General features: G+C 67.8%; 41 protein-coding genes (1 of these 41 cut by a window edge). 28 read left to right on the top strand and 13 right to left on the bottom strand.

What is annotated here, in order from left to right; genetic code table 11:
- On the top strand, positions 1 to 1229 hold a 1229-nt coding region (locus BIV23_RS01260), incomplete at its 5' end, for a ZIP family transporter (RefSeq protein WP_071378819.1).
- Positions 1230 to 1532: 303 nt separating this feature from the next.
- Here BIV23_RS01260 and BIV23_RS50075 read toward each other — a convergent pair.
- The 4 genes from BIV23_RS50075 to BIV23_RS01240 form a co-directional block, all read right to left on the bottom strand.
- Positions 1533 to 2234: a hypothetical protein gene (locus tag BIV23_RS50075; protein WP_071378804.1), complete on the bottom strand. Its 702-nt coding sequence runs from the start codon at positions 2232 to 2234 to the stop codon at positions 1533 to 1535.
- Positions 2235 to 2356: 122 nt separating this feature from the next.
- Positions 2357 to 6370, bottom strand: coding sequence for an SGNH/GDSL hydrolase family protein (locus BIV23_RS01250; RefSeq protein WP_071378803.1), 4014 nt, complete (start codon positions 6368 to 6370; stop codon positions 2357 to 2359).
- 257 nt (positions 6371 to 6627) lie between these two features.
- Positions 6628 to 6963 carry a hypothetical protein gene (locus BIV23_RS01245; RefSeq protein WP_143079026.1) on the bottom strand — a complete coding sequence of 112 codons (336 nt, stop codon included), beginning with the start codon at positions 6961 to 6963 and terminating at the stop codon, positions 6628 to 6630.
- Positions 6964 to 7256: 293 nt separating this feature from the next.
- Positions 7257 to 7793 carry a hypothetical protein gene (locus tag BIV23_RS01240; RefSeq protein ID WP_071378801.1) on the bottom strand — a complete coding sequence of 179 codons (537 nt, stop codon included), beginning with the start codon at positions 7791 to 7793 and terminating at the stop codon, positions 7257 to 7259.
- A 393-nt stretch (positions 7794 to 8186) separates the two neighbouring features.
- On the opposite strand from BIV23_RS01240, the gene BIV23_RS50070 reads away from it, so the two are divergent.
- The 4 genes from BIV23_RS50070 to BIV23_RS01225 all read left to right on the top strand — a co-directional run bounded on the left by BIV23_RS50070 (position 8187) and on the right by BIV23_RS01225 (position 12010).
- Positions 8187 to 8333 (top strand): hypothetical protein, encoded by a 147-nt coding sequence (locus BIV23_RS50070; protein WP_177239637.1) that lies wholly within the window; start codon positions 8187 to 8189, stop codon positions 8331 to 8333.
- Between the two features lie 444 nt (positions 8334 to 8777).
- The gene (locus tag BIV23_RS01235; RefSeq protein WP_071378800.1) at positions 8778 to 9047 is read left to right on the top strand and encodes a hypothetical protein; all 270 of its coding nucleotides are present in this window, start codon (positions 8778 to 8780) and stop codon (positions 9045 to 9047) included.
- A complete protein-coding gene (locus BIV23_RS01230) occupies positions 9040 to 9651 on the top strand; it encodes a DUF6879 family protein (RefSeq protein ID WP_071378799.1) in 612 nt (203 codons plus the stop codon). The genes BIV23_RS01235 and BIV23_RS01230 overlap by 8 nt, the downstream gene beginning before the upstream one ends.
- On the top strand, positions 9644 to 12010 hold the full coding sequence (locus tag BIV23_RS01225) for an ATP-binding protein (RefSeq protein ID WP_071378798.1): 2367 nt from the start codon (positions 9644 to 9646) through the stop codon (positions 12008 to 12010). Before BIV23_RS01230 ends, BIV23_RS01225 begins: the two co-directional genes overlap by 8 nt.
- Before the next feature lie 5 nt (positions 12011 to 12015).
- Here BIV23_RS01225 and BIV23_RS01220 read toward each other — a convergent pair whose 3' ends face one another.
- Complete coding sequence (locus BIV23_RS01220; protein ID WP_071378797.1) at positions 12016 to 12855, bottom strand: methionyl-tRNA formyltransferase; 840 nt, start codon at positions 12853 to 12855, stop codon at positions 12016 to 12018.
- A 74-nt stretch (positions 12856 to 12929) separates the two neighbouring features.
- Here BIV23_RS01220 and BIV23_RS01215 point away from each other — a divergent pair, with 74 nt between their 5' ends.
- A complete protein-coding gene (locus BIV23_RS01215; protein WP_143079025.1) occupies positions 12930 to 13295 on the top strand; it encodes a hypothetical protein in 366 nt (121 codons plus the stop codon).
- A gap of 467 nt (positions 13296 to 13762) precedes the next feature.
- Here BIV23_RS01215 and BIV23_RS49475 read toward each other — a convergent pair whose 3' ends face one another.
- Both BIV23_RS49475 and BIV23_RS45470 read right to left on the bottom strand, forming a co-directional pair.
- Positions 13763 to 14335, bottom strand: a complete 573-nt coding sequence (locus BIV23_RS49475) for a hypothetical protein (protein ID WP_143079024.1) — start codon at positions 14333 to 14335, stop codon at positions 13763 to 13765.
- A complete protein-coding gene (locus BIV23_RS45470; protein ID WP_177239635.1) occupies positions 14332 to 17163 on the bottom strand; it encodes a DEAD/DEAH box helicase in 2832 nt (943 codons plus the stop codon). Before BIV23_RS45470 ends, BIV23_RS49475 begins: the two co-directional genes overlap by 4 nt.
- A 1518-nt stretch (positions 17164 to 18681) precedes the next feature.
- Here BIV23_RS45470 and BIV23_RS49470 point away from each other — a divergent pair.
- From BIV23_RS49470 to BIV23_RS53055, 3 genes are all read left to right on the top strand, one after another.
- Positions 18682 to 19431 (top strand): MerR family transcriptional regulator, encoded by a 750-nt coding sequence (locus BIV23_RS49470; RefSeq protein ID WP_143079023.1) that lies wholly within the window; start codon positions 18682 to 18684, stop codon positions 19429 to 19431.
- 161 nt (positions 19432 to 19592) lie between these two features.
- On the top strand, positions 19593 to 19724 hold the full coding sequence (locus tag BIV23_RS53060) for a hypothetical protein (RefSeq protein WP_281250072.1): 132 nt from the start codon (positions 19593 to 19595) through the stop codon (positions 19722 to 19724).
- A gap of 239 nt (positions 19725 to 19963) precedes the next feature.
- Positions 19964 to 20089, top strand: coding sequence for a hypothetical protein (locus BIV23_RS53055; RefSeq protein ID WP_281250071.1), 126 nt, complete (start codon positions 19964 to 19966; stop codon positions 20087 to 20089).
- Between the two features lie 444 nt (positions 20090 to 20533).
- Here BIV23_RS53055 and BIV23_RS01200 read toward each other — a convergent pair whose 3' ends face one another.
- Together BIV23_RS01200 and BIV23_RS01195 are read right to left on the bottom strand one after the other, a co-directional pair.
- Positions 20534 to 20767 carry a DUF397 domain-containing protein gene (locus BIV23_RS01200; protein ID WP_071378793.1) on the bottom strand — a complete coding sequence of 78 codons (234 nt, stop codon included), beginning with the start codon at positions 20765 to 20767 and terminating at the stop codon, positions 20534 to 20536.
- A 29-nt stretch (positions 20768 to 20796) separates the two neighbouring features.
- Positions 20797 to 21663 (bottom strand): helix-turn-helix domain-containing protein, encoded by an 867-nt coding sequence (locus BIV23_RS01195; RefSeq protein WP_071378792.1) that lies wholly within the window; start codon positions 21661 to 21663, stop codon positions 20797 to 20799.
- Positions 21664 to 22144: 481 nt separating this feature from the next.
- On the opposite strand from BIV23_RS01195, the gene BIV23_RS01190 reads away from it, so the two are divergent.
- The 11 genes from BIV23_RS01190 to BIV23_RS01140 all read left to right on the top strand — a co-directional run bounded on the left by BIV23_RS01190 (position 22145) and on the right by BIV23_RS01140 (position 31170).
- Positions 22145 to 22561, top strand: a complete 417-nt coding sequence (locus BIV23_RS01190) for a hypothetical protein (RefSeq protein WP_071378791.1) — start codon at positions 22145 to 22147, stop codon at positions 22559 to 22561.
- A complete protein-coding gene (locus BIV23_RS01185; RefSeq protein WP_143079022.1) occupies positions 22558 to 23031 on the top strand; it encodes a DUF6415 family natural product biosynthesis protein in 474 nt (157 codons plus the stop codon). The genes BIV23_RS01190 and BIV23_RS01185 overlap by 4 nt, the downstream gene beginning before the upstream one ends.
- The gene (locus BIV23_RS01180; RefSeq protein WP_143079021.1) at positions 23028 to 23417 is read left to right on the top strand and encodes a hypothetical protein; all 390 of its coding nucleotides are present in this window, start codon (positions 23028 to 23030) and stop codon (positions 23415 to 23417) included. The genes BIV23_RS01185 and BIV23_RS01180 overlap by 4 nt, the downstream gene beginning before the upstream one ends.
- A 164-nt stretch (positions 23418 to 23581) precedes the next feature.
- Positions 23582 to 24052: a hypothetical protein gene (locus BIV23_RS01175; protein WP_079172847.1), complete on the top strand. Its 471-nt coding sequence runs from the start codon at positions 23582 to 23584 to the stop codon at positions 24050 to 24052.
- Positions 24053 to 24054: 2 nt separating this feature from the next.
- Entirely contained in the window at positions 24055 to 24645 is a 591-nt protein-coding gene (locus BIV23_RS01170; RefSeq protein ID WP_071378787.1) for a DUF6624 domain-containing protein, read from the top strand.
- Positions 24646 to 24825: 180 nt separating this feature from the next.
- Positions 24826 to 25848 carry an NAD-dependent epimerase/dehydratase family protein gene (locus BIV23_RS01165; RefSeq protein WP_079172846.1) on the top strand — a complete coding sequence of 341 codons (1023 nt, stop codon included), beginning with the start codon at positions 24826 to 24828 and terminating at the stop codon, positions 25846 to 25848.
- 13 nt (positions 25849 to 25861) lie between these two features.
- A complete protein-coding gene (locus tag BIV23_RS01160; protein ID WP_107471019.1) occupies positions 25862 to 26593 on the top strand; it encodes a hypothetical protein in 732 nt (243 codons plus the stop codon).
- A gap of 10 nt (positions 26594 to 26603) precedes the next feature.
- A complete protein-coding gene (locus tag BIV23_RS01155) occupies positions 26604 to 27932 on the top strand; it encodes a hypothetical protein (RefSeq protein WP_071378785.1) in 1329 nt (442 codons plus the stop codon).
- Between the two features lie 19 nt (positions 27933 to 27951).
- Entirely contained in the window at positions 27952 to 29010 is a 1059-nt protein-coding gene (locus BIV23_RS01150) for an NAD-dependent epimerase/dehydratase family protein (protein ID WP_071378784.1), read from the top strand.
- Positions 29007 to 30167: a DegT/DnrJ/EryC1/StrS family aminotransferase gene (locus tag BIV23_RS01145; protein WP_071378783.1), complete on the top strand. Its 1161-nt coding sequence runs from the start codon at positions 29007 to 29009 to the stop codon at positions 30165 to 30167. Before BIV23_RS01150 ends, BIV23_RS01145 begins: the two co-directional genes overlap by 4 nt.
- Before the next feature lie 124 nt (positions 30168 to 30291).
- The gene (locus tag BIV23_RS01140; protein WP_071378782.1) at positions 30292 to 31170 is read left to right on the top strand and encodes a glycosyltransferase family 2 protein; all 879 of its coding nucleotides are present in this window, start codon (positions 30292 to 30294) and stop codon (positions 31168 to 31170) included.
- Between the two features lie 270 nt (positions 31171 to 31440).
- Here BIV23_RS01140 and BIV23_RS01135 read toward each other — a convergent pair whose 3' ends face one another.
- The 4 genes from BIV23_RS01135 to BIV23_RS01120 form a co-directional block, all read right to left on the bottom strand.
- Positions 31441 to 32631: an amidohydrolase family protein gene (locus BIV23_RS01135; RefSeq protein WP_071378781.1), complete on the bottom strand. Its 1191-nt coding sequence runs from the start codon at positions 32629 to 32631 to the stop codon at positions 31441 to 31443.
- A 10-nt stretch (positions 32632 to 32641) separates the two neighbouring features.
- Entirely contained in the window at positions 32642 to 33763 is a 1122-nt protein-coding gene (locus tag BIV23_RS01130) for an MAB_1171c family putative transporter (protein WP_079172845.1), read from the bottom strand.
- A complete protein-coding gene (locus tag BIV23_RS01125; protein ID WP_071378780.1) occupies positions 33760 to 34275 on the bottom strand; it encodes a hypothetical protein in 516 nt (171 codons plus the stop codon). The genes BIV23_RS01130 and BIV23_RS01125 overlap by 4 nt, the downstream gene beginning before the upstream one ends.
- Positions 34276 to 34345: 70 nt before the next feature.
- Complete coding sequence (locus BIV23_RS01120) at positions 34346 to 34801, bottom strand: helix-turn-helix domain-containing protein (protein ID WP_071378779.1); 456 nt, start codon at positions 34799 to 34801, stop codon at positions 34346 to 34348.
- 554 nt (positions 34802 to 35355) lie between these two features.
- Between BIV23_RS01120 and BIV23_RS01115 the strand changes: the two genes are divergently transcribed.
- The 8 genes from BIV23_RS01115 to BIV23_RS01080 all read left to right on the top strand — a co-directional run.
- On the top strand, positions 35356 to 35682 hold the full coding sequence (locus BIV23_RS01115; protein WP_071378778.1) for a transcriptional regulator: 327 nt from the start codon (positions 35356 to 35358) through the stop codon (positions 35680 to 35682).
- Between the two features lies 1 nt (position 35683).
- Positions 35684 to 36703 (top strand): hypothetical protein, encoded by a 1020-nt coding sequence (locus tag BIV23_RS01110; protein ID WP_071378777.1) that lies wholly within the window; start codon positions 35684 to 35686, stop codon positions 36701 to 36703.
- Positions 36703 to 37410, top strand: a complete 708-nt coding sequence (locus tag BIV23_RS01105; protein WP_071378776.1) for an ATP-binding protein — start codon at positions 36703 to 36705, stop codon at positions 37408 to 37410. Before BIV23_RS01110 ends, BIV23_RS01105 begins: the two co-directional genes overlap by 1 nt.
- 117 nt (positions 37411 to 37527) lie before the next feature.
- Complete coding sequence (locus BIV23_RS01100) at positions 37528 to 38094, top strand: WhiB family transcriptional regulator (protein WP_071378775.1); 567 nt, start codon at positions 37528 to 37530, stop codon at positions 38092 to 38094.
- Positions 38091 to 39158 (top strand): DUF2637 domain-containing protein, encoded by a 1068-nt coding sequence (locus tag BIV23_RS01095; RefSeq protein ID WP_071378774.1) that lies wholly within the window; start codon positions 38091 to 38093, stop codon positions 39156 to 39158. Before BIV23_RS01100 ends, BIV23_RS01095 begins: the two co-directional genes overlap by 4 nt.
- 104 nt (positions 39159 to 39262) lie before the next feature.
- On the top strand, positions 39263 to 39487 hold the full coding sequence (locus BIV23_RS01090) for a hypothetical protein (RefSeq protein WP_071378816.1): 225 nt from the start codon (positions 39263 to 39265) through the stop codon (positions 39485 to 39487).
- Complete coding sequence (locus BIV23_RS01085) at positions 39484 to 40152, top strand: MobC family plasmid mobilization relaxosome protein (RefSeq protein ID WP_071378773.1); 669 nt, start codon at positions 39484 to 39486, stop codon at positions 40150 to 40152. The genes BIV23_RS01090 and BIV23_RS01085 overlap by 4 nt, the downstream gene beginning before the upstream one ends.
- A protein-coding gene (locus tag BIV23_RS01080) for a relaxase/mobilization nuclease domain-containing protein (protein ID WP_071378772.1) crosses the window boundary here: on the top strand, positions 40152 to 40872 show its 5' portion. 1043 nt of this gene lie beyond the right edge of the window; 721 of the gene's 1764 nt are visible here — the first part of the coding sequence; it begins with the start codon at positions 40152 to 40154; its stop codon lies beyond the right edge, outside the window. The genes BIV23_RS01085 and BIV23_RS01080 overlap by 1 nt, the downstream gene beginning before the upstream one ends.

Here is a 40872-nt window from a genome sequence, read left to right as displayed (position 1 = left end):
CACTCAAAGACTCACGAACCGCCCACTTACACGTCCCCAACTGGCCCAAGGGTCCATTCCCCTTCGAGCTGGGCAGTCGCCGCACCGACGCCCGCACCCGGTCCACCTACTTCGCCCCTGCCTCCGCCCGCGCGATCTACGGGGCACCCGGGCGGCCACGCCGCTGGCACCTGCCGCTGGACGTCAAGCAGGACGGACTCCACCTGCTGGGCATGGAACTTCTCCGCGCAGCCACGGCTCGCAATCCAGAACATGCCCTGGCCGTCTTGCACTTGAGCGTCGAAAGACCGCTGCTGCCTGTACTGCGCTCTCTGGCCGGCCGACGGCCGAGCCCCATCGACGATCCGCTCGCAGGTCCCCTTGACCCAGCCGGGCTTCTCGCCGGCATCGCCGACGTCCGCAATCCAGACGCGCCCTTCGCCATAGCCAGGCCCTACACCATCGCCTTCATGACCCCTACGTCACAGCAGACCCCAGCCCTCCGCTCCGGCCTGGAAGGGGCGCTGCCTGCGAGCGCGGATCGCTGGCTGTGGCAACTGGCGTCACGCTCCACCACGGACGACTTTCCCCTGCCCCCAGAGACTGCCGGCGAACAGCTCAAGGACGTTGTCAGGATCTCGGCAGACTGGAGTGCCCTCGTACTACGTCAAGGGGCAGCCTTCCTCGGCCACCGGGCCGACACCGGCGCCGGCGACTTTTTCGAATTCGCCGCATTGCACTCCCGTACCGTCTATCTCGACGCCCTTCTCCTCGGCGCTCTCCAGCGCGATCACATCGACGAGCTCACCGACGAACTCTCCGAGGTGTTCAACTCATCACAGCTGGCACGCCGGGTTGCCGCACTGGAGAGGAATATCGCTGTCTTTCGCAGCACCTACTGGCGGCAGCACCTCACGGCACACGGGGCAGCGAACGATCTGCTGCTCGCCTTCCAGAACCAGCACCGGCTCCCAGCCCGTTTCCATGAAATCCTCGCTGAAGCAGCCGACTACAGCAGACTCGTACAAACTCAGGAAAGCCAGCAGATCAGTGGGGCCCTCGGCGTCCTCACCATTCTCGGCCTGCCACTCGGCACGGCCCTCAGCATCCTGCAAGTCCTCGGCGACAACTCTGTGGCAGACCTGCTCATCGCACTGACACTGTCGGTCGCCGCCGCAGCCGGGGCCCTCACCACACGGTATGGGCGCTTGGTCTTGTCATCCCTGCGAGGCAGGGATGACGAGGCGTAGGACGCTGCAACCTGCCAGGTGACCGGGCCGGGTAAGCCCGACCAGTCGGCCTTCGGGCGATCCCGAGACGGACTGTCGTCGCACCCGCATCCGGGTGCTCAGTTGCGCTTCACTGACGCCGACGGGCTGCGGCTGACCTGCTTCGCCACCAACACCAAGCACACCCCGATCGCCGATGTGGAACCCGGCGCCCACCCGGCGCGACAGCCGGGCCATCAGCCTGCCCACGTGACAGAAATCCCCGCCGTGAACAGGCAGAAAGGGTCCGTCAGCAAGCTGACGGACCTTCATGCAAGATCGAGGTTAGTGCTTCTTCATGATTTTGAAGTAGGTTGTGCCCAGGTTGAGCTGGAACACCATGCCGTACTGTTTGCGGATGGCGGCCACCGTAGCGGAAGACGGTTCGCGCAGACACCGTTTGACCGGTGGGTCATTTTCACACGGGCCTGTCGGTTCGCTGATGAAATTTGGTTTCCATTGGCGGTCGCGTACCGGATCCCACTTCAGGCTCTGGCTTGCGGCGTCACGCAAAGGCACTTCAGGATTTCGTTTGTCATACGGCTTCCGGTAGTAGTCGATGAGCGCTCCGTCGACTGTGTGGTTGAACTCAATGCCGGGTACGTTCCTGTCGCCGGCTGTGAGGATCCCGTCGAGGACGGACACGATGTGTTTCGGGTCGGCGCCGAAGTAGGCGGTGACATTCAGACCGCAGCTGATCTTGTACAGGTCGCTGTCCCTGGTCTCCAGCCATCCCTTCGCCGTTCCGCCCCAGCAGTTGTCGCGGACCACGACCAGGCCGAGCTTCAAGGGCGTGTGCTCGACGTACGCCTGAACCACTTCTCTGAGCCCAGCTTCCGACTTCTGCCTGGCGTTGACCGCTTCCGGGCTGCCGGCAAGTTCGCGGACAGTCTTCTCCGGTACAGCCCGGTCCTCTGCCGAGCACGCGGACACCGCCAGCGCCAGAAGCATCAATGCCGCTGTCTTGACCTGCTTGACCCGCTTCATGAACGTGGCTTCCTCCCGTCTGCCCTCAGCATGCAGCCCACGTGCGGCGGGCAGCATGAGTATGTGTACTCAAAAAGCGTGTGGGGAAGCCCTGTTGGACTTCCCCACACGGTCTGGCTGGGTTACTTCTTGGGCCAGGCGTCCAGCGCGGCCTCCAGGGTGTCCGCGTACAGTCGCGCCCCGGCGATCTTCGGATGGAACGACTGCGCGGAGATACCGAACTGGAAGAACGGCCAGTCGATCTTCGGTTCGTCGCTGTCTGTCAGATCGGTGACAATGCCGTGAATGCTTTCGGGGTCGCCGCAGACGGCCTTGCCGTGGAAGAACGCCTGCGGGTTGGCATAGCCGACGTCCACTCCGTGCTTCCTGACGAGGTCAGCGGTCTCGAACATCGTCTGTGCCAGGTAGTCGGCCACGCCGTTGAGCCACTGCGATTCCTCCGGTGAGATCCCGACGAGAGGGATCTTGTTGAGGCAGGACGCGTCGTTGGACAGCAGCGGCGGGTAACCCATGAGGACGATCCTGGCATTCGGGGCCTTGCTGTGGATTGCCTCGATCGTCTTCTGGATGCTGGGTGCGACGACATCGCTGATGAGGTCCGGGATGGCTTCCGCGAGCGGCTTGCCCTGGTAGGGGCCGTCAGGTACGCCCTTGCCTTCGACGTTGTCGAACTTCTTCTCCTGGCACGGATTCCCTGGCCCCATGCACTGGGTGATCACGTAGCCGAACCGGGAGTCGTTGCCGCCGATGGAGATGGTGACCAGGTCGGTGTTCTGGTCCAGGTATCCCTGATTGATCTGCGGCAACTCTCCGCTGTTGTCGTATGTCCTGTCGTTGTTGTCGGCCGGAGCGATCACGTTGTAGGTGCGGGATCCGGAGCAGGCGATGAGGTGGTAGTCCATCCGCGCGCTCCAGTTGTCGTCCAACTCGCCGATGGAGAGCTGTTCGCCGGGGAGCTTTGCCTGCCGGGACCATGCGTAGGTGGAGCGGTGGCAGCCGTCGCGGTCTCCGCTGGCCTTGTTGCGCCAGTTCGTCTCCGGGTAGTAGTCCCGGTTGCCCTCGGAGGCTCCCTCACCACTGGAGAAGGAGTCGCCCATCGCGACGACCGTGTGGTTCGGTTTACCGGGAAGGCCCTGGAAAGCGACCGCGCCCCAGGCAACGTCCTCGTCGCCGGTCCCGTCGGCGGTGGTGTTGGTCAACGTCACGGACGGGGTTCCGGTGAAGTGGAAGACGCCGAGGCTGACCCATCGGCCGGCTCGCTGCTCCACGATCCGCGTAGGGCTGCTCGTGTCAGAACCGCCGATCGTGTAGGCGGCCTGCCTGGTCTGTGCCCCGGTGTCGGGAAGGTGGACCAGGACACGCCCCCAGTCGAGGCTCTGGCCGAGGGTCCAGGTGCCGCCGATGGTCATGTAGCCGCCGTCACCGCCGAAGTGGTCGGCGTTGCGGGTGTGGGTGTACCAGTAGTGGCCGCCGTACCCGCCGCCCACCGAGTGCAGGTCGGCCTTCGCTTCGTACCGGCCTTCCGTACCCGGGTTGAACTTGAACTGGAAACTTCCTGCGGAGTGGATCGTTGCGCAGCCGCTCTGATCGCTCCAGGACGGCGTTCCGTCCGGCACCGAGGCGACGACGTTGGATCCGGCCGGGGCGGCGGAGCACACAGGCGTACCGGTCTGGAGCCGGTAGCCGCGCCCCGGTTCCTGCACCAGCTTCTCGTACTTGATGTTCTCGTGCCCGCAGCTGACGTCGCAGTCGGCCTTCCAGCTCACGTTCGGCTGGTTCCACCAGTACTGTGCATAGCACTCGGCGTCCGGGCACTTCGGCGGCGTGTTGGGATCGCAGTTGTTCTTGGAGTTGCAGAACGCCTCCAGCGGCGGCTGCACGGCGGTGCGCTGGGCGACCAGGGTCCACCAGGCGGGCCGGAAGCCGGCCGAGGCGAAGCCGGACTCGCCCGGCCAGTCCTGGCGGCCGGAGGTGGCGTAGGAGAAGCCGGTGTCCTGGGACCAGGCGGCCCAGCCCATCACCTTCTCCTCGTACGGCCAGTCCTGCGGATGAGCCGCGTCCTTGTTCGCCGCCGGCCCATCCACGTCGGTGTTCATGAACGGATGGCCCCAGCCCTTGGCGTAGATCGGGTTGGCCGGGTTGTTGTACCAGCCCAGGCCCCAGTGCCCGGAGTGGCTGCCTGCCTGCGACGGAGGGTTGAAGCCGAGGTTGTAGTTCCACACGGCGGTGAACCAGTTCTCCACCCTGGAAGAGTCGTCGTTGTTGACGGTGATCTTCTGGCCGTCCTGGTGGACCTCGTTCCACTTGTCGGCGAGGATCTTCAGAGAGGCGGCCACGTTCGTCGCATAGTCGATCGCGACGAGCTTCTGCAGGCCGGGGGACAGGCTGGTCTCGCCCGGCTTCTCGTGGCCGGCCAGGCGCATGCCGTCGGTCACCTGGCCGACGCCGTAGCCGCAGTCGGACTTGTCCCAGTTGATCTGCCAGTAAGCGGCCGGGTCGCTGGGCTCGGCCTTATGGCCGTAGTAGCCGTCGACTGCGGCCAGCGGGTTGCCCATCTGCCCGGGGATCGATCCGCCCTCGGCCTGCCACAGGTTGGACTCCTGGGCCATGATGCCGAGGACCACGTTGGCCGGGATCCTGCCGCCGCCGCTCAGCTTCGGCAGCGGGAACAGCGCCTGCGGGTCGACGGTGCCGAGGCCCGCCTGGGCACGGTAGTCGCCCTGGCGGATGTAGCTGGCGCTCAGATCACCGCGCACGGCCATGTCGACGGCCCACTCGACCTGGTTCGGCGTCGGCTGGAGTGCCTGGACGTTGACGTCGTTGCGGGATACGGCGCACCAGCGGTCGTCGTCGGTCGGTGGGCTCACCGTCAGCCCGGCCGCCTTCGGGGAATGCTTGGGCCGGGTGTGCGTTGCAGTGGCGGTGGCGAGGACCGGGGAGGGGTTGTTGCCCGAGCCGTCGCCGGCGTTCTGCTGCACGCTCTGTGTCAGCCTGGTTCCGGTGGTGGTGGCGGTGCTGGTGACCGTCAGGGGTTCGTCGCCGGAGGTGCCGGGCGTCGCGGTGTGGGGGGCGGGTTCCTGGGCTTTCGTGAAGCCCTTGCCCGCGTCCTTGATGTGCGTCAGTCCGGCGTGCACACCAGGGGTGAGGACCGGGTCGATGGCGAGACGGCCGTGGGAGGACACGTCGGTGCCGGCCGGGGCGGCGAGGCGGGTGACGCCGGTTCCCGCGGTGGCGGGTGCGCCCTTGGGGTGGCCGGTGAGGAAGACCCTGCCCGCATCGCCCTGCATGAGGTCGAGATCGCCGAGCTTGCCCGAGGCGATTCCCCTCGGCGTGCCGCGCCCGGTGAACAGCTTGGCGTGCGCCGTGGAGTCGCCCTTGCGGTCGAGGAAGGCGATCGTGCCGTCGGCGGCGGGCCGGATGTCGAACGGGGCGCTGTCCGCGTCCGCGAGGTTCTTCACCCTGCCGGAGCGGTCGAGGCGGACCAGGCGGCTGCCGAGTGCGGCGACCGTGCCGTCCTTCACCGGTACGGCGCTCGTGATCTCACCGCGGGCCGCCACCGTGCCCATGGTCTTCCCGGACACGTTCACGGTGATGACGCGCGTGCGTGTGCTCGCGGCGTCGTTCATGTCCCGGAAGCCAGTGAACGCGGCCTGGTGCGTGGTCGTGTTGCAGGACGGGTCGAAGGACGCCAGTGACGCGGTGAAGGGCAGCTTCGTCACCTTGCCGGTCGTCAGATCGACGATGGCGGCGAATGCGCCGCCCTGCATCAGGTCGGGTTTGTTGGTGAAGGCGCGCGGCGCGTAGACGACGGCCGCGTGCGTGTGGTCCATCAGGCACTGGTTGCCGATCCACGAATCGGCCGGCATGCCCGGTTCCGACAGTACGGCTACGGTCTTCCACGCGTACGCCTTGTCGCTGTCGGCGACGAGAATACGCAGACCGTCCGCGTCGGCGGCGGCGGTGAGCGCACGGTCCGGGCTGTTCTGCCAGCCCTTGCCGAGCTTCTTGCCCGGGTCCGGTATCCGGTCCGGGGGCGCCGGTGGTGTGGTGGAGCGGGCGGCGGGATGGGAATTGGGTGCGGCGGCGGCCGGTACGGCCTGGAGCAGTCCGCCGGTCAGAGCCGCACAAGCCGCCATCGCAGCCCAGGGCGTGCCTAATCGTCTTCTGGATCTCAAGAGAGAGTTTCCCCGTTTCTCGTGAGTGGTGTCCCGTGCCTGGTCGAGGCAGGGCTCGCCCGCCCACCGTCACGACAGAGGGCCGGAGCGCGGGCTGAGTTCAAAGCGGGTCAGCTGGTAGCGGCGGGCACGGACATCGCCTCGCAGCCGATGCCCGTGCCCGCCGCAGCTTCCGCCCCACTGGGACGCAAAGGGACGAGACGCGAATGGAGAGTTGTTTACCGCTGGTATTCGTTCCGCTCGACGCTCACGATGGTGATCTGCGGGTGCGCGGGAGGCGTGTGGCCGGGATCCTTTATAGTCAACTCGGTCGGCCACGAGGTCCCGGGATATAGACCTACGACGTCCATCGAGGCGCTCGCCGTCGCATCGAAGCCGCCCGGCCCCGTCACGCGAATGCGGAATCGGTAGAAGGCACGCTTGGCGCCGCTGTTGACCACCTCTACGGGGACTGCCAAGGCGTCCCTGTCCCGTCTGGGCGTGTAGATGGTCACATCTCCGCGTCGGATGACCGGAGTTCCGAACTGCTCGCCGCCCTTGGCGATACCGGACACTGCGGACGGCGTAATGGTCACCCCAGGCGGTGCGGCCTGCCTGCGCTCCCTCTCCGCCTTCTGCCTGGCCGCTTCTGTCCCGTCAGGGCTCGTAGCGCCCGCTGACGGCGATGTCGCGGAAGCCGACAGTGAGGACTGGGGAGCTGATGTGCCTCGACCATGACTCGCCTGTTCATGCCCGCACGCAGCGGTCATCGCTCCGGCAGCGATGAGCAGGACGAGGAGCCGACGAGATACCGGCGTGTGCACGGGCATGAACATGTACCTCGAAGAAGGAGAGGGACGGGTGATGGTCAGTCACAGCCAGCAGCGTGGGTTTGGTGGTTGATGATCGGGACATCGCCCTCCCACATCAGGGCAGTCACCTGCGCGCAGGCTGGGTCGAACTTGATAGGGGTGCTCTCGTACTTGACCGGACCCGCGTAGTCAGAGAACGAGCCTTCATCGACGTTGCACGTAGTCCAGCACACCTTCAGCTTCATGTGCTTCTTGGCCCCGAGGTTGTTGTCGAAGAGGGCGCACGCCCCGTTCGTCCCCGATGTGTACTTGGTGTACGTGAACAGGGTTCCGAACCGGCGGGCATCCGGAAGAGGCTCCATAAATTCCAGTTTGTATCCGCTACCGCATAACAAACCAGCGGCCTGTACCGCTGTGGGATCCGTCGCCGCGAGGGCACGTGTCTGCGGATCGGCACTCGGTGAGAATTCCACGTTGGTGCCGGGCACCTTCTCGGAGATCGGCTTCGAGTCCTGAGCCAGGGCCTGCGGAGCTGCCAGAACCGAAGAGATGACAGCGGCAGAGAGGGCGAGAGTAGGTAGCCACTTGCGCATAGCGATGTTCCCCCCGTGTTGAAGGCACAAGAGGGGACTGCCGTGGTGGCAGGCGCGATGCGGTCCCCGTTGTGCCCAGTGCGTGTTGGTCGTCCGCTCCCGTCCCGCCCGAACGATACGAGCAGGCAGTTCCCCAACTGACCGGGAGCAGCTCGCCACTCTAGACAGAGCATGTTCATGCCGGTCAAGAGCAGCTATGTCGGCCCGGCTGAAAGCAACTCCGGCAGCGGCAGTCATCCGGAATGCGGTGATCAAGTGTGCAACCCAGGAGGTACCTGTGTGACTCCTGTGGAGCGGAGGGGGATGCGAGGGGACCGCTGGGGCTGCCAGGGGTGGCCGGATGCAGCCCTTCCTCACCAACATCCGAGCGAAGCGAGAGACAGGAGTCAGACTGTGAGCATCGAGGCCGAGTACGACCCGGTACCCGCCTGCCAGGCACAGGCGTTCGTGCGGGACGGAAGGTGGGTGGTCGAGGTACGGCATCCACAGCATCCCGACGCGGAACCGCTGGCCGTGGCGGACGCTGATGAGGCTTCGTGAAAATGGCTCTGGCCGCAGTTTCGGATGCTGTTGGTGATCTTCACTCGGTGAGGTGAAGTCGTCGGGCTGTGGCTGCGGTGTTGTCCTCGCGGTGGTGCGCTGGTGGGCCGGGCAGCGCGACTGGATCGGCTATCGCGATCACCAAACCGAGACCTGCGACGAGACAAGTCCCAATGTCATCGTCTACCTGACAAGGTCGTTCACGCTCCCCTGCCGGACAGCCCGACATCTTGAGCCAAACTCGACCCATCCCATGTCGTACACCTCGATGCCGTCCGCGTGCGCAGTGAACGCGTTCCATGAGCGGCGGGTGAACGAGGTCCCGCATTTCTCTCGGTTAGGGCCTGCGGCAGATGGCTGATTCCCGCGAGCACCCGTGGACGGCCTGTCGCTGGGTTCGTACGCTGGGTAGCCGGTCTGGGCAGAGGTCACAGGGGGCGACGTATGGGCGGTACGTGGGACGCGGATCCACAGGCGCGGCTGGTCCGGCGCATCGGCGTCGCGCCGGCCGAGCTGGGTACGACTGGGGGCCGGGACGGCTGTCCGGACATCTGGGAGTTCGACAACGGCGACTTCGCGGTCATCGGCCGTGACCTCACGGCGGTCTATTCCGAGGGGCTGCCCGAGGATGCGGTGATCGGCGGTGGAGAACGCCTCGTGGTCATCCCGCGCGTCACTCTGCTGGCCGCCAAGGCCCACATTCCGGATGCGTGACCTTCTTGGCGCCTCGTCCGGCGAGCGACTGGGACTGGACGCTTATCGCGAGGACTTCCGCGGCAGGGATTTCGCTGTCGACGGGTGTGATTCGTGGAAGCTGGAACGCCGCCAGCACTTCCGTGAGCCGGGCGATGCGAGCTGGGAGGCCTTTGCCCAGGGGGACTGGGAGGAGGCGCTGAGGCTGATCGAGGCCCAGCGCGCCGAACTGCACGACCTGTCCCGTCTGGCCGCGCGTCATCGGTGCCGTCTGCTGCGCGTCCGTGTGGTGGAGCAGCCACTCACGCCGTACCTGCAGTGGGAGCTGCATCTGCTGCGTGTGCGGGCCGAGTGCGGTGAGCTGATCCGCGTCGTCGGCCCGCAGCACATCGCGGCATACGAACGCGAGGGGACCGTACCGGAGTTGGTCACTCTGAACGACGACACGGTGTACGAGATCCTTTACGACGCGGAGGGTGTCCTGGAAGGGGCCGTGCGATACCTCGGTACGAGAACGCGGGATCGCGTCGCGGCGCGGGTTGAGGAGCTGTACGTGCTGGGTGAGGACATCGGCACGTTCTTCGACCGTGAAGTGGCCCACCTCAAGCCTCCGACGGGTGTATGAGCCGCGCGAGGAAGTCAACTCCTCACTCTCCGGCACCGCCCGTGACGTCGTGCAGGCACGCGACGTACAAGGCGGGATACATTTCCACGCTCCGGCGACCGATCGCGTGCGGCCGCCCGTGCCGTACCAACTTCCTATGGCCGGGCAGGGCTTCGTCAACAGACGCGCTGAGCGTCAGGCGCTTGACCGTCTGCTCGATGACGGTCTCGCCTCTGCGCAGGTGCTTCTGGTAACCGGCACTGCGGGAGTCGGAAAGACGTCTTTGGTGCTGCACTGGTCGCATGCGGTCCGTGACCGGTTCCCGGACGGCCAGTTGTATGCCGATCTGCACGGCTACGACCCGCAGGCCCCGGTCAGGTACGAGCGGGTCCTTGAAAGCTTCCTGCGGGTGCTGGGCGCCCCTGCGGACGCGGTTCATGCCGAGGGCGAGCACATGGCCGCGGCCTTCCGCTCATGGCTTGCCGGCCGCAGGCTGCTGATCGTGCTCGACAACGCCGCCAGCGCGTCCCAGGTCAGACCATTGCTGCCGGCGACGCCGGGATGCCTGGTCATCGTGACCAGCAGGCACCGTCTGCCTGGCCTGACGATCCGGGAGGGAGCGTGGCGCCTCACGCTGGACGTACTCGACCAGGACGGCTCGGTCGCCCTGCTGCGCAGCGTCACCCGGGGCTATCGGGACGGGGACGATCCTGAGCAGGTGGCGGAACTCGCCTCGCTGTGCGCGCGCCTGCCGTTGGCGCTCAGGATCGCTGCCGAGCGTGCGGCGGGGCGGCCGCTGATGCACCTGGAGGATTTGATCGGCGAGCTGCGTGACGAGTCCGGCCGGTGGGAAGTTCTGTCGGCAGACGGCGACGAGGAGTCTGAGGCGGTGCGTCCCGTGTTCACATGGTCATATCGGGCGTTGCCCTCAGATGCCGCCCGGCTCTTCCGGCTACTCGGACTGCACCCCGGGCCGGACTTCAGCGACACGGCTGCGGCAGCCCTCGCAGGAGTCGACGTCCGTACCGCGCGACGCCTGCTTGATGTCGTCGCTGCCGCGCATATGGTCGAGCAGACCGCCCCCGATCGCTTCCGCCTGCATGACCTGCTGCGAGCCTATGCCGCCGATCAGGCACGGCTGGAGCAGACTCCCCAGGAGCGCCACGATGCGCTGAGCAGGGTGCTGACCTGGTACCTGCACACCGCCGACGCGATCCAGGCCCGCGTCGCTCCGCACGAGCCTCGCGTGGAGCTGGTACCTGCCGACGCAGGACTGCCCGAGCTGCTGTTCGCCGACGAGGCGCAGGCGATGCGGTGGTACGAGGCGGAACGCGACAACCTGGTCGCTGCCGTGCGTGCGGCCGCGAGTAGCGGGCTGGACCGGATCGCCTGGCAGCTGGCGGTGGTCCTGCGTGCCGTCTACATGACCAACAACCCATTCCAGGACTGGCTCGCCACCTCGCAGATCGGTCTGGAGGCCGCCCGGCGCGACGGCGATCGAGGCGCCGAAGCCGAACTGCAGGAGAGCCTCGGCATGGCGTACGCCCAGTCCCAGTGCCTGGCAGCCGCGGCCGAGCACTACGAGTCGGCACTGACCCTGCGCCGAGACCTGCGGGATACCTTCGGTGAGGCGTTGACGCTCAACGGCCTTGGTCTGCTTGAACTACGCCGCCGCAATCTCGCACCGGCACAAGCGGCGCTCGAAGGTAGCAGGGCGCTGTTCGCGGCGCTGAGCGACGGCTTCTGGGAGCCTCGCGTGGCAGTCAACCTCGCGCAGGTGGAACTGGAACTCGGGTACCCGGCCGGCGCACTTGGCCCGCTGCGCCGAGGAGTCGAGGTATTCAGGGCCCACGACGATCGCCACGCCGAGGGCAATGCCCTCAGGCTCCTTGCCGCGGCGGAGTTGGACAGCGGAAATGCGGATGCTGCGTTGGCACACGCTGAGCAGGCCGTAGCCATCGCCACTGAGATCCGCAGCGCAGCCGCGGAAGGCTACTGGCTGCTGGCCTTGGGAGATGCTCAACGCGCCACCGGGCAACCCACCCAGGCACTGGCCTCCTACCGCCGCGCCGCCACACTCCAAGAACAGCTGGGCGACCGCACCCGCCAGGCCGCAGCCTGGGACGGGCTCGGGCAGACGTATTTGCAACTCGACCGTGCTCAGGAAGCCGCCGAATGCCACCGCCGGGCAGTTGTCACCTACCGCGACCTTGAGCAGACATGGGAGACGGCGCAAACGCTGGTGCACCTGGCGGAGGCCCTGGACCGTGCCGGCACACCGCAGGAGGCCGCCGACGCACGAGCTGACGCATGCGACCTGCTCACGGCGTTCACCGATCCGCGCGCTGTACGGCTACGGGAAAGCATGGCCCAGCGGTGACGACTTCACGACGAGGCCAGCCAGCGATCACGAGCCGGCACCGGCACCGATTCGGTGACCCACAGCGGCCGGTCCCCGCACCGCATCCTGACGCCGCTCACCTCACTGGTGCTGGTCCGCAGCACACTGACCCACTTGCCCCGAACGAGTGCCAGCGGCCCCGGCACGGCGAACAGGCCGAAACGGTAGGCCCGCACCAGGTTGTGGATCTCCCGGGCCGGCCGGCTCCAGTCGATGACCGCGCTCTCCGGGCCCATAGCACCCTCGTACGACGCCAGCGACTCGTCCTGCGGCGTGCCTGCGAAACCGTCTTCCGCCAGGGCCAGCGCCTGTGGCACCAGAGCCCGGATCGTGGCCCGGACCTGCGCGAAGACCACGTCGCCTGCCAGATCGTCCGGCAGGGCAATGCCGCCGCGCTGCGCCACGACCGGGCCGCTGTCGAACGCCTCGTCCATCCAGTGAACCGTCACCCCGGTCTCCTCATCGCCGTGCCGCACGGCCCAGTGCACCGGCATCGGCCCCCGGTGCCGCGGAAGCAGCGACGGATGGACGTTCAACACCCCAATGCGCGGTACGCGCAGCACAGACGCGGGCAGTCGCCACGGAATCCCGTAGCACACGACAATGTCGGGTTCGTATCCGGCAAGGCTGAGCGTGAGACCCTGCGGGCTGCGAGGGACCAGCAGATCGGGCCCGGGCGGCATCGCCGCCAGCACCTCATCCACGGCAGCCCCATCCCGCGATGCAGCGCACACGTACGCGACCGGGGCGTGGCCGGCTGTCTCGCACGCCGCTTGCAAGTCCTCGAAGCCTTCGGCCCCGTACGCCATCAGCACTACGCGCATCCGTCAGCCACCTTCCACCATGACGGGCGAAGCCGAACCGCAAAGCAAAGGTGCGTGATCATCTCATGGATCCGATGACATCCGTGCTCCTGCCCAGCGCCCAGTCCCTCGTCACGGCGATTCTCACCGACGGCTGGACACACGTGCGCGACGCCTTAGCACGCCGCTGGAGCCGACAGACCGGCGAAGGACGGGCCGACGTCGAACGCCGCCTGGATACGGCCCACCGCCAGGCCGCAGGGATGGGCGACGACGAGGCCGTGCAGAGAGCGTACTGGGCTGGCTACCTCGCTGCCGTTCTTGCGGAGCGCCCGACCTTGCTCGACGTCGTACGCGAGCTGCCCGACATGCCTGACCTGCACAACACCAACAGTGGAACCGTCACGAACCTCATCCAGGCTCGCGACGTCCACGGCAACATCATCTTCGGGCCGCAGTAGCGGGCATCCCGGAGGCGTGCGGCGGGGGACTTCAAACCGGACACCGGAATCACCGAGCTGACCGTCGACAACCTGTCGGAGGAACCGTCGACGTCGGCCGCGTGGACACACTGACCGGACGGCTAGTGTGGCTGCGGGGGGTGGCCCCGAGGCGCGGGCGTCGTAGGTCCCGGTCGCCGTGGTCCCCGCGTACGCGGGGCGGTCCCAGGCCGTCACTCTTGCCGCGGACGATGTCCACGTCGTAGCGCGGGGTGCCGGGGGCGAGTTCCTCGTGTTGCCGGATGACCGTCCGCGACCGGGCCTGTGGTGCGGGCGATCTCGTGGAATGACAGGGGAGTTGGATGATCTGCGTGGTGCCTCCGGGCTTCCAACCTCGTGTACACGGCCACGCAGAGGAAACCGGGTAGTGCCTGCCCTCCCAAGTGCCGCGAGCCGCGTCCTCGAGGTGCAACGAGGTTGGGGGCGACTCAACCGTGGCGGTTGCGCTTTGCGTTGACGGCGGCGGTGTAGGCAGCGGCGGCTTCGGTTGAGGCGCCAGGGGCCGGGACCCACTGTTCGTGGTGGGCGGTGTAGGGGTACCAGCGGTCGTCGGGGCCGAGTCGAATTTGCAGCTGTGCTTGGTCGTCGGTGATTCGGTTGCCGTCGACTTGTAGGGGCGTTGCCGTATGGGAGCGAGTGCAGTTGATCGCTTCAAGGGCGGGTTGGATGGATGAGTCGTCGGGGGCAGTGCGGTAGAGCGTGGCGTGCACGCCTGGTGGCCCGCCGAAGGTGTGTGCGGCGCGTAGACGCCGTAGGTCGGTTGAGGAAATGCCTGCTCGCTCGGCTGCTTCGCTGGCGAGGGTGGTGTTTGTGTCTCTGTCGAGGAGGCGGATGAGGTCGATGAGCGGGTCGGTGATGGGAGGTTCCCCGGCAAGTACGGCGGTGGCGCGCTGCGCCGCGTCGCGGGCGGTGAGGGCCAGGTCGTCGATTGTGGGGGTGGACGGAGGAGGGTCGGGGAGTGCGCGATCCCAGAGTGGCGGGGCCTGACGGGGGCTGTTCATGGGCGGGGTGTCAGCTTGCACAGGGTGAGGAGTTCGCTCTCATCGAGTCTGCTCAGGTCGAGATCGCCTGAGGGTAGGAAGGCGTCGGCGAGGTGGCGTTTGTGGGCGAGCAGGCCGGTGATGCGGTCTTCGATGCTGCCCGCGGTGACGAGATAGTGCACTTGCACTGCGCGCTGTTGACCGATCCGGTGGACGCGGTCGTTGGCTTGGGCTTCCAGCGCGGGGTTCCAGTTCCGGTCGTAGTGGATGACGTGATTGGCGTGGGTGATGTTCAGCCCGAGACCACCGCTGTGCAGTGTCATGACGAGCACGTCGGCGGCGCCGGTACTGAAGGCGTCCAGGACTCCGGTGCGTTGGGTGCGACTGAGTGATCCGTCGAAGAGAAGGGGGCGGAAGCCGCGGCCTGCGAGGTACGCGCAGAGCAGTCGGCCGGCGACGACATAGCTGGTGAAGACCAGTGCGGACTCGCCCTTGTCGCGGATGTTGCGCAGGATGGTGTCGAGGGCGGCGAGTTTGGGCGCGCGATCCGCAGCTGTGTGCGGGTCGGCGGTGACGAAGGCGGGGTCGGTGCCGGTGTAGTGATCGGGACTGTTGGCGACCTTCCTGTAGCTGGTGATGAGGTTGAGCAGCATTTGCCCCCGTTTCTTGCCGTCGGGACAAGTGCGCAGCTGGTCGAATGTGTCGCGATGCAGGGCTTCGCACAGGCCGATCTGCTCGCGGGACAGGGCGACGTTGTGGGTGGTTTCGTGCTTGGGTGGCAGCTTCAGGCCGAGTGCGGGATCCGTTTTCAGGCGTCGGCGGATGAAGGGGAGCAGGAGCTGATGCACGCGGCTGCGGGCCTCATCGACGTGTGCGGCGCCGATACTCTCCTGGACCGGTCGGGCGTACTGGGCGAGGAAGCCTTGGCGTGTGGAAAAGAGCTCTGGGTTGCACCAGTCGAGGATGGCCCACAGCTCACCCGGCTGGTTTTCGATGGGAGTCCCGGTCAGCGCGAGGCGGGTCGCGGCGGGGATTGTCCGCGCGATTCGGGCAGCTGTGGTGTCGGCGTTCTTGATCTTCTGGGCTTCGTCAGCGATGAACAGGCCCCAGGTGTGCTCGGACAGCTCCCTACTGTCCTTGCACATGAGGTGATAGCTGGTGAGGACGATCGAATCGGGGTGTAGGCCGGTCAAGCGACGCTTCGGGCCCGTGTAACGGATGACCGGGGCACTTGGAGCCCTGGTGCTGATCTCGCGGTACCAGTTGTCCACCAGGCCGCTGGGACACACCACGAGTGTGGGGCCGGGTGCGAGGTGCCGGCGGCTGAGGTGGAAGGCGATGGCTGTGACGGTCTTGCCGATGCCCATATCGTCGGCGAGCACGGCGCCGAATCCCAGTGTGGTCAGGCGGTCGAGCCAGGTCAGGGCGCTGATCTGGTACGAGTGCAAGGCGGTGTCGGACAGAGCCGACAGTCCGTCGAGGCTTGACTGCCGGTCTTGGTTGCGCAGTTCCTCGATCAATTCGGCCAGACCGTCCACGGCGCTGCAGGCGTAGGTGGTGCCGTCGATCGTGATAGTGCCGAACAGGACGTCGAGCATTCCCTCACGTAGGCCGATGGGCGGCAGCGCGCGTCGCTTCAGCCGCTCACGGACGCCTTCGTCGAGAAGCACCCACCGGTTACGGAGGCGCACGATGGGGAGCGCCTGCGCTGTCAGGGTGTCCATCTCTTCTTCGGTGAGTACCTGGCCGTCCAGGGTGACTTGCCATCGTCGGTCGAGGACTTCGCCCAGGCCGAAGTCGCCGGAGGAGACTGGCGTCGGTGTGCCAGTGCCTACGGTTGCCTGCACGGTCAGGTCGCCGGGCCAGTTGTCCTGCCATTCGACGGTGATTCCAAGGCGTGCCAAGTCCTCGCCGGCTTTGCCGCGCAGTGCTGCGGCGTCCGAGACGCCAAGCAGGCACGCCTCGGGCGACGGCTGCTGCCCCAGCGGACCCAACGGGGGGTAAACGGAGGCCGCGCGGCGTAGTGCGCGAGAGGTCCGCTGGCGCAGGCCGGGCGGGAGGTGCGGCAGTGAGGTGCGTCCCTCCCAGACATCGGCGGCCTCTACGGTTTCGGGGCCCTCTGGTGTGGCGGCCAGCCGGAGCGTGGCGCGCAAGCGGGTAGAGCGGTCACTTCGCGGTGCCATGACGCTCAGGACTATCGGGGCGATGGGATCGGGATCGAGCTCGTCTTCGATGGCGTCAGCCCACGTTTGCAGAAGCGTGAGCGGGTCCTGGTACTTCACCGGTGCGACGAAAGGCAGGTGCCCGAGGAGATGGCGCAGACCCGGGGCGGCCACGAATCGGTCGGTGATGGCATCCAGACACTGACGAACGACGTCCACAGGCTCGCGGACCTGTTGCCTGGAGTTTGCGTCGGGCAAGCAGCGGGGGAGGTTTGCTAGCTCGGCAGCGAGCGCGGCGCTCTGCTCGTGTAGCTCGGTGCTCCATGGCCCTACCCGCCACGTGGGCTGCCGACCATTGTGGCGTGCCGATTCGATTAGCGCCGGATACACCTGCCCAGCCGCGATCAGGCTCAATGCCAATCGGACCACCCGCGACCACACCATCGCGCTCGCATCCCACCCCTCAGCGGTAGGGAGTGCCAGGTGAAGCGTTATGTCCATCAGATCTGCTTGAAGGCAGACGCGGTCGGTGAGTTCACCGCCGGACAGCAACAATTGCCGCCTCACCATCATCCCGGCGGCATCCTGGTCGACCGGTGGGTAGGGCTCGGGGAGCGCGCACAGGAAGGACGCCTGACCCAGGCCGTCCCCGCCGTCGAACACGATTTCAGTGCCGCGGGCCAGCAAGGACGCTACTTGCTCCAGGTCTGCGGCGGGCGGAAGCGAACGAAGTGACATCTGCCGAGGTGCGGCAGGAGACCGCTCCCTAACTGGCTCGGCTGCGGGCGGCGTAGGCTTTGGGAGCTGTCCGGAGAGGGCGTCGGTGCCCTGAGAACGATGGTCCCGCTGACCAGGGACTGACCGTTGCGTTGGTTCCTCGGCGATGTTTGGGGTAGGTGGAAGCGGGACCTTTCGGGTGAGCTGGCGGTTCACCAACATCAAAAGGGTGCGCGCGGCAGCTTCCCGAGCGGCTTGCTGTGTCGGACCACGACCCGGCGCACGCAGGGACCGCCCTTGGACGACGCAAGCGGCCTGGGCTCGTACCGGCAGCGTGGTTCCGGTGACTTGGCATGTCAGGTCGGAAATGCAGTCCCTGCTGGTCGCTGCTTCCAATGCTTCCAGTGCCGAGCGATGGTCGAAAACCGTGACCAGCCCGGTGCTGTCTTGTGCCGTACGGCAGCCGTCCGGCGCGTAGAGACCGACGAGACGCACCAGGAGCTCGTATCGTGCCTCCTCTGCTGCCGCCTCCTCGCTGGGCCCGGTGCACGAGCCTGATGCCACGGTGTCCTCGTTCGACTCGAATAGTGCCTGCGCTCTGCAGAAGCCTTCGTGGTCGGCGGGGGAGAGTTTCAGTCGCACAGATGCCAGGCCGTTGCGCCGGCAGTGTTCGGAGAGCAGAGCGGCCGTCGCCCCTGCGGTACGGGAGACCGCGTTCATGGCGGCCCATCGGGCCGTGTCCCATGGCTTACTTCGCGGAGTGAGGAGCAGTGCATACAGCTGGCGCTGCGTCAGCAAGCCACTTCGTGCTCGGAGCTCGACGTGATCGATCAAGTCCTGGTGACGTCCGTCGCGAGACGTGGCCAGTAGGTCGAGCAAGGTGTCGCCGTCGACAAATGCGTAGGCATCATGTGCGGCATCCGCGCTGGTTGATGCTCTGGGGGCGCTGGTCTGACTGGTCAGATGCCGGAGCACATCAAGGTACGCCTGATGCTGTGCGGCCTTCTTGCTGGAGGCGCTGCACCATGCGCTGTCCCTTCTCTGACCCCCGATGTCCACGGTAGCCCTAGCGATGAACGCGTCGCCGGAAGTGCGGCAGACGACTCTGGGCTGGGGCAAACCTGCGGACTGCGCATGGATGTTCAGGATGGACGTTGCCAAGGCGGGGTCCTGAGCCACGTACTCCAGTGCCGTCCCGCGTGCGGCAGTCACTCCGGGGCCGCTGATGGGGACGAGGAGGAGTGTACGCAGCTCGTTGGGGGTCAACGTGCGCTTCTGCGCTCGTTGTTGGACATCGGCAGCGACGTCCATGTCGAGTACCCCCGAGCGGAAGGCTGGGCGTAGCCATTCGGGGAATCCCTGGCTCATCGTCTCACCCGGCGCTCGTCTGCGAGGCAGGCCGATCGCCCTTCGCATTGTGGAAGAAGGCTCACGATCCCAAGACCTTAGACTACTATGAGCGATTGACTCAACACGAAGGGTAATCGTATGAGTGCGACCTTCGAACCGGGTGACCCCAGCCAGATGGGACCTGTCGCCACGCGTGAGACCGAGCCGCGGATCGAGCGCGGGTACAGCTGCCGCCGATGCGGTAAAACTGACCGCGGCTACTACATCCCCGCAGGCTGGTATCTGGTGCAACGCGCAACTGGCCACGGCCAAAAGCACTTCCGTCTTGGCCTGTTCTGCACAGTCCGTTGCCTTATCGCCTCACAGCGGCGACTTGAGGAGGGCCACGAGGTCCACGCGGAACGCCTAGGATTGGACGAAGAGTTCGCCGAGCACGCGGTGTTGATCGAACGAGCAATCCAGCTCATGCACGACAGCAAACTCAGCATTCGGCAGACCGGCGACCTCCTCGGCATCTCCACGGATGATCTGCGGCGCTGGCTTCGGGCGGGCAACATCTGCTTCGACGAGGACGAACGGCTCACACCTGCCAAGGTCCCCGGGCAGCGGCAGGCTCCGCTGCCCATTGGGGACTTCCTCGCTCAACGCATCCACCCCTCACCGGTCGGCGCGGCAAACGAGCTCGAACAGGCCGGCTACCTTCGCAACCTGACCTGGAACTGCACCACAACAGGCCCGTCACACCGCCCAACCTTCTCCTATGCCGTGTCCGCTGTGCTGGCGGCCACGGGCGAACCCGTATCTGCGCAGGCCAACCGCGGCACCAAGACCACGGCGAAGGCTGCCGCCGCCGAAGCCCTTCTCGGCCAGCTTGCCCCCGTGAAGTGAGCGGTTCCGTGTGGCCGCCCTTTGCAGACGGCGTCGCCGCAATGGGGCCGGTTTCCGGTACCACGACGTCCTGCTGGAGCGCGCCGTGGCTCGCGGCGAGGCGGCGGCCTCCGCGCGTCGAGTCGGTCCCGGTGATGCGCGCACATCGTGGCGAAGGTGCTGTGCTGCCGCAGCGTCGACTGATCGCCGCCGTCTACGTGAAGGTCTCGGCGAGCCACGAGGATCTGATGCTGCTGCCGGGCGAGAGCCCGCCGCTGGAGATCGCCGCCCTGGTCACGAACCCGGACGCCTAGGACGCCCCACCGGATGATGACGCCGAGCCGGAGCCGATTGCCGTCGGCGAGCTGGACCCGAGCGGGGCCACGACCGGGCCGGACCAGGGGCAGGACGAGGCAGGCGGGGGCACTAGGAGGAAGTCGCCACCGGGGCGGACACGCTCGTCCTCTGTGTAATACGCTCACGCGTACGGCCTGCAGCCAGCATCCCCCGTCTGGCTCCAGGCCGTGCCTCATGCCGAGGGATGTGAACCCTGGTGGACGAGTTCCAGTGGTCCTGGCTGCTCGCCCAGCTTGGTCGGGACACCGACCCTGCGGACCTGGAACGCCGGTTCTTCCGACTGCGGTCCGTGCGCGCGGTCGCGCTCGAGGTCCTGGGCTAGCGACGCGCCAAGCTCATCGCCGACCCGCTGAAAGTCACCGTCGATGGTGTAGTGACCATGGACCTTCAGGAGAACCTGAAGGGGATTGAGCGGCAGATCGAACAGGTCCGCCAGTCACCCGCGCCGGATGCCCTGGCGACGAGGAAGACGGCGAGTCGGTGATGACGATGACGTATCTGACGCCGGCCCGCCGCTACCGGTAGGCCATGGGATGCGACCGCCCCACGGTGGCGCCGTAGTCGGTTGCCCCGGGGCTCAGACGTGAGCTGGACGTCGAGGCGGCTGGCTCGCGTGAAACGGGATTTCGCGGTGCGTCGCTGGGTGACTGCAGGGGCCAATGGGTAGTGTCCGAAAGGAACGAACTAGCGAGGCCCGCCCCCATCCCACCTGGGGACGGGCCTCGCGTATTTGTACCGGGGAGGTCAGATGCCGCCGAGACCTTCCTTACAGGGCACGGCCGTTGAGCTGGTCGTTTCGCTTGATGTCGGCGATGAAGCTGCCCCACGCCTGGCTGGTGAATCCGAGAACCGGGCCGCGCTTCTGCCTCTTGGTGTCGCGGACTGCAACGTCGGCGGTCGCACCAGCGGGGTACTCGCCGCACTCCACGCACTCATTCTCCGTGGCACTGCGGCTGGACTTGTGCCAGTTGCGTGCGCCCTGGTCGAGGCTATCTGCCATGTTGTTCCTTCCGCGCTGTGTCAGCCAACTCACGTGGTCGAGATGGCACGACGCAAGTATGTCGCCGTCTCCTTCGTGGACAGTGCTTGGGATTGGAGCTGCGTGAACCGGTTCGCGCTCACGCGAACCTCGTTCGGCTCGTCGTTGAAGGCGTTCGGTCCACCCGACTCCACGTACGTGATGCTCCCGTCCAGGGTGTCTCCGAAGCTGAGCAGCATGAACGCCCCGTTCATGCCAACGTGCGCGCCGGCGGAGAAGGGGAGGAGCTGAAGCGTGATATTGCTCCGTTTCCCCAGGTCCACAAGGTGTGCGATCTGCTCCTGCATTACCTGCGGGCTGCCGACTTCGGTACGGATGACGGCCTCTCCGATGACCGCCCATACCTGCGGCGGGTTCTTCCGCACCAGTACTTCCTTGCGTCGCTCACGCAGGGTGAGTGCGTCGTCAACCGGCAATGGGGAGTCAGCCGGCCGGATGGACTTCTGAGCCTCGATGATCGCTGCCGAGTAGTCGGTTGTCTGGAAGATGCCCGGCACAGCGAGTGGCTGGAAGGTGCGTACCTCGGTCGCGAGGTCTTCCGCGTCCGCGACGTCCACGGCGGTCGGGCCGACCTTGGAGCCGTAGGCCGTCCACCAGCCGCGCGCCCTGCCGTGCTTGGCGAGCGCGACGAGTCGCTGCTTCACATCGTCGTCTCCAAGGCCGTAGATGCTCGCGTACGCGATGGCGTCGGCGACGCTGACAGCGGTGTGGCCCGACTCCTGGCGGCGCACGGTGCTGTGGCCGACGCCGAGCTTCTGCGCCACGTCCTCGATGGAGATGCCACGCTCTTCGCGCAGGCGGCGGAGCTGCCCGCCGAGAAGCCTCTTTCGGACGGTGGGAACGCCTTTGTAGGCCATGTGACCTCCACGTCAGTACTGGATGGCGCCTGTCAGTGTGTCTGTTCCCGTGCGCTGTACGCCAGTTCGGTCACCCGTCAAAAGTGAAAACGTGTCACCGAGCCACTTGTTAGTTTTGTGTCTGTGCGAGATTCTACCGATGTCGCTCACGGTAGGTACCGCCCTCCGCACGACCAGTGATTTCGTGCGCCCGTGCGGCCTTGCTCAGGCGGCGGCCGAGCTACCTGCTCGGCAGCGGCGGCCGGACCCTTCCCCCTTGGGGTCTGTCCGCCGCCCCCCACATGACTTTCCGCGAGCGAGCCGAGGCGGCAATGACGCCACACGCACCCCAGGAGCACCACCACCCCAGCACCTCCGCGCCGGAGCCCGCTCGCACCGGGCCGATATCACCCGCTGCCCGCACATACGCCGACGAACACGGCGACGTTTCCGACTGGAACACCGAATGGTTCGAGATCTACGCGGAGCTGGGAGACATCCAATGACAAAAGCAGCCGCCATGCAGGAGGGGATCGCCACCGCCGCCAGCCGCGACTCGGTTGCCGCCGTCTTATATGTCTGCGTTGAGCGCGGCAAGTTGGCGCCGAGCCAGGCCACCCAGCGCGCGGAAGGCGAGGGCCGGTCCTATGCGGCGGAGCGGGACCTGCGGGTTACGGAGATGATCTGTGACCCGTACGGTGAACCCGATCCACGCCGCCGCGAGGGCTGGATGCGGGTGCGGAAACTGGCGGAAGCCGGTTCGGTCGGCGTCGTGATCGTCCGCTGGCCGGCGGCCATCGCCCCTGATGGCTCACACGAGTTGCGCCATCGTGAGATCCGTTGGCTCATGAAGCGCGGGGTACAAGTGCGCTACTCGTGGGCTCCGCTCTCCCGTTCGGACGCCGGTGAGACCAAGTGAGCGCAGTGCATCCGTCGTTGGCCCTGTGCGATGCAGCCGCAGCCCGCAGTATGAAGGTCGGATCCGCCTGGCCCGCTGCCCCACGAACCCTGTTCGACTTGCTGGGGGCGCTTGGCGCCGCGCTCGTCGACGACTACCTGGAGTTGGTCCTCGGCTGGGGTGCCGCGCCGTTGCAGCCGGTCGAGATTCCGAAGATCGTGTCCTGCTTGCGGGGCTGTCTGTGGGGGCTCGTGACCGAGGCCATGAATCGCGTCAAGGGGCGTCCGGACCAGGATCTGATCAAGCGGATCGGCTTTGCTGTGTGCCTCGACGTCGAGGGGGCAGCGGAGGGTTTCCATCCCGATGACGCCTACGTACGCCGTCTCGCCATGCTCGTTTCGGACCTGCTCGACCGGGTGGCCGAGGATGACGACGGTCCGCTTCCGACCTTCAACGCCCGCCCCCCATTCCGTGGTTGGTGGTCGGCGTGAGCGAGTTGCTGCCGCGTGTGTATTGGTGCCACGTCGACCACGACGGCCGGCAGCTTCAGAACTGGGGCCCGGCCGACATCACCACCAATGCCCCCGGATTGGCCGTCGCGTGGGTGCGTGAGGCCGTTCGCGATATCAGTTCCACGCTGGAGCGCGAGACCTTCCACGCGGTGTGGGGCTGGCTCGGTGACCACGGAGCTGTCCATGCGGCCGTCGTTGAACTGCGCAGGGGTAAGCCTTACATCTTCACGGTGCCAAGCTCGGCCGGCCGCTGGACGTGGACTGCATACCCCGTCTCCGTGCTCCCCATGGTGGAACGCTGCTCCGTCCCGGCTGCTCGTATGCGGCACTTAGCCCCGGTCGGTGCCATCGGCGGGCCCCTGTGACGGACACATCTGTGTTCACGGCTTTGTCAGCGCACCATCTGCTCGGAGAACCAGTCATGACGATTGCTGTTGACGCCCCGGTGAGGCCTGCCCGCCCCACGACCGGAGAAGCCTCGAATGAGCTGAACCGCGCCGCTCGGGCCGCAGGTCTCAGCGTCTCGCCGATGCCCGACATGGACCGGCCCAGGGAGTACGTCGACCTGGGCAAGGTCACTCCGGAGACGGCCGCCGAGCTGGCCCGGCTGATTCGCAGCGGAATGAGGCGGGCCTACAGGACCGTCGACGGCCTACAGGCTGTCTGCCAGGCGCACGGGCTTGCGATCCCGGACCTGTCCGTGCAGGACGGCAAGATCGATCTCGGTGACGTCTCCGTCGAGACGGCTGACCGCCTGGCCTGCCTGCTCGGTGCGCCGCCCCAGCCGGAATCCCGTCTGGACCTGAACGAGTGGACCGAAGCGCACAAGGTCATGGACCGCCTCAGCTGCGCCTTCAAGACCGCCACCCGCGGCGGATTCATCGACCTTTACTTCCACCCGGACTGCCTTCGCTGCGACACGGACGCGGCCATCAGCCTCGGCTCTATCCCCGTCAAAACCGCACGCCGCCTTGTCAACGCCCTCCAGTTCGGAGCCTGACCATGACCACACAACCGCAGCGGCCCGACCTCGCTCAAACCCTCGTCGACCGCGCCGAAAGGGCGCGGGCACACCGCTCTCTCCTCGTCCGCGGGCTGCTGAGCCCGACCGAGATCGACATGGAACGGCACGTCGATCGCGCCGACGCCCAGGTGCTGCGGCGGATCGTCACGAACCACGGCTGGCCCGGCAAGACCCTGGTCGGCGAGGACGGCGCCGAAGCCGCCTGGCACCTCGCCCTGCACGCCGACCACGACCCGGCCCTTCAACAGCTGGCTCTCGGCCTCCTGGCCTCCGCCGTCGAAGAAGGTGAGGCGACGATCCAGCAGTGGGCGCACCTCCGCGACCGGTGCAGCGTCAACGCCGGGCAGCCGCAGGTCTTCGGTACCCAGCACTGCCGCAGCCTCGCTGGCATACAGATGCTGCCGACGCAGGACCCGGATCACCTCGACGCCCGTCGTGCCAGCGTCGGCCTGCCGCCGCACGCTGTCGCCTACGAGGCCCTGCGGCAGCGCCACCGCCGCGAGCCGGAGAGCGAGCAGTCTCGCGACGACGACCGGGCGCGGCCCGCGCTCGTAGGAAGCGCCGCATGACGTCCGTCGAGCAGCTCCCCGGCGACCTGGGACGCGTGGGCTGACGACGGCCGTAACCGCACGCCGCACAGCTCCAGTGGCCGGGAGTGCATGACGGTCCTCCCGGCCACCGGTCCCAACCATGCAGGCGCCTCTGCACCACGCAGACCTCAACTTCCCTTTCATCAAAGGAGCATGGTCATGTCCTTAAGTGAACTCGCCGGATGCACAGTGCTCGTCACAGGCGCGGGCGGGTTGATCGGCAGCCGCCTCACCGCGCAGCTCCGCCGGCTCGGCGCGCGCACGGTGTCGGTGTGCAGGATGGATGCCTATCCGGAGCGCACCTACCGCGACTACTTCGGCATCCGCTCCGACGACCCGGACTTCATCGTCGGTGACATCGCCGAACCCCGCCTGATCAAGAGGCTCATCCCCGGCTGCGACTACGTCATCCACGCCGCTGCCCTGGCCGACGTGGCGGCCTGCACCCGCCAGCCCCTGGACGCGATCGACAGCAACGTGGTCGGCACCCAACGGGTCCTCGACGCCGTGGCCGGCTCGCGGACCGTGCGCCGGATGGTGTTCGTCTCCTCCGCCAGCGTCTACGGCAACGGCGAGCACGGGCAGGCGGGGGCACGGTTCAGGGAGGACGCGCCGATGCGCCCGGTCTCGGTGTACGGAGCCAGCAAGGTGTGGGGTGAACACGAGACCGCCGCGCTGCTCGGCGGTTCCGGCATCTCCTACGCGATCGTGCGCTACTTCTCGGTGTACGGCGAACCGCAGGTCATCAAGGAGCACAGCCACTCCTGGGTCGTCGCCTGGTTCGCGATGCGCGCCGCGCTGGGACTGCCGCTGCACCTCAACGGGGGCGGGCGCCAGGTCCGCGACTTCGTCCACGTCGACGACATCGCCACCGGCACCCTGCACGCCCTGACCGCCGAGCGGGCGCACCGGGCGACGGTGAACATCGGCACCGGCACGGCCACGACGATCCGTAACCTGGCCGAGCTGGTCTGCTCGCACTACCCCGGCGCCAAGCTCGTGGAGACGCCGATGCCTCCAGGCGATCCGGAAGGCGGGTTCGCCTGCACCAGCAGGATGGAAGATCTCCTGGGCTGGAGGCCGGGCATCGGCGTGGGGGAGGGGGTGGCCCGGTATACGGCGTGGCTGCGTGAGTGTCCGGACGTGATCCCGTCGTGGCTGCGCGAGCTCACCGCGGCGTAGGCGGGGCGCCCTGATGCATTCGCTCAGAGATCTCGCCGAGAGGCGGCTGCTCGGTGATCACCAGGTGATGGACCGGCCCACGCTGGACTGGATCACCTCCCATCGGCCCTCCTCCTTCCCCGACCAGCCGTCACGTGTGCTGCATCCTCCCCTGCTGCTGATCCCGCGCACGGAGTGGTTCGCCGACGTACGGCTCGTGGATTCCATTCACGGTGTCCTGCACGGTGCCCGCGTCAGTGTGCTCGCCTCGCTCCTCGCGGTCGAGCACGGCCTGAACCGCGAGGAGGCGGCCACGTTGTGCGTCGCGGCGGCGGTCCACGACTGCCGCCGCCGTCACGACCGCGACGACGTCGGCCACGGCCGAAGAGCGGCCCGATGGTTCGCACGGCACCACCAGATGGTCAGCCGCGCCTTCGGACACCAGCTCCCGCCCGCGCTGATCGCCCCGGCGGCCACCGCCATGGCCCTGCACGACGTCCCCTACGGCGCGTTCTCGGCCGACCAGGTACGCGCCTACGGGCGGGCCCGGCAGTTCACGGACCTGCTGAAGGCCGCGGACTGCCTCGACCGCTACCGGCTGCCGCTGGACCGCTGGTGGCCCGACACCCGCCGGCTACGCATCCGCGTACCGCAGTGGCTTCACCCGCTGGCCTTCGACCTGGTCACTTCCAGCGAGCAGCGGCGCCTGGACGGGGCCAGCCCGGTCGAAGCCCTCACCCACGCCCGTCAGATCCTCTACCGGTAGGAGACTCAACGTGCGCGCCGAATGGGACGACGCCCACACCGACTACGCCGCCCCCGCCCGGCCACCCGGCCCCGCCTCTCTCAGCGAGACCCCCACCCAGTGGCGCGAGCAGCTGGAGCACGGCACCCCGAACGGGTGGCTGCTGCGCGGCAACACCATGCTGAAGACCCTGGCCAGCGGGCGCCCGATCCACCTGATGCACACCACTGCGGCCCTGGACGCGATCCGTGCGAGCGGGCAGCTGTATGCCGCGGCCGGCTGCCTGGTCGGCAGCCTGTACTGCGCTCCCCTCAGCCCCGAGCCGGCGGGGCTGAGGCCGCACAACATGGGCGCCTATCTGCTGGAGACGAAGCAGAACCGCGACGTCCTGGTCATCGAGATCAGCACCGGCGCGGCGGTGCCGGTCAAGGGCATCGACTATCTACGCCTTGGCCGCATCCACCTGCGCACCTACGAGGAGCACCGTGACTGCCTGACCGGCGCCGAGGACGCCCGGCTGCGCAAGGCCGCAGTGGAACGAGTACGGGCAGCATCCGGTTTTCTGGACACTCTCCTGGCCGCTGCGTGCGGCAGCTCCCCCTGCCCGGACGCGGTGTTCGTCGACCGGCTTGCCGCCACCGTGCCGTTGGTTCCGTTCCTGGGCTACCTGTACTTCGAAGTGCTGTCCGAGTACCTGATGCTCCACTCCATCTCCCCGCAGACCAAGGCGTACGCCGAAGCCGGGGAGATGAACAACCGGCTCTACAAGCAGCTCGCCTTCGCGGCGGTAGAGAGCATGCACCGTCTGTTCGACCTCGCCCTGTTCGCACCGGGCCACGACAGGCTCGTGGATCTGATCGGCGAGATCGAACCCGCCCTCGCACCGGGCTTGGCCTCCTACGTGCACCGCCGCCTGCCACACCTGTTCGCCTGCACGGCCCTTGACGCCTCGCAGGACGCGGCAGCCGTCTCCTTCAAAGACGCGGACTTCCTCACCCTCGCTCGTATCGCGCCCTACTTGTTGGGGCAGATGGTCTTCCGCGAGATGCGCACCGAGCCCCGCTACCCGCGGCTCTTCCCGGTGTTCGAACAGGCCAAGGCACTTCAGGCGTACGCGTACTGGAACCGCGAGGGCATCCCGACCCCGTTCAACGGCTTCCTGCCCAAAGGGGAGATCGGCGTCAACCTCGCCTACCCGCACGGCTCCTACGCGGTGTGGACGGCCGAGGTCTGCGAACGCGGCCTCCTCCATCCGGTCGACCAGCTCGACGTGACGTTCATCCCCCGCCTCACGGACCTGCGGGCCACCGCCCTGGGCAAGGCCGCCTTCCCCACCACTCCCGAGCCCGCAGCACACTGATTCGAAAGGAGCACCCAGCGTGCGCATCGTCCTGCTCGGCGGGGCCGGCTACATCGGCACCGTCGCTACCCGCCTCCTGACCGCCCTGGGCCACCACGTGACCGTGGTGGACGGGCTGATCTACCACCGCGGCGACGACCCGGCACGGCTCGTGCCGACCGCCACCGACTTCCTCCACGCCGATCTCCGGGACACGGTTGCGCTCCGGCGCGCGGTCCAGGGCGCGGACGCGGTCGTGCACATGGGCGGCCTCGTCGGGGAACCCGCCTGCGCCGTCGATGAGCGTCTGGCCGTCGAACTCAACTACGCCTCCCCGGTCCTCGCCGCCGAAGCCGCCCACGAGGCCGGGGTCGGGCACTACGTGTTCTTCTCCTCATGCAGCGTCTACGGCCAGCACGCCGGGACCGTGGACGAATCCACCGCCCTCAATCCGCTGGGCATCTACGCCACCACCAAGGTTCTGGCCGAACGCCGCCTGGCCGCCACGCTCGACGACACGGCGCTGACGGTGCTGCGGCTCGCCACCGTGCACGGCCGCTCACCGCGCCAGCGCCTGGACTCGGTCGCCAACCGCATGACCGCCCAGGCCGTCGTAACCGGCCGTATCCCGCTCAACGGAGGCTCCCAGCGCCGCCCTCTCGTCCACGTCGCCGACGTCGCCGAAACCGTCGCCGCAGTCCTGAACACCCCCCAAGGCCATCGGGTGTTCAACGTGGGATCGGACCGGGCCAACTTCACCATCGCCGACATCGCAGAAACCGTGCAGCGCACGCTACCCGGCACCAAGATCGACCGCGGCCCGGAGCGCGACGAGACCGACGCCCGCGACTACCGCACATCCTTCGCCCGCCTCGCCGACGCCTTCCCCGGAGCGTGCCGACACTGGCTTCACGACGGCATCCGGGAGATCGCCGACGCCATGGATTCAGGCAAGCTGAGCGACCCGGACCGCCCCGAGTACGACAACCTCAAGGGCCTCATCCTCGCCCGCGACGCCGCGCACCTCACCGCCCGGCGGACGCCTGAGTGCGAGCGCCTGCACGCTGAGTACATCGCCAGCGGCTGGAGGACCCGATGACCCCCACCGCCCCTGCCGGCGCGCCGTTCTTGCCGTGGAACCAGCCGACCATCGGCGAGGAGGAGATCGCCGAGGTCACCGACACCCTCCGCTCCGGCTGGCTGACCTACGGCCCGAAGGCGGCACGCTTCGAGGACGCCGTACGCGAGGCCCTCGGCGTCCAGGACGCGTTCGCCGTGTCCTCCTGCACCGCAGCCCTCCACCTCGCGTTCCTCACCCTCGGGCTCGGCCCCGGCGATGAGGTGATCACCCCGAGCCTCACTTTCTGCGCCGCCCCGAACGCGCTGCTCCAGGTCGGCGCCCAGCCCGTCTTCGCGGACATCGAGCCCGCGACGCTCAACATCGACCCCCAGGCGGCCGAGGCAGCGATCACGGGCCGGACGAAGGCCATCGTCGTCATGCACTACGGCGGGCACCCCTGCGACCTCACCGCGTTCCGCAAGTTGGCCGACGACCACGGGCTCATCCTGATCGAGGACGCCGCCCACGCCCTGCACGCCAGCCGCGACGGACGCCGCGCCGGCGCGGTGGGCGACCTCGCCGTCTTCAGCTTCTACGCGAACAAGGTCATGACCACCGGCGAAGGCGGCATGCTCGTCGGCCGCTCCGACCTCATCCACAAGGCCCGGCCGCTGGGCCGCCACGGCATCGACTCCTCCGCCTGGCGCCGGCACGGACAGCGCAACACCGCCGACTACGACGTGAGCGTGCCGGGCCTGAAGTACGTCATGCCCGACATCACCGCCTCCATCGGCCTGCGGCAGTTCACCAGACTCCCGGCCTTCACCGCCCGCCGCAGCGAGATCGCCACCGCCTACACCGAAGCCCTCGCCACTCTGCCCGGCCTGACCATTCCCCCCGTCCTGCCCGGCGTCGAGCACGGCTGGTTCCTCTACTCGGTCCTCATCGACCCGGCCACGGCGCCCCTGGATCGCAACCAGGCCGCGCAGGTGCTGCGCGATGTGCACCAGATCGGCACCAGCGCGCACTTCAAGCCCGTGCACACCCTGGCCCCCTATCAGAGCCTGGACACCTGTGCCTTGCCCGTCACCGAGACGGCCGCCGCCAAGCAGCTGTCCCTGCCGTGCTACCCGGCCATGACCGACCGTGACGTGGACCGCGTGATCACCGCTATGCGAAGGCTCTGGTCTTCCTAGCCGCCCGCCCGGAGCGTGAAGACGGCGCGCTCCGGGCCGTACTGCCTCGCTGTTTACGGCCACAGCGCGCGGGCGACCATGCCGTAGGCTGACCGCCCGCAGCACAACGAAGGGGAACATCGGCGTGAACAACGGCGCAACGCGACCCACCGTGGGGGCCGTGGTCCTGACCATGAACGACCGGCCGGACGAGTTCCCGAAGGCCATGTCGTCCCTCCTGGCTCAGGAAGGCATCGATCTGGACGTCGTCGTCGTGGGTAACGGGTGCACCCCCAAGCAGGTCCCTGACGGTGTGCGTACGGTCACACTGGCCGAGAACGTCGGCATCCCCGAGGGCCGCAACATCGGAGCCGACCGGGTGACGGGCGACTACCTCTTCTTCTTCGACAACGACGCCCTGCTGCCGACCCCCCACGTCCTGGCCCAGCTCGTCGCCCGCCTGGAAGCCGATCCCGGTCTCGCCTACACGCAGCCCCGCATCGCCGACCCCGACAGCGGCATCACCCTGCGCCGCTGGGTCCCGCGCCTGCGCACGTCCGATCCGGCCCGGCCCGGCATCGTCACCGTCATGGCCGAAGGCGTCGTCATGGTCCGCCGCTCCGCCTTCGACCAGGTCGACGGCTGGCCCGGCTCCTTCTTCCTCTACCACGAGGGCGTCGACCTGGCCTGGCGGCTGTGGGACCAGGGATACCGCGGCTACTACCTGCCCGACGTGGTCGTGCACCACCCCGCCACCCACCCCTCCCGCCACGCAGCCTTCTACCGGCTCAACGCCCGCAACCGGGTCTGGCTCGCCCGCCGCCGCCTGCCCCGCCTCCTCATCCCCGTCAACCTCGCCGTCTGGGCCACCGTCACCCTCTGGCGTACACGCGGGCTGTCCGCTCTGCGTGCTTCGCTCGCCGGCTTCATGGAAGGCATGCGAGAGGCGTGCGGGACACGGGAACCCATGAGCTGGAACACGGTCGCCCGCCTGACCCGTGCCGGACGGCCTCCGGCCTTCTGAGCCTCCACACGACACGCGTCGCATCCGCTGCCGTCCGCGTCATGCCGCCCCCCTGGCAGTCTGGCCGCATACCGCGAGGAGGGCGGGCTCGACGCGGACAGTCAGGCACAGGATTGCCGGGACTTGGCAGGACCTGTGGGCTTGGAGCCGGGGTCCTCCCAGACGAACTGTATGGCGACTTCTCAGCCGCTCTCGATTCCAGCGAAGTGGCGATCACTCGATTCCGCTGGGACGGCACCGGATGTGCCGACTGGGCAAGCCCTTCATCGTTCAGCCGTGGAAGGGACGCCCGGCGGCTAGGACAAGGCGTACGCGCCTGAGGGCGTCAAGCTCGACGAGGGGGTTGCCGTCCACTACGAGGATGTCGGCGCGGTGCCCCTCAGCCAGTTGTCCGGTGTCTGACCCGATGCCCAGCGCATGGGCCGCGTTGACGGTGGCCATGTCGATGATCTTCGGGAGGGGAATCCCCAGGTACTGGTAGAACTCCATGCTGTTGACGATCTTGTCGAAGACCGCCCGCGTCACGCCGGCGTCTGTACCGGCGATCATCGGGACATCCAAGTGCGCCATCCAGCGCATCGACGTGAACAGTTCCTCTGCTCGGTCGTGACCGACCCGTTCGGCAAACGCTCGCCAGTTGGGGCTGGTGGCCGTGCAGACGTGGATCCCGGCGGCCTTGATCTTGGCAGCGAGATCCTCACGGAGGTCGAATCCGCCGTCCTCGGCCATCCAGGTGCAATGCTCGATCGTGTTCACGCCTGCGGCCACGGCCGCCTCGATACCCTCGGTGCCATGCGCGTGGACAGCAACGGGCAGACCGGCGTTCTGGGCTTCCTCGACCACGATGCGGAGGTCGTCCTCGCTGAACTGGGACTGCCAGATCGCGGGCCCGCCACGGGTGAGTCCGCCGCCGGTGGCCATCACCTTGATGACGTCCGCTCCAGCCCGCACGTTACGTCGCACCAGGGCACGGATGGCGTCTGCGCCCTCGACCTCACCGCCGAAGAACCAGCAGTGGCCCCCGGTTGAGGTCAGCGGTGTGGTGGCGGAGAGGATCCGCGGTCCAGGCAGGGCTCCATCGGCGATCACATCACGAAGGCGTACGGCAAGTCCGTTCCGGTCGCCCAGGTCGCGCACCGTGGTCACTCCACTGCCAAGCAACTGGCGTGCTCGGTCGGCCATGCCGGCCATCAGCGTCTCGTCATCGCTGCCTTGCAACGCAGCCACCGGGTCCGAACTCGCGTCGAAGGCGAGGTGGACGTGGGAGTCGATGAGCCCCGGCATCACCGTGGCGTCTGGGAAGGACTTCGTCGAAAGCCCTTCGGTTGCCAGCCCCGCGAGCGTCTCGCGCGGGCCGACAGCGGCGATGGTGCTCCCGCGTACGAGCACGGCACCGTCCTCTACACATTCGCCGCCAGGTCCGGTGAGCACGCGACCGGCCGTGATCAGTAGATCCGTCATGAAGTCATTCCTATCCACGTGTCGCGAGTGCGTCGGAGAGGGCCACCAACTGTCGCGCGTCGGCGTCGAGGCTGTTCTCGCCTGGTAGGGCTACCGCAATGGCGTGGGTTGGCGCAGGCTCGCCTGCCGCTTGGGATCGCAGTGCCGACCGCAGGTAGCCGGCCAGGGCCTCGGGTGTGGCTCCGGTCTGCACATCCTGGTGGGCCATGTAGGGGCTGGCCCTGACCAAGCCGTCCCGGCATTCGATGACTCGCCGGTAGTAGCGGCGGTGTACTCCGCGTACCGTCAAGTTTTCGCGCCACAGACCAGCGGGCTCACGGTGTAGAGCGTCCTCTGGGAACGCTTCGTGCAGCAGCTGCCACAGCGGGCGAAGGCGCCGGTAGGTCCGGCGGTGCTGGCGCCAGATCCGGAATCCCGCCAGACGCAGCATGACACCGGGATAGCTCAGGCCGACGACAAAGGCCGGCACGGCGAGCGCGAACAGCATTGCCACGCTTTTGTTCAGCCCTGTCGGGACGGCGCTGCCGTGCCAGGCGATCAGGTCCATCGCGATGCGGAGAGTGTTGGCCGCCGCCATGCTGACCAGCGAACTCGCGGTCATCCACAAGCCGATGGTCACGGGCTTCTGCGACATCCGGGCATAGCGGCCGGTCCACCAGGCTGTGGTCGCAAGCGCGTAGACGAGGTAGAGCTGGGCCGCGATGAAGAACACCGCGACCTGTGGAGTGTGCAGATCGGCAGTGCCATAGGGACGACCTCGCACTCCGGCTGGTGTGGCGATGGTCGCCAGCGTGATGACGATCACGGCCATCGCCAGCGGCACCGCTTCAAGGCGGGCACGTCGGCTTGCTCGTTGACAATCGGTCGCGGAGTGAAGGTAGAAGGAGAGCAGCCAGTAGACGGCACAGAGGAGCAGGACGTTCGATGCCAGGCTGGCTGCGCCGGTGCCCGCCAGGGCGTTGAGGGCGTGGTTCTCAGCCGGCAGGCCGGTGGAGAACGAACCAGCCGTGCAAAGGAGGCAGAAGGTGACCGCGCGCAGGGCACGGTCCTGGGGGGCCTGGAAGAGTTGGTAGACCTTCCAGAGCACAGCGAGAAGGAGGAGCGCGGCCGTCAGGTACATCGCGAAGTTCACAGCCACCCCCGCCGGTCGCCGAGGGCGGTCTGGACGCGCTGCATTGACGGATCGCTTGCCTGACGGGGAGTCACGCGGTCCAGAACGGAAGCCCATTCCAGGATGATCGTGGCCACCAGCTCTGCCTGGCGCTCGTGCGCCTCGTCGTACGACGTACGCCGCAGCGCGCGGGTGACCATGCCCGGCGAAAGCTCGGGCATGGTTGTCCGCAGGAATGAGTCGTCGGTGTCGACACCCTGGTGATCAGCCATGATGTGGCCGACCTCGTGCAGGATTATGTGGTCCTGGTGGGTCTTGCTGGTCTCCTGTTGGTACAGGATGTAGTCGGCTGAATCCGTTGCGATCCATACCCCGAAGGGCCCAGGCATCGGAAGCGGATGGGCCACCAGTCGGATGGGGCGTCCTCGACGCTCGCCAAGCTGCTGGCAGAGTGCCTCCACTCGCAATGGGGGCCGCACGTCCAAGGCCCGCAGTTCCCGCTTACAGCGGCGTCGAAGCTCTCGCTCCTTCACGAAGATCTCTCCTGCACAGATACGGCACGATCCTCCCCCTTCCTGCCTGATGGTTAAATTTCGGTACTGATCAGTCGTTCATGGGATGGCGGCGCTCTGCCTGCTCCAGTTGGTAGACCACGTCCAGGAGTTCCATCACCTGTCTGCGGCGTTCCGGCGACAGCTCGCCGGCGCGCATCGCCATCAGCTTCACATCACCAGTGCCGATGGCCTCGCTCACGCGGACCTGCTGCGCCTGCAGCGCCTCCAGCTTCCCGTCGACTTTGCTGGCCACCCCGTCGTCGACGAAGTAGGCAACGGGAACGCCGAAGAAGTCAGCCAGCGCCTGCAGGTGACTGATGGTCGGGTTGTCCTTCTTGCCTTTGCGCAACTGCCAGATATAGCTCTGGGAGATGGTGGTAGCACCGCTCTTCCCGATCTCGGCGGCTACATGCTCGTTGCTGTACTCCTGCCCGCTGGGCGACCTGATGGTGTCGAAGAGATGGTTGATCTTCTCCGCCAGGGTGCGGAGCCCCTGCTCGCTCACGTGTCCTCCTTTCTGGTCGGTGGACCCGGCCACTCTACCTGAGTGAAAACGCTGCCAGGTGCAGCATTCACCACAGTGGAGATACTGCTACGCTCCCCCGCATGATTTCCACTGAGGTAGGAAGTCGCGGCGGTGAGGCCCTTCACGTCAGTGGATATTGTCGATGCTCGCGAGGCTGACGGGACCCCAGCCTCAGTACGTCCTCATCGGACTGCAAGGGGCCCCGGCAGCCGGGGCCGACTGTTGGGCGACGGGGTCCAGCTTGGAGAGAAATGGCTGGTGGGAGCGGGTGAAGCATCGCTGGACTGATGCCGCAGCGTGCTCATATGGTGCTGCTCCCGCAGAGGGCGGGAGCCAACCGGCGAAGGGGGGACCGATGACGTACAAACCGCCGTGATCGCCGAACCGGGGTGGAAATGAGACCGGCGCCCTGGAGCTACCAACTCCTGGACGCCGGGCCAGCACCCCGAGGGGCACCGATTCACATCTCGCGGGCGGCGGGGCTTTTGCACGAGAACCGCCGTACCGCGCTCCTACGAACAACGGAGTATCGCATGCTCGCCATGCCCAGCGGAACCCCGGCCTGCCCGGACACCGGCCGCCGGCACCGCCTCGCCGCTCAGCTCGCCGACATGATCCCCGGCGCGGCCACCATCCGCGTCAGTCTCACCGACCCGACGCAGGCGTGGCCCCACCCGCACGCCATCGTCAAGGACGAGGCCGGGGAGACGATGCAGTTGGATCGGACGACTACCCGGGTCGCAGCCCGCTGGATCCTGCGAGTCTGGCCGCACGCGGACTGGACCCGGCCACACACCTTCGACCTCGCCGACGCGACGCTCACTGGCAGCGACCTCGCCGCCGCCCGTCGGGGCCGCTGACATGGCACGGATCCGCACGATCAAGCCGGAACTGTTCATCAACGACAGGTGCAACGAGGTATCGGTCACCGCGGTACTGACCTACATCGGCCTGCTTCCCCAAGCCGACGACCACGGTCGGCACCGGGACAACGCGGCCATCATCGGCGGAGTCATCTGGCCGATGCGTGCCGAGCACACCGCCGTGCATGTCGAGGACGACCTCACCCAGCTCGCCATCGCCGGGCTGATCTGCCGGTACACCGGATGCGACGGCAGGCGGTACCTGCACATCGTCGGCTGGTTCGAGCACCAGAAGATCGACAAGCGGGGCCAGTCCCGGATGCCGGTCTGCACCGACCACCACCCCGACCACCGATGCGGGCCGTGCGAGGGCACCTGCACCAAGCGAACCGAGGAGTCGCCGACCCCTACCCGAGTGTTCGCCGAGGCTTCCCCGAACACTCGCCGAGCCCTCGATCTGCCCGCGCCGCCCGCGTCGACGCCTCCCACGCAACGAAGCGAGGCCCCGACCATTCAGGAGGAGGCGCCAGTCGGTATCGCCGACACCTCTGACAAAAGCAGCACGAAAACCGCAGCTCATGCGGCATTCTCCGAGGACTCCCCAAAGCCTCCCCGAAACCTCGGAGAGGGCTCGGCGCCTGGATCTAGGATCTTGGATCCTGGATCTTCTTTCCCTACGGGGCGCACAGCGCCCGCCGCCACCGTCTCAGCCAACGACCTGATCGGCGAGTACGTCGCCTCGTGTGACGAGCGCCCGCCCAGCGACGTGATCGGACACCTCGGCCGCATCGTCAAGAAGCTCCTCGGCGAGGGGATCGCCCCGGAGCACGTCCGCACCGGACTGCGGCGCTTCGCGGAGATCCAGGGCCACCCCAGCCGCCTGCCGAGCCTGGTCAACGACGCCATGAACGCACGGTCCGCTGGTTTGGTGCGGCCGGGATTCGGGCCTAACGTGCCCGCTCACCAGGCGTGGACCAACCCGGTCAATGCTGCCGCCGCCTACGCCGAGGAGCTGTGATGCGCACCCGTACCCGCGACCCGCAGACGCTCGGCAGCGAGGGCACCCTGGACCGGATGGCGCGCATCCTGGCCGCCCGCAACATCGACCCGGCCGCCGTCGCCGCGCTGGCCGACGAGCGTGAACCCTTCTCCCCGCTGGACGCCTTGTCCGCCGGAATGCCCCCGCGATATCGGGGCGCGGTCGCCGACCACCCGAAGGTCCTGGCCTGGGCCCGGGACGTCGCACAGCAGGCCGTCGCCCCCAATCCGGGAGCCCGGCGGCAAGTGACCACCGGCCCGAGCCTCCTGATGGCCGGAGTGGTCGGCGCGGGCAAGACCCACCAGGCGTACGGCGCGGTCCGACGGCTGGTGCAGAGCGGCGTCGGCGTGCGGTGGCGCGCGACTACCGCCGCTGACCTGTACGCCGACCTTCGCCCTCGGCCCGGGACGGACAGTGAACGGGAGCTGGCGGCCGTCAGCAGGTGCCCCCTGCTGATCATCGACGACCTCGGCGCGGCCAAGGCATCCGAGTGGGTCGAGGAAGTGACATACCGGCTCATCAACCGCCGGTACAACCACATGCTCCCGACGCTGATCACGACCAACCTGGCGATCAAGGACCTCCGGGCCTACCTCGGCGACCGCGTCACCTCCCGGCTCGCGCAGATGACCACCCGGGTCGAGTTCGAGCCGGTCGACCGCAGACGTCACCGCCCCGCCGCCTGACTCACCGCCGGCCGTACCGCCGGGCCGCGTCTCCAGCGCGCCGCCCCATGCACCTCCCGACCCAGTGCACCCCTCCGCCGACGCCACTGCGCGCGGAGGGCGATCGGAGCAACCCGCATGACCACCACGACGATCACCCCTGCCCGCCACCGCTCGCTCGGTGACCACACCTGGCAGGACCAGGCCGTCTGCCAGAGCACCGAGTACAACCCGGTGGACCCCGAAATCTTCTTCCCCGAGCCCGACGAAACCGCCAAGATCAGCGCCGCCAAGTCGCTGTGCGGCCAGTGCCCGGTCCGCCGCACCTGCCTGGACGCCGCTCTGGAAGGCGGCGACACCCACGGCATCCGGGGCGGGATGACCGAGGAGGAACGCGAGTCGCTGCACGAGAAGCTCGCCAACCGCCTCGACTACAGCAGGGTCAACGCCACCGTCGCCGGGCGCGACGTCCACCTCACCAAGGCCGAGCGCCGCGCGGTCGTCCGCGCCGCCTACCGCCACGGCCTCACGGAACAGCGCCTGGCCTGGCTCCTGAAGATCAGCGAGGAGCACGCCCAGAAGCTCTACCGGGAAACCCGCCGAGCCCTGCGCAATCGCGAGCTGGGGCAGACCACGAAGACCACCCCGCCCCCCGAGACCGACGGCGAGCGCCTGGGCCGCGACGACTTCGGGACGGCGGCGTGAGCATCGCGAGCGCGTCGAGCACGGCGCACGTCACCGGGTGGGACCGCGCGGTCGTCATCGCCCTCGGCGGCGCGGGGTGCGCCCTGTCGTACGATGCCCTGCAGCAGATGGCCGTCGCCATTCACGTCCGGGGCCTGCTTACCTTCCTCTTCCCCCTGGTGATCGACGGGTTCATCGCGTACGGCATCCGGGCCCTGCTGGTCCTGCGCGACGCACCGCTGCGCGCCCGGCTCTACGTCTGGACACTCTTCGGCACGGCCACCGCTGCCAGCATCTGGGCGAACGCGCTGCACGCGGTCAGGCTCAACGAAGAGAACACCTCGGCCACGGGGCTGCGGCTCGGAGACACGGTGGTCGCGGTGCTGTCCACCATCGCTCCGCTGGCCCTGGCCGGAGCGGTGCACCTGTACATCCTCATCGCCCGGGGGCCGGTCAAGGACAGTGACCGAAGTGACCGAGATGACCTCGGTCAGGCCGGTCACCCCGGTCAGCCCGAGCGCGTCGCGGTCACTCGGACTGACCGGGCCGGTCAGCAGCAGCCACAGACCGGTCAGGTCAGCGGCGGACAGCCGGTCACCGCCGTGACCGACCGGCCCCGCTTGTCCTTGGACAAGCAGACCCCGGATGCCCGGACACTGACCGGGGACAGCGCCCCAGCTGACAGCAACAGCCCGGACACCAGTCACCATGACGGGGAGTCCAAGGCCGCTGACCTGGGCGGACAGCAGGACACCACCCCGGCGGTCAGTGACCGACAGGCCGTCACCGAGCCGGTCACCGGTCACCCGGACAACCTCCCGCCGGTCACCGACCGGCCGGTCACTCCGCCACCGGTCACTGACCGCGACCCCCGGACAACCGGTGACCGGCGACCTGACCCGGACACCGAGGAACTGCTGGAGATCGCCCGGTCAGCGGTCAGGGCCGAGGACAAACTGACCCGCAAGGTGGTCGCCCAGGCGATCCGCGGTCAGCAGATCCCGCTGTCCAGCGACACGCTGACCGCCCTGATGGTCCAGCTCCGCCAGCAGCACGGACAGTCGGCCACCACCCCCCGGAACTGACCGCACACCCCATGGGGCGGGTGACCGAGCCGGACACCTCGGCCGGTCACCCGCCCCGGACACCCCGCCCCACGACCTCCTCCCGTGAACCGGAGAGCACCGCCATGCGCACGAACCCCGCCACACCCGCCGAGGTGGACACCTGGCTGACCGTCCTGCACCAGCGCGGCCACCTCCACCGCGCCGCATCCGGTCCCGACAACACCTGGACCGTGCAACGATGGCGACACAGCCGCCCCTGGACCCTGCACCACCCGGTCCTGGCCATGGACTGGATCGAGGACATCGTCCGCGACATCCGTCAGCAGGACGCGGAGACGGGCCGGTGACCGCCAACGACCCGGCGGCCACCACCTCCGGACCGCAGCGCGATCCCAACACGGCTCCTGGCGGAGCAAGTTGTCGCATACGACGGTCCTACGGCCCGTCGTATGCACTCGCCGCCCCCGCCCAGGGGGGCGGGGGAAGTCCGGCTAGTCCCCGAGCGAGGGCGCACGGTGACCAGCCGGACTCCCGGCACCAGGGAGCGCTGGCCGAAGGGGGAGAAGCAGAGCGCCACGACCGCCGCGAGCAGCCGAGCCCGAGCGCGCCCGCCTTCCCCGACCGCAAGCCGCACCGCCGCAGCCGCAACCCGAGCGAGCGCACCCGCAAGACGACCACCCGCCTCTCCGACACCGAGAAAGCCGAGATAGTCGCCGCCGCCGCGCAGCGCGGCGTCACCGTCGCCCGATTCCTCGCCACGGTCGGCCTCGCCGCCGCCCGCGGTTCCACCACCTTGCACACCAATGAACAACTCGACACCGCCATCGACGAGCTGGCCGCCCTGCGCACCGCCCTCTCCCGGATCGGCAACAACATCAACCAAATCGCCTACGTCCACAACGCCGGGGGGCAGTCCCGCCCCGGCGAACTCGACCACGCCCTCACGACCCTGATCCGACTCCTGGCCCGCATCGACGACACGGCCGACAACCTGGTGAAGAAGCGGCTCTGATGGTCCCCAAGATCCGACGCGGCTCACGCACCCACGGACTCCTCGTCTACCTGTACGGCCCCGGCAAACGCGACGAACACATCGACGCACACCTCGTCGGAAGTTGGGACGGATTCGCCCCCGACCCCGGACGCGACACCAGCCCCGACCCCAAGGCCACCCTCGCCCGCCTCGCCGCCGCGTTGGACCTGCGCGTCAAGCAGGCCGGCACCACGGCACCGGCCCAGCACGTCTGGCACTGCTCGGTCCGCACCGACCCCGGCGACCGGACCCTGACCGACGCCGAGTGGAACACCGTCGCCCGCCGCCTGGTCCACGCCGTCAACCTCGCCCCCGAAGGCGACCCCGACGGTTGCCGCTGGGTCGCCGTGCGGCACGCCGACGACCACATCCACATCCTGGCCACCATGGTCCGAGGCGACCTGCGCCGACCCAGGATGAACTACGACTTCAAGAAGGCCCAGGCCGAATGCCGCCGCATCGAAAAGGAGTGGGGTCTGCGCCAGCTCAAGCCCGGTGACGGAACCGGAGCCAAGACGCCCACCAGCGCCGAACGCTTCAAGGCCGAGCGCACCGGCCGCCCCCAGGCCCCACGCGAGACGCTCCACGAAGCCATCCGCCAAGCCCTTGCCGGAGCCGCCAACGAAGAGGAGTTCTTCACCCGGCTGCGCGAGGCAGGCCTGCGCGTGAAGATCCGAAACGCCCCATCCGGTGACGCCA

Source organism: Streptomyces monashensis, from assembly GCF_001866665.1.
Classification (GTDB): Bacteria; Actinomycetota; Actinomycetes; order Streptomycetales; family Streptomycetaceae; genus Streptomyces; species Streptomyces monashensis.
Note: the sequence above shows the minus strand (reverse complement) of the source record. Positions and strands in the feature narration are given on the sequence as shown.

Bases quoted from the DNA above. Each gene is read 5' to 3' on its own strand.
- BIV23_RS01160 (WP_107471019.1), top strand. From the start codon at position 25,862: ATGCATTCGCTCAGAGATCTCGCCGAGAGGCGGCTGCTCGGTGATCAC.
- BIV23_RS01145 (WP_071378783.1), top strand. From the start codon at position 29,007: ATGACCCCCACCGCCCCTGCCGGCGCGCCGTTCTTGCCGTGGAACCAG.
- BIV23_RS01170 (WP_071378787.1), top strand. From the start codon at position 24,055: ATGACCACACAACCGCAGCGGCCCGACCTCGCTCAAACCCTCGTCGAC.
- BIV23_RS01235 (WP_071378800.1), top strand. From the start codon at position 8,778: ATGGGCGGTACGTGGGACGCGGATCCACAGGCGCGGCTGGTCCGGCGC.
- BIV23_RS01200 (WP_071378793.1), bottom strand. From the start codon at position 20,767: ATGGCAGATAGCCTCGACCAGGGCGCACGCAACTGGCACAAGTCCAGC.
- BIV23_RS01215 (WP_143079025.1), top strand. From the start codon at position 12,930: ATGACATCCGTGCTCCTGCCCAGCGCCCAGTCCCTCGTCACGGCGATT.
- BIV23_RS01105 (WP_071378776.1), top strand. From the start codon at position 36,703: ATGCGCACCCGTACCCGCGACCCGCAGACGCTCGGCAGCGAGGGCACC.
- BIV23_RS01220 (WP_071378797.1), bottom strand. From the start codon at position 12,855: ATGCGCGTAGTGCTGATGGCGTACGGGGCCGAAGGCTTCGAGGACTTG.
- BIV23_RS49475 (WP_143079024.1), bottom strand. From the start codon at position 14,335: ATGAACAGCCCCCGTCAGGCCCCGCCACTCTGGGATCGCGCACTCCCC.
- BIV23_RS01230 (WP_071378799.1), top strand. From the start codon at position 9,040: ATGCGTGACCTTCTTGGCGCCTCGTCCGGCGAGCGACTGGGACTGGAC.
- BIV23_RS01240 (WP_071378801.1), bottom strand. From the start codon at position 7,793: ATGCGCAAGTGGCTACCTACTCTCGCCCTCTCTGCCGCTGTCATCTCT.
- BIV23_RS01090 (WP_071378816.1), top strand. From the start codon at position 39,263: ATGCGCACGAACCCCGCCACACCCGCCGAGGTGGACACCTGGCTGACC.
- BIV23_RS01250 (WP_071378803.1), bottom strand. From the start codon at position 6,370: ATGGCGGCTTGTGCGGCTCTGACCGGCGGACTGCTCCAGGCCGTACCG.
- BIV23_RS01165 (WP_079172846.1), top strand. From the start codon at position 24,826: ATGTCCTTAAGTGAACTCGCCGGATGCACAGTGCTCGTCACAGGCGCG.
- BIV23_RS01100 (WP_071378775.1), top strand. From the start codon at position 37,528: ATGACCACCACGACGATCACCCCTGCCCGCCACCGCTCGCTCGGTGAC.
- BIV23_RS01110 (WP_071378777.1), top strand. From the start codon at position 35,684: ATGGCACGGATCCGCACGATCAAGCCGGAACTGTTCATCAACGACAGG.
- BIV23_RS01135 (WP_071378781.1), bottom strand. From the start codon at position 32,631: ATGACGGATCTACTGATCACGGCCGGTCGCGTGCTCACCGGACCTGGC.
- BIV23_RS49470 (WP_143079023.1), top strand. From the start codon at position 18,682: ATGAGTGCGACCTTCGAACCGGGTGACCCCAGCCAGATGGGACCTGTC.
- BIV23_RS50075 (WP_071378804.1), bottom strand. From the start codon at position 2,234: ATGAAGCGGGTCAAGCAGGTCAAGACAGCGGCATTGATGCTTCTGGCG.
- BIV23_RS01115 (WP_071378778.1), top strand. From the start codon at position 35,356: ATGCTCGCCATGCCCAGCGGAACCCCGGCCTGCCCGGACACCGGCCGC.
- BIV23_RS01190 (WP_071378791.1), top strand. From the start codon at position 22,145: ATGACAAAAGCAGCCGCCATGCAGGAGGGGATCGCCACCGCCGCCAGC.
- BIV23_RS01195 (WP_071378792.1), bottom strand. From the start codon at position 21,663: ATGGCCTACAAAGGCGTTCCCACCGTCCGAAAGAGGCTTCTCGGCGGG.
- BIV23_RS01175 (WP_079172847.1), top strand. From the start codon at position 23,582: ATGCCCGACATGGACCGGCCCAGGGAGTACGTCGACCTGGGCAAGGTC.